This is a genomic window from Cellulosimicrobium sp. MI9406 (assembly GCF_040595865.1).
Lineage (GTDB): Bacteria > Actinomycetota > Actinomycetes > Actinomycetales > Cellulomonadaceae > Cellulosimicrobium > Cellulosimicrobium funkei.
Genome location: NZ_JALIZI010000001.1, coordinates 285,536 through 342,900 on the forward strand (window position 1 = coordinate 285,536; position 57,365 = coordinate 342,900).

50 protein-coding genes and 1 pseudogene (1 of these 51 cut by a window edge) are annotated in these 57,365 nt (G+C 76.2%); 19 read left to right on the top strand and 32 right to left on the bottom strand.

Annotated features, from left to right (window positions below):
* The first annotated feature begins 73 nt into the window (after window positions 1-73).
* Window positions 74-277, top strand: a complete 204-nt coding sequence (locus MT994_RS01220) for a cold-shock protein (protein WP_009861351.1) — start codon at window positions 74-76, stop codon at window positions 275-277.
* Window positions 278-385: 108 nt separating this feature from the next.
* Here MT994_RS01220 and MT994_RS01225 read toward each other — a convergent pair whose 3' ends face one another.
* Together MT994_RS01225 and MT994_RS01230 are read right to left on the bottom strand one after the other, a co-directional pair.
* The gene (locus MT994_RS01225; protein ID WP_354804751.1) at window positions 386-1,156 is read right to left on the bottom strand and encodes a hypothetical protein; all 771 of its coding nucleotides are present in this window, start codon (window positions 1,154-1,156) and stop codon (window positions 386-388) included.
* Between the two features lie 196 nt (window positions 1,157-1,352).
* A complete protein-coding gene (locus MT994_RS01230; protein ID WP_354804753.1) occupies window positions 1,353-5,186 on the bottom strand; it encodes a TM0106 family RecB-like putative nuclease in 3,834 nt (1,277 codons plus the stop codon).
* A 377-nt stretch (window positions 5,187-5,563) separates the two neighbouring features.
* Between MT994_RS01230 and MT994_RS01235 the strand changes: the two genes are divergently transcribed.
* On the top strand, window positions 5,564-6,586 hold the full coding sequence (locus MT994_RS01235; protein ID WP_354804754.1) for a hypothetical protein: 1,023 nt from the start codon (window positions 5,564-5,566) through the stop codon (window positions 6,584-6,586).
* Between the two features lie 82 nt (window positions 6,587-6,668).
* Window positions 6,669-6,881 (top strand): hypothetical protein, encoded by a 213-nt coding sequence (locus MT994_RS01240; protein WP_128082896.1) that lies wholly within the window; start codon window positions 6,669-6,671, stop codon window positions 6,879-6,881.
* 98 nt (window positions 6,882-6,979) lie between these two features.
* Here the strand turns inward: MT994_RS01240 and MT994_RS01245 are convergent, their stop codons facing one another.
* The 8 genes from MT994_RS01245 to MT994_RS01280 all read right to left on the bottom strand — a co-directional run bounded on the left by MT994_RS01245 (window position 6,980) and on the right by MT994_RS01280 (window position 15,403).
* Complete coding sequence (locus tag MT994_RS01245) at window positions 6,980-7,744, bottom strand: amino acid ABC transporter ATP-binding protein (protein WP_043656078.1); 765 nt, start codon at window positions 7,742-7,744, stop codon at window positions 6,980-6,982.
* Between the two features lie 74 nt (window positions 7,745-7,818).
* Window positions 7,819-8,826, bottom strand: coding sequence for an amino acid ABC transporter permease (locus MT994_RS01250; RefSeq protein WP_034655424.1), 1,008 nt, complete (start codon window positions 8,824-8,826; stop codon window positions 7,819-7,821).
* Window positions 8,827-8,970: 144 nt separating this feature from the next.
* The gene (locus MT994_RS01255) at window positions 8,971-9,921 is read right to left on the bottom strand and encodes an ABC transporter substrate-binding protein (protein WP_021483556.1); all 951 of its coding nucleotides are present in this window, start codon (window positions 9,919-9,921) and stop codon (window positions 8,971-8,973) included.
* A 245-nt stretch (window positions 9,922-10,166) separates the two neighbouring features.
* Entirely contained in the window at window positions 10,167-10,334 is a 168-nt protein-coding gene (locus MT994_RS01260; protein ID WP_081600093.1) for a methionine/alanine import family NSS transporter small subunit, read from the bottom strand.
* Window positions 10,331-11,977, bottom strand: a complete 1,647-nt coding sequence (locus tag MT994_RS01265; RefSeq protein ID WP_354804757.1) for a sodium-dependent transporter — start codon at window positions 11,975-11,977, stop codon at window positions 10,331-10,333. The genes MT994_RS01260 and MT994_RS01265 overlap by 4 nt, the downstream gene beginning before the upstream one ends.
* Window positions 11,978-12,105: 128 nt before the next feature.
* Window positions 12,106-13,398: an FAD-binding protein gene (locus MT994_RS01270; RefSeq protein WP_354804759.1), complete on the bottom strand. Its 1,293-nt coding sequence runs from the start codon at window positions 13,396-13,398 to the stop codon at window positions 12,106-12,108.
* 127 nt (window positions 13,399-13,525) lie between these two features.
* Window positions 13,526-14,677: a crosslink repair DNA glycosylase YcaQ family protein gene (locus MT994_RS01275; RefSeq protein ID WP_354804761.1), complete on the bottom strand. Its 1,152-nt coding sequence runs from the start codon at window positions 14,675-14,677 to the stop codon at window positions 13,526-13,528.
* A gap of 36 nt (window positions 14,678-14,713) precedes the next feature.
* Window positions 14,714-15,403, bottom strand: a complete 690-nt coding sequence (locus tag MT994_RS01280) for a DUF2993 domain-containing protein (protein WP_076404310.1) — start codon at window positions 15,401-15,403, stop codon at window positions 14,714-14,716.
* Window positions 15,404-15,520: 117 nt separating this feature from the next.
* On the opposite strand from MT994_RS01280, the gene MT994_RS01285 reads away from it, so the two are divergent.
* Window positions 15,521-16,306: an LLM class F420-dependent oxidoreductase gene (locus MT994_RS01285; RefSeq protein ID WP_061267908.1), complete on the top strand. Its 786-nt coding sequence runs from the start codon at window positions 15,521-15,523 to the stop codon at window positions 16,304-16,306.
* Window positions 16,307-16,405: 99 nt separating this feature from the next.
* On the opposite strand, the gene MT994_RS01290 is transcribed toward MT994_RS01285, so the two are convergent.
* From MT994_RS01290 to MT994_RS01300, 3 genes are all read right to left on the bottom strand, one after another.
* The gene (locus tag MT994_RS01290; protein ID WP_157446567.1) at window positions 16,406-16,546 is read right to left on the bottom strand and encodes a hypothetical protein; all 141 of its coding nucleotides are present in this window, start codon (window positions 16,544-16,546) and stop codon (window positions 16,406-16,408) included.
* Window positions 16,547-16,597: 51 nt separating this feature from the next.
* Window positions 16,598-17,371, bottom strand: coding sequence for a DUF1266 domain-containing protein (locus MT994_RS01295; RefSeq protein ID WP_354804763.1), 774 nt, complete (start codon window positions 17,369-17,371; stop codon window positions 16,598-16,600).
* 190 nt (window positions 17,372-17,561) lie between these two features.
* Entirely contained in the window at window positions 17,562-17,846 is a 285-nt protein-coding gene (locus MT994_RS01300; protein ID WP_354804764.1) for a hypothetical protein, read from the bottom strand.
* A gap of 98 nt (window positions 17,847-17,944) precedes the next feature.
* On the opposite strand from MT994_RS01300, the gene MT994_RS01305 reads away from it, so the two are divergent.
* The 3 genes from MT994_RS01305 to MT994_RS01315 all read left to right on the top strand — a co-directional run bounded on the left by MT994_RS01305 (window position 17,945) and on the right by MT994_RS01315 (window position 22,949).
* Window positions 17,945-20,488: a tetratricopeptide repeat protein gene (locus tag MT994_RS01305; protein ID WP_354804766.1), complete on the top strand. Its 2,544-nt coding sequence runs from the start codon at window positions 17,945-17,947 to the stop codon at window positions 20,486-20,488.
* 76 nt (window positions 20,489-20,564) lie between these two features.
* Window positions 20,565-22,010, top strand: coding sequence for a multidrug effflux MFS transporter (locus MT994_RS01310; RefSeq protein ID WP_354804768.1), 1,446 nt, complete (start codon window positions 20,565-20,567; stop codon window positions 22,008-22,010).
* 126 nt (window positions 22,011-22,136) lie between these two features.
* Window positions 22,137-22,949: a uracil-DNA glycosylase gene (locus tag MT994_RS01315; protein WP_354804770.1), complete on the top strand. Its 813-nt coding sequence runs from the start codon at window positions 22,137-22,139 to the stop codon at window positions 22,947-22,949.
* A 71-nt stretch (window positions 22,950-23,020) separates the two neighbouring features.
* On the opposite strand, the gene MT994_RS01320 is transcribed toward MT994_RS01315, so the two are convergent.
* Entirely contained in the window at window positions 23,021-23,185 is a 165-nt protein-coding gene (locus MT994_RS01320; RefSeq protein WP_157446563.1) for a hypothetical protein, read from the bottom strand.
* A gap of 308 nt (window positions 23,186-23,493) precedes the next feature.
* Window positions 23,494-23,922 carry a VOC family protein gene (locus tag MT994_RS01325; protein ID WP_194228992.1) on the bottom strand — a complete coding sequence of 143 codons (429 nt, stop codon included), beginning with the start codon at window positions 23,920-23,922 and terminating at the stop codon, window positions 23,494-23,496.
* Between the two features lie 83 nt (window positions 23,923-24,005).
* Between MT994_RS01325 and MT994_RS01330 the strand changes: the two genes are divergently transcribed.
* Window positions 24,006-24,734, top strand: coding sequence for a helix-turn-helix domain-containing protein (locus tag MT994_RS01330; RefSeq protein WP_354804771.1), 729 nt, complete (start codon window positions 24,006-24,008; stop codon window positions 24,732-24,734).
* Between the two features lie 18 nt (window positions 24,735-24,752).
* Here the strand turns inward: MT994_RS01330 and MT994_RS01335 are convergent, their stop codons facing one another.
* From MT994_RS01335 to MT994_RS01365, 7 genes are all read right to left on the bottom strand, one after another.
* A complete protein-coding gene (locus tag MT994_RS01335) occupies window positions 24,753-27,887 on the bottom strand; it encodes an AAA family ATPase (protein ID WP_354804772.1) in 3,135 nt (1,044 codons plus the stop codon).
* Entirely contained in the window at window positions 27,887-29,173 is a 1,287-nt protein-coding gene (locus MT994_RS01340; protein ID WP_354804774.1) for an exonuclease SbcCD subunit D, read from the bottom strand. Before MT994_RS01340 ends, MT994_RS01335 begins: the two co-directional genes overlap by 1 nt.
* A gap of 65 nt (window positions 29,174-29,238) precedes the next feature.
* Entirely contained in the window at window positions 29,239-29,613 is a 375-nt protein-coding gene (locus MT994_RS01345) for an STAS domain-containing protein (RefSeq protein ID WP_021483854.1), read from the bottom strand.
* Window positions 29,614-29,950: 337 nt separating this feature from the next.
* On the bottom strand, window positions 29,951-30,484 hold the full coding sequence (locus tag MT994_RS01350) for a YbaK/EbsC family protein (protein ID WP_137280931.1): 534 nt from the start codon (window positions 30,482-30,484) through the stop codon (window positions 29,951-29,953).
* 60 nt (window positions 30,485-30,544) lie between these two features.
* The gene (locus tag MT994_RS01355; protein WP_249355944.1) at window positions 30,545-31,078 is read right to left on the bottom strand and encodes a DUF2087 domain-containing protein; all 534 of its coding nucleotides are present in this window, start codon (window positions 31,076-31,078) and stop codon (window positions 30,545-30,547) included.
* 126 nt (window positions 31,079-31,204) lie between these two features.
* Window positions 31,205-32,944, bottom strand: a complete 1,740-nt coding sequence (locus MT994_RS01360) for an ATP-binding cassette domain-containing protein (protein WP_354804776.1) — start codon at window positions 32,942-32,944, stop codon at window positions 31,205-31,207.
* Window positions 32,945-33,165: 221 nt separating this feature from the next.
* Complete coding sequence (locus MT994_RS01365; protein ID WP_354804778.1) at window positions 33,166-35,223, bottom strand: D-alanyl-D-alanine carboxypeptidase family protein; 2,058 nt, start codon at window positions 35,221-35,223, stop codon at window positions 33,166-33,168.
* 197 nt (window positions 35,224-35,420) lie between these two features.
* On the opposite strand from MT994_RS01365, the gene MT994_RS01370 reads away from it, so the two are divergent.
* Window positions 35,421-35,939, top strand: a complete 519-nt coding sequence (locus MT994_RS01370; protein WP_354804779.1) for a hypothetical protein — start codon at window positions 35,421-35,423, stop codon at window positions 35,937-35,939.
* 175 nt (window positions 35,940-36,114) lie between these two features.
* Complete coding sequence (locus tag MT994_RS01375; protein ID WP_021482147.1) at window positions 36,115-36,687, top strand: hypothetical protein; 573 nt, start codon at window positions 36,115-36,117, stop codon at window positions 36,685-36,687.
* 240 nt (window positions 36,688-36,927) lie between these two features.
* On the opposite strand, the gene MT994_RS01380 is transcribed toward MT994_RS01375, so the two are convergent.
* Window positions 36,928-37,737: a tetratricopeptide repeat protein gene (locus MT994_RS01380; RefSeq protein WP_354804780.1), complete on the bottom strand. Its 810-nt coding sequence runs from the start codon at window positions 37,735-37,737 to the stop codon at window positions 36,928-36,930.
* Between the two features lie 198 nt (window positions 37,738-37,935).
* On the opposite strand from MT994_RS01380, the gene MT994_RS01385 reads away from it, so the two are divergent.
* Window positions 37,936-39,111 (top strand): GAF domain-containing sensor histidine kinase, encoded by a 1,176-nt coding sequence (locus MT994_RS01385; RefSeq protein ID WP_232322677.1) that lies wholly within the window; start codon window positions 37,936-37,938, stop codon window positions 39,109-39,111.
* A gap of 12 nt (window positions 39,112-39,123) precedes the next feature.
* On the opposite strand, the gene MT994_RS01390 is transcribed toward MT994_RS01385, so the two are convergent.
* The 3 genes from MT994_RS01390 to MT994_RS01400 all read right to left on the bottom strand — a co-directional run bounded on the left by MT994_RS01390 (window position 39,124) and on the right by MT994_RS01400 (window position 41,012).
* A complete protein-coding gene (locus MT994_RS01390; RefSeq protein ID WP_061267929.1) occupies window positions 39,124-39,636 on the bottom strand; it encodes a GNAT family N-acetyltransferase in 513 nt (170 codons plus the stop codon).
* Between the two features lie 28 nt (window positions 39,637-39,664).
* Complete coding sequence (locus tag MT994_RS01395; RefSeq protein ID WP_081599918.1) at window positions 39,665-40,138, bottom strand: pyridoxamine 5'-phosphate oxidase family protein; 474 nt, start codon at window positions 40,136-40,138, stop codon at window positions 39,665-39,667.
* Window positions 40,139-40,283: 145 nt separating this feature from the next.
* Window positions 40,284-41,012, bottom strand: a complete 729-nt coding sequence (locus tag MT994_RS01400) for a response regulator transcription factor (protein ID WP_081599919.1) — start codon at window positions 41,010-41,012, stop codon at window positions 40,284-40,286.
* Window positions 41,013-41,224: 212 nt separating this feature from the next.
* Here MT994_RS01400 and MT994_RS01405 point away from each other — a divergent pair, with 212 nt between their 5' ends.
* Window positions 41,225-42,124, top strand: a complete 900-nt coding sequence (locus tag MT994_RS01405) for a universal stress protein (RefSeq protein WP_354804782.1) — start codon at window positions 41,225-41,227, stop codon at window positions 42,122-42,124.
* Window positions 42,125-42,174: 50 nt separating this feature from the next.
* Window positions 42,175-43,194 (top strand): arginase family protein, encoded by a 1,020-nt coding sequence (locus MT994_RS01410; protein WP_354804783.1) that lies wholly within the window; start codon window positions 42,175-42,177, stop codon window positions 43,192-43,194.
* A gap of 117 nt (window positions 43,195-43,311) precedes the next feature.
* On the opposite strand, the gene hutI is transcribed toward MT994_RS01410, so the two are convergent.
* The 6 genes and pseudogenes from hutI to MT994_RS01440 all read right to left on the bottom strand — a co-directional run.
* Window positions 43,312-44,607: an imidazolonepropionase gene (hutI, locus tag MT994_RS01415; RefSeq protein WP_354804784.1), complete on the bottom strand. Its 1,296-nt coding sequence runs from the start codon at window positions 44,605-44,607 to the stop codon at window positions 43,312-43,314.
* Window positions 44,604-46,283: a urocanate hydratase gene (gene hutU / locus MT994_RS01420; RefSeq protein WP_354804785.1), complete on the bottom strand. Its 1,680-nt coding sequence runs from the start codon at window positions 46,281-46,283 to the stop codon at window positions 44,604-44,606. The genes hutI and hutU overlap by 4 nt, the downstream gene beginning before the upstream one ends.
* Before the next feature lie 33 nt (window positions 46,284-46,316).
* Window positions 46,317-47,930, bottom strand: coding sequence for a histidine ammonia-lyase (gene hutH / locus MT994_RS01425; protein WP_354804787.1), 1,614 nt, complete (start codon window positions 47,928-47,930; stop codon window positions 46,317-46,319).
* 365 nt (window positions 47,931-48,295) lie between these two features.
* Window positions 48,296-50,680, bottom strand: coding sequence for an excinuclease ABC subunit UvrA (locus tag MT994_RS01430; RefSeq protein WP_354804788.1), 2,385 nt, complete (start codon window positions 50,678-50,680; stop codon window positions 48,296-48,298).
* Window positions 50,681-50,917: 237 nt separating this feature from the next.
* Window positions 50,918-51,328 carry a VOC family protein gene (locus MT994_RS01435; protein WP_031316030.1) on the bottom strand — a complete coding sequence of 137 codons (411 nt, stop codon included), beginning with the start codon at window positions 51,326-51,328 and terminating at the stop codon, window positions 50,918-50,920.
* 238 nt (window positions 51,329-51,566) lie between these two features.
* Window positions 51,567-51,917 (bottom strand): annotated as a pseudogene (locus tag MT994_RS01440) (helix-turn-helix transcriptional regulator); the annotation flags it as partial.
* 34 nt (window positions 51,918-51,951) lie between these two features.
* On the opposite strand from MT994_RS01440, the gene MT994_RS01445 reads away from it, so the two are divergent.
* The 6 genes from MT994_RS01445 to MT994_RS01470 all read left to right on the top strand — a co-directional run.
* Complete coding sequence (locus MT994_RS01445; RefSeq protein ID WP_354804790.1) at window positions 51,952-52,752, top strand: IclR family transcriptional regulator; 801 nt, start codon at window positions 51,952-51,954, stop codon at window positions 52,750-52,752.
* A gap of 162 nt (window positions 52,753-52,914) precedes the next feature.
* Window positions 52,915-53,883: a metal ABC transporter substrate-binding protein gene (locus tag MT994_RS01450; protein ID WP_085387088.1), complete on the top strand. Its 969-nt coding sequence runs from the start codon at window positions 52,915-52,917 to the stop codon at window positions 53,881-53,883.
* Window positions 53,880-54,644, top strand: coding sequence for a metal ABC transporter ATP-binding protein (locus tag MT994_RS01455; RefSeq protein ID WP_043658776.1), 765 nt, complete (start codon window positions 53,880-53,882; stop codon window positions 54,642-54,644). Before MT994_RS01450 ends, MT994_RS01455 begins: the two co-directional genes overlap by 4 nt.
* Complete coding sequence (locus tag MT994_RS01460; protein ID WP_061267940.1) at window positions 54,641-55,513, top strand: metal ABC transporter permease; 873 nt, start codon at window positions 54,641-54,643, stop codon at window positions 55,511-55,513. Before MT994_RS01455 ends, MT994_RS01460 begins: the two co-directional genes overlap by 4 nt.
* A 134-nt stretch (window positions 55,514-55,647) precedes the next feature.
* Complete coding sequence (locus MT994_RS01465) at window positions 55,648-56,148, top strand: hypothetical protein (protein ID WP_043658772.1); 501 nt, start codon at window positions 55,648-55,650, stop codon at window positions 56,146-56,148.
* A 75-nt stretch (window positions 56,149-56,223) separates the two neighbouring features.
* Window positions 56,224-57,365, top strand: the 5' portion of a protein-coding gene (locus tag MT994_RS01470; RefSeq protein WP_354804792.1) for a phosphatase PAP2 family protein. The gene runs 517 nt beyond the window's last position; only the first 1,142 of its 1,659 coding nucleotides appear in the window; it begins with the start codon at window positions 56,224-56,226; its stop codon lies beyond the right edge, outside the window.

Genomic DNA, 57,365 nt, shown 5'->3' on the forward strand with positions numbered 1-57,365 from the left:
AGTTGACGACGAACACCGTGATGTACTCCCCTGCGCCCGCGGGGGGTGTTTCCACACTCTTGAAGGAGTAACAATGGCTACCGGAACCGTGAAGTGGTTCAACAGCGAGAAGGGCTACGGCTTCATCGCCCCCGAGGACGGCTCGGCCGACGTGTTCGCGCACTACTCCGCGATCCAGTCGCAGGGCTTCCGCACGCTGGAGGAGAACCAGCGCGTCGAGTTCGACGTGACGCAGGGCCCGAAGGGCCCGCAGGCGGAGAACATCCGCCCCGTCTGACCCGATCTCCTCGGTAGCGGCTCGCCGCACCGATCGATCGTTCCTCGAGTGCCCCCGACCGTCCGGTCGGGGGCACTCGTGCGTTCCGGGCAGCGAGGCGGGGCGGCCTCAGAACTCGCCGAAGCCGCCGAAGTCGTCGAAGCCTCCGCCGTCGAAACCTCCGCCGAAGCCGCCGTCGTCGAAGCCGCCGTCGGCACCGCCCGCGGGTTCCCCGCCCGACGCCTCGACGGCGCCGCCGTCAGCGCCGCCCTCGGCGGCACCCGGGTCCTCGCCGGCGCCCGGGTCCTCGGCGGCCGCGTCCTCGGCCACGGGCTGGCTCGGGTCGGCGAACGCGGGCCCGAACAGGGCGTTCGCGACGGCGGACCCGATGACGACGCCCGCGATCGTGCCCAGCAGGCTCGACCCGACCATCGCGCCGAACCCGGGGCCCGCCTGGCCCCGGCCCGCGAAGGTGCGCTCCAGCGTCCCGGGCTGCCGCATCTCGGCCCGCGTCGCCATGCGGGCGAGGTCCTGCGGGGTGTCCGACGTCGCCCGCTCGCCCGCCGGGACCTGCTCGCCGAGCTCGGCGAGCACCTGCCGACGCTGCTCCGGCGTGAGCCGCGCGAAGGCCTCGGCGTGCGCCTGCTCGACGGCGTCCGGCGGGGCGGTGCGCAGCAGGTAGCGGTAGCGGTCGATCGCCACCTGGTCCGGCGTGCGCTGCCCGGCCGCGGGCCGGGCGTCCTGCGGGGCGCTGCCGTACGCGGGCTGCTGGGCCGGGTACTGCGTCGGGTAGGGGTTCGCGGGCTGCGTCGGGGCCTGGGCGCCGTAGGGGCCCGAGTGCTGCGGCGCGCCGCCGTGGTCTCGCGGCTCGCGGCCGAGGAGCCGGTCCAGGAATCCCATGGGTCGTCCTCCGGGGGTGGGGGCGCCGAGCGGTGCGCTCGCGCCGGGGTCGTGGCCGGTACGGCTCACTCCCCGACCAACGACGCGCACCGGCCCGTGGTTCCGGCGGGTGCTTCCGGTATGGACGGTTCCGGCCGAAGGCTCCGGCTTCCGGTGTGGGCGGTTCCGGTGGCCCGTGGCCGGGCGCCGCCGCCCATCAGGACGTGAGGGCGAGGAACGCGCCGAGCTCCTCCAGACCGCGGGCCGAGCGGGGCAGCGTGTCGGTGAGCCCCGGCGAGCGCACGACGACCGCGCTCCACTGGGCGCGCGACACCGCGACGTTGAGGCGGTTCCGGGACAGCAGGAACCCGAGCCCGCGCGACGCCTCGTGCCCGGACGACGCCGCGAGCGTGAGGATGACGACCGGGGCCTCCTTGCCCTGGAACCGGTCGACCGTCCCGACCTCGACGTCCGGGTAGCCCGCGTCGCGCAGGGCGCCGCGCACCGCCCACACCTGCGCGTTGTACGGGGCGACGACGAGCACGTCGCCCTGCCCGAGCGGACGCTCGTGCGCGACGCCGTCGACCGTCGTCGTCCAGGACCGGCCGAGGACGTCCGCGACCTGGCGCACGACCTCGGCCGCCTCCTCCGTCGAGCGCACGGTGCTGCCCGCGTGCTCCACGAGCACCTGCCGCACGCCGGGCGCGACGCCGTCGAGGCGGCGGGCCGCGGCGAGCGGGTGCGCCCGCAGCCGGTCCTCGTAGGAGAGCGTCGAGACCGCCGCGGCGAGGTCCGGGTGCAGGCGCCACGTGGTGGCGAGGAAGTACCCGCGCTCGGGGGGCAGCACCCCGTGGCCGTCGGCGAGCCAGGCGAGCGCCGAGCGGTCGGCGGGCTCCGGGTGACGGCCCTGGCTGACCTGCGGGAGCTGCTGCGGGTCGCCGAGCAGGAGCAGGCGGCGGGCCGCCCGTGCGACCGCGACCGTGCTCGCGAGCGAGAACTGGCCCGCCTCGTCGACGACGAGCAGGTCGAGCGTGCCCGCGGGCAGCCGTTCGGCGGCGAAGTCCCACGCGGTGCCGCCGACGACGCGCGGCCCCGGCTCGGCCGCGAACGCGGCGAGGTGGGCGCCGTCGAGCTCGGCGTACACGGCGCGCGGCGACGGCCCGTCCGTCGCGAGCTTCTTCGCGACGAGCTCGCGCGGCACGCTCGCGCCGAGCACGACCGCGCGCAGCAGGTTCTCGACCACGGCGTGGGACTGCGCGACGACGCCGACACGCCACCCCTGCGCGACGAGCCGCGCCACGACCCGCGCGCCGACGTACGTCTTGCCCGTCCCGGGCGGGCCCTGCACCGCGAGGTACGAGTCGTCGAGCCGCTCGACGGCCGCCGTGACCGCGTCGACGACGTCGTCCGTGACGGGCGGCAGCGCGCCGCCCGTCACGCTGCCGACGCCGTCGGCTGCGGCGACTCCGCCCGGGGCGACGTCGGGCGCGGCCGGACCGGCGGGCACGAGGCGCGGCGGCCGGCGCAGCAGCAGGTCGGTCGCGGCGTCCCGCGGGAGCGAGCCCGTGGCTCGCCAGGCGGCGAGAGCGCGGCGTGCGGCCTCCTCGGTCGCGGCCTCGAGCGGCTTCGTGCCCGGCCCGGGCGACGGGGTGAGCGCGACCGGGGTCGCGTCGAACGGCTCCGCGCTCGTCGGGAGCTGCTCGCGCACCACCAGAACGTCGCGCTCGCCCGCCGGCGTCGCGCGGCGCCCGGCGTCGAGGATCACCCCGCCGGTGAGCCAGCCCCGCACGCCGTCGACGGCCGTCCGGGCGCACGGCGGCAGGGGCGGGTCGTAGAGCACGAACGGGGCGACGCCCACGCGCAGGTCGCTGCCCTCGGGCAGCCGTCCGACGAGCTCGAGGCGCCGGGACCACGTGCGCCGTCCCGGCTCGACCTCCCACCCCGAGACGACCTCGGCCTGCTCGACGAGGAACGCGTTCCGCCGCCCCAGCCACTCGTCCGGCGGGAGCGCGAGGCGGGAGTAGTGCTCGTGCCAGAACGGCTTGGCCTCGCGCCGGTGGTATCCGGCCGCCGCCCCGTACATCGCGAGCGCCTGCTCGTCCGCCGTGCGCCGCGCGCGGTCCTCGCCGACGGCCTGCCGGATCTCCTCCTCCAGCAGCACCGCGGACGACCGCTCGCGCTCCCCGGCCCCGGTCTCGGTCTCGGTCTCGGTCTCGGCGAGCGCACCGGTCGTGGCAGCCGCGGCGCTCGCGGCGCCCGGGCCCGCCGCCACGCCGGTCGTCGTGGCCGTGCCAGCAGTCGTGGCCGTGCCAGCCGTCGTGGCCGCGGCGTCGGCGTCGCGACCCGCGGTCCCGGCGACCGCCGCGGCCGCCTCGCGCAGCCACGCGGCGAGGCGCAGCGTCGACACGCAGTCGTACCGGTTGTAGTCCGCGATCCCCTGCAGGAGCTCGGCCGCCTCCTCGCTGCGGCCCGCGTCGCGCAGGGCGGTGTAGTCGGCGTACGCGACGACGGACGCGGCGCCCGTGGTCACGTCGCCGGTGCGCAGCTCGTCGCCCATGTAGAGCGGCTCGAGCTTCTTGATGGACCGCGAGCGGTCGGACACGTGCAGCGCCTGCCGCACGACGGCGTACAGGTCGACGAGGACGCCGTCGCGCAGGAGGTCGTCGACCTCCTCCTCGTAGACGCCGTGCCGCGCGGCGATCGCGAGCAGGTGCGCGCGCTCGTAGTCGGCGTAGTGGTAGACGTGCAGGCCGGGGTGGACGCGGCGGCGCGCGTTGACGTGGTCGACGAACGCGACGAGCGCGTCCCGCTCCGCCGCGAGGTCGTGCGCCCACAGGGCGTGGAACGGTGGCCGGCCCTCGGGCGTCGCCGGGCGCTCGACCCACCCGAACAGGTAGTCGATCCCCCAGCTCGTGCCGCCGGCGTCCGTCCACAGCGGATCGCCCTCGAAGTCGAAGAAGAGGTCGCCCGGGCTGGGCTCCGGCAGGGCGAGCACGGGCGCCGGGTCGTCGATGCGCCACGACAGCTCGTGCGGCCCGGACGCGTCGGCCCACACGACCGTGCCGTCGGACGGGCCGGTGCCGAGCTGGAGCGCGGCCTGGCGTCGCACGCGCGCGAAGGTCGACCGGCTCATCCCGGCCGGGACCGGCGTCTCGTCGGTCGCGGCGGCGAGCTCGTCGATCGTCCGGATCCCCGCCGCGTGCAGGGCCGCGCGCTGCGACTCGTACACGCCACCGACGAGGAGCACGTCCCGGCGCGCCTCCACCTGGGCGCGGCAGTCGGCGCAGCGCCCGCACGCGCGGACCGCCGGGTCGTCCCACGGGGCGCGGCCCTCGCGCGCGACGTGCTCGGCCGTCAGGCGCACGAGCCGCTCGCGCCGGTCCCGGTAGACGGGCAGCAGGTCGGCCAGGCGGTGCGACGTGCGCTCGCGCGTGCCGAGGACGAGCGAGACGTCCGGGTCCACGGGGACGCCCGCGGCGAGGAGCTGGTCGCCGTAGGCCGCGAGCTGGAGCAGGGCGGGGACCTTGGCGCGGCGCGCGAGCTTGGCGTCCACGACGGCGTAGCGCGCCGCGCCCGCGTCGTCCGTGCCGGTGCGCACGAGGAAGTCGGCCCGGCCGTGGAACGCGCCGTCGAAGAAGGCGGCCTGGTGCACGACGTCCGCCCCCGCCTCGACCGCGGCGAGCGTGCGCGCCTGTGCGGCGACGAGCTCGTCCCACGAGGTGCCGCGCGGCGGCTCGACGTGCACGACGCCGCGGCCGGTCGCCGGGTCGAACAGGCCGTGCTCGGCCTCGTAGCCCGCGAGCACCGCGCGCTCGTGCCGGGCGCCGAGCTCGGCCGTGCGGGCCAGCATCGCGTCCTCGCCCTCCTCGCGGCGGGGCGCCCGCCCGAGCTGCTCGTCGAGCCGGCACAGGAGCCGGTACTCGCAGTCCGCGGCGACGACGAGGTCGCTCGCCGACAGCACGAGCGCCTGCTCGCGGGGTGGCGCCGCGCCGGCACCGGCCCGGTCGGCCACGGTCGCGGCCCGCAGCACCGGCTCGTCGACGAGGAACACGCACACCTCCGGTTCGGGACGGCCGCCGACGGCCGTCGCCGCCGACCGTCCGTCGGTCTGCGTCCGTTCTACCAGCGGCCACCCACGCGTCGGCGCCACCCACCCGCACCGGCCCCTCCGCCCGCCGCGCCCACCGACCACCCGCTGAGCACCCAGGACCGCCCGCCGTCCTCCGCGTCCCCATCACGCATCCCCGGCCGACCCGTGCCCGGGATGAGGCGATTCGTGCCGACGGGCGGGGCTCCCCTACTGTTCCCGTCGGACGTCCCGCCCGGACGTCGTCGTCGGACGTCGCCGCGGCACGTCCACGCCGGACGGGAGCCCCGCGGCTCCCGGCGTCCCGCCCCCGCGCGGCGGGCGCCACCGAAGGAGGACCCATGGCCGTGCGCTTCGTACCGCCGCCGGGGTGGCCCGTGCCCGCGGGCTTCACCCCGACGACCGAGTGGCACCCGGACCCGTCCTGGCCGCCGCCCCCGCCCGGGTGGGTGTTCTGGGCCGACGACGCCGCCCCCGCGCCCGGGCCCGTGCCGCCCCCGGAGGCGCCCGTCCTGCACAGCACCGAGCCGCTGCCCGTCGGGTCCGGCGCGCCGACCCGCCGGTCGTTGCGCGCCCGCTCGTCGGGCGCGACCCCGGCGGTCGGCCCCGAGGCCGACGCGACGCGCGTCGCGGCCGCCGTCCCGGCCGCCCCTCCGGCCCGGGGCGCCGTGGAGGACCACCCCGTGGCGAGCTCGACGATGATCCTCCCCGCGCTCGGCGGGATGCTCGACGACCCGGCCGCGCGCCCGTCGCCCGTCCCCGTCCCCGCCGCCCGCCCGGCGACGCCCGTCCCCGCCGCCCGCCCGACGCCGTCCGCCACCCCGGGTGCAGCCCCGACGGTCCCGGCCCGGGCCGGGCGCTCCGGCGTCGTCCCGGTGGGGCCGCTCGCCCTGCCCGCGGCCGACGACGACGGCGACCACGCGCCGGAGCGGGGGCGGCGCTGGCTCGTCCCGACGGCGGTCGGCCTCGCGGGCGTCGCGGTCGGCCTGCTCGTGGGCATCGGCCTCACGCTCTCGGCGCAGGGCGAGGCGCAGCGCGAGCGGGCCGAGGCGCAGCGCGTGCAGAGCGAGGTCGCGGCGGAGCGCGAGCAGCTCGAGTCCGAGCGGGCCGACCTCGACGCCCAGCGTGCCGAGCTCGACGCCGCGACGGCCCGGCTCACCGAGCGCGAGGAGGCCGTCGCGCAGGCCGAGGAGGACGCGGCGAAGCGCTCGCAGGAGCTCGACGACCGCCAGAAGGAGCAGGACGACCGCGAGCAGAAGGAGCGTCCGGGGAACGGGCCGGGGAACGGCGGCGGCAACGGGAACGACGGCGGCGAGGGGGACGGCGGCGGGGGCGGCTGGGACTGGGGCGACTGGGGCTGGTGACCCGGCGGTCTCCACGAACGCCTCACGGACACGTCACCGCTTCCGGTCGCGGAACACACGTCCCTCACCGACAGTGGGAGGCGTGCTGACGCGATCTTCCTCTCCCACCCCCGACAGCGAGACCCCGATCTACGACGCCCTCGTGGTCGAGCACGAGAACATGCTGCCGCTCGTGCACCTCGGCCGGGCGCTCAGCGGGGAGATGGTCACGGTCGCCCGCCCCACGGGGCTCTCGCCCCGCCTCGCGCCCGCGCACGGGGCGCCCGCGCTCCCGCGCCGCCGCCGCGCCGGCTGAGCGCGAGACCGACCCACCTGCCCGCGGTCGACCCGTCGAGGGTCGGCCCGGGCGCCGGGCCGGTCTCGCGAGGCTCGCTCGCCGGTGCCGAACGCCGTCTACAGCACGTGGGCGAGGAACGACCGCGTGCGCTCGTGCTGCGGGTCCCCGAGCACCTGCTCCGGGCTGCCCTGCTCGACGATGACACCCTCGTCCATGAAGACCACGGTGTCGGCGACCTCGCGCGCGAACCCGATCTCGTGCGTCACGACCATCATCGTCATGCCGGACCGCGCGAGGTCGCGCATGACGGCCAGCACCTCGCCGACGAGCTCGGGGTCGAGTGCCGACGTCGGCTCGTCGAACAGCATGAGCTCGGGATCCATGGCGAGGGCCCGCGCGATGGCCACGCGCTGCTGCTGACCGCCGGAGAGCTGCGCCGGGTAGTGGTCGGCGCGGTCGGCGAGGCCCACGCGGTCCAGGAGCTCGGACGCGCGCGCCCGCGCCTGCGCCTTGCTCAGCCCGCGCACCTGGACGGGCGCCTCCGCGACGTTCTCGAGCGCCGTCATGTGCGGGAACAGGTTGAAGCGCTGGAACACCATGCCGATGCGCGAGCGCTGCCGCGCCACGACCTTGGGGTGCAGGCGGTGCAGGCGCGTGCGGCCGTCCTTGGTGACCTCGCGGTAGCCCATGAGCTCGCCGTCGACCCGGACGCGGCCGCCCGTGATCTCCTCGAGCTCGTTGACGCAGCGCAGCAGCGTCGACTTGCCCGAGCCCGAGGGCCCGAGCACGACGCACACCGAGCCGCGCGCGACCTCGAGGTCCACGCCCTTGAGCACGTGCAGGTCGCCGAACATCTTGTGCAGGCCCTCGACCTGCACCATCGGGGTGGCGTCGGTGGAGCGGCCCGCCTCCGGGGAGGTCCGGGGCGCCGCGGATGCCGTGTCGTGCGTCCCGCTCACGGGGTCACCTCCAGGAAGGGGTCGTCCTTCGTCGTGCCGGACGCGGCGATGAGGTCCTGCCGGTTCGGCTTGCGCCCGCGCCCGCCCGGGCCGCGCCCGCGGCGCCGCGTCGGCGTCTGCGTGCCGAACCCGCGGCCGTAGTACCGCTCCACGTAGTGCTGGCCGACCATGAGGACGCTCGTGATGAGCAGGTACCAGATGGCGGCGACCATGAGCAGCGGGATCGGCAGGAAGAGGCGGTTGCCGATCGCGTTCGTCGAGTACTGCAGGTCGAGCGTGAACGGCACCGCGAGGACGAGCGACGTCGTCTTGAGCATGGAGATCGTCTCGTTGCCCGTGGGCGGCACGATCACGCGCATGGCCTGGGGCAGCACGATGCGCGTGAGGATCTTGCCGTCCTTCATGCCGAGCGCCTTCGCGGCCTCGGTCTGGCCCGGGTCGACCGACCCGAGGCCCGCGCGCACGATCTCCGCGAGGTATGCCGCCTCGTTGAGCGAGAGCCCGATGAGCGCGCACACGAACGCGGTGAACAGGTCCGCCGTGCGGAACTCGAAGAACTCCGGCCCGAACGGGATGCCGAGGCTCAGGCGCGGGTAGAGCACCGAGATGAGGCCCCAGAACACGAGCTGCGTGTAGATCGGCGTGCCGCGGAAGAACCAGATGTAGCCCCAGCTCACCGACCGCATGACGGGGTTGTCCGAGCGCCGCATGATCGCGAGGAGCACGGCGAGGACGATCGCGATGAGCATCGAGCCGAACGTCAGCACGAGCGTCCAGCCCACGCCGCGCACGACCGTCACGTCGCGGAAGTACAGCCAGACGACGTCCCACCGGAACTTCTCGTTCGTCAGCAGCGCGTTGGCCGCCATCGCGGCGAGCACGAGCAGCAGGGCGGCGGAGATCCACCGCCCGGGCCGGGGGACGGGGACGGCGTGGATGCGGTCGGGGACCGGGTCGTCGGCCGGTCCGGCGGCGGCGCCGCGGGGGGAGCTACCGGTCGTCATGGTGCACCTCGGGGGGTCGGGGCTCGGGGGACGAGCCGGGCCACGCGGTCGTCGTCGTCCGCGCGGTCGTCCCGGCCGCCGGCCGCGGGCGCCGGGTGGGCGCCCGCGGGACGGCGGGACGGACGGGAGCTGGCGAGGGGGTCGTCAGCCGACGGACGGGTTGAGCTCGGCCGTCTCCAGGGCCGCGTCGCCGCTGCCCCAGGCCCCGAGGATCTCCTCGAGCTGGCCGCTGTCCATGAGCGACTGCAGGGCTGCCTGGATCGCGGCGGCGAGCTCCGTGTCGTCCTTCGCGACGACGACGCCCTGCGGCGCGCTGTCGAACACGTCGCCGAGCTGCTCGAGCTGGCCGCCCGTCTGCTCGACGGCGTAGCCGATCACCGGCGAGTCGGCGTAGAGGACCTGCGCCTTGCCGCCCGCGACGTTCGTCGTGGCGTCGGACTGCGAGTCGTACTGGAGGATGTCGATCTTCTCCTCGCCGGCGTCGGTGCACGCCTGGCTCTGCACGGCGATGTCCTCGTCCTGGACCGTGCCCGTCTGCACGGCGACGGTCACGCCGCACAGGCTCTCGGGGTCGATGTCGTCCGGGTTGCCCGACGCGACCGCGTACGCGGAGCCCGCGTTGAGGAAGGCGATCATGTTCGCCTCCTGCATGCGCTCCTCCGTGATGGTGAACGAGGAGATCCCGGCGTCGTACTTGGTGCCGAGCGCGGGGATGATCGCCGGGAAGTCGGCCGACTGGACCTCGACGTCGAGCCCGAGCGTCGCGCCGACGGCCTTGATGACGTCGATGTCGAACCCGATGGGCGTCTTGCCGTCCGCGTCGATGAACTCGGCGGGCGCGTACTCGGTGTTCGAGCCGACGACGAGCGTCCCCGCGGAGGCGACGTCCTCGGGCAGGAGCGCGGCGGCCGCGTCGTCGACCTCGACGGTCGACGGGTCGAACGACGGCGCCGCCGACGTCTCGTCACCGGAGCCCGACGTGCTGCCGTCCGTCCCGGTCTGGGACGCGTCGGTGCACGCGGCGAGCAGGAGGGTGCTCGTCGCGGCGAGCGCGACGAGACCGGTGAGGGGGAGCTTGCGCGGGGTCGTACGCATGGTGTCTCCGATCGGTGGGGGCCGGGCAGGGGCAGCGTAGACACCGATCGTCTCCGTCGTGTTACGTCAGCACCCGGCCCGTGAGGGCAGAGGAACGTACGGGGAACAGAGGACCCGGCGGTGCGCGGCACCTGCGCACGAGTGTGGGGCCGTTCGGCCCCGCTCACCAAACCGGCGGGGACATCGACGCCGAACCGTGACGAACCGCACCCGCCTGTGGCGCGCTCGGCGCGGGCCCGCGCGGGCTACGTGTCGCGTTCGACCGGCGCCTCGTCCTCGCGGTGGTCGTCCTCGTCCCCGGGCGGGTAGTCCGCCCGCTCGGGCTGGGCGCGCAGCCGCAGGATCGCGACGAGCAGCCCGCCCCACACGACGACGATCGCGAGCACGAGCAGGATCACGGCCGAGGTGGTCATCGGGTCTCCTCCCCGTCGGCACCGGTCGAGGCCGTCGCGCGGCCCGTCGTCCCGCGGCCCGACGGCGCCCGGCCCGGCCCTGCAGAGGCGTCACCCGGCGGGTACGGCGGCCAGGGGACGAAGTCGTCGGGGCTGCGGCGCCAGCGCATCGCCGTGAGCACGAGCGCGGCGAGCACCATGAACGCGATCGCGCCCCACCCGACGAGCGCGAGGTACCAGGCGGGGTACCCCTCGTAGCCGTCGACGACGAGCGTGACGATCCTGGACACGAGCATGTAGCCGAGCACGAGCGGGGCCAGCACGGCGACGAGCACCTGCCACCAGGGGCCGAGGCGGAACGTCGAGACGGCGTTGAGGTGGTAGCGCAGCTCCGGTCCGCGCCGCAGCACCCACAGCACGAGGACGGACATGAGCACGGCGGACCCCACGATGCCGATGTTGTTGGCCCACTGGTCGGCGGTGTCGAGGGCGACGAGGCCGGTGGTGGTGGAGAAGAGCAGGACGGAGATGACCGCGCTCACCACGCCGAGGCGCACGGACGCCTGTCGCGGGGTCCAGCCGAACTTCTCCTGGAACCCCGCGGACACGACCTGGAGGATGGACAGCAGCGACGTGAACCCCGCCATGGCGAGGGACCCGAAGAACAGCGCACCGAAGATCGGGCCGCCCGGCATCTGCGACACGATCGCGGGGAACGTGACGAACGAGAGGATGGGCCCGCTGATGCCCTCGAGCTCCCCCACGCCGACCCCCTGCTCGTGCGCGAGGAAGCCGAGCGTCGCAAAGACGCCGATGCCGGCGAGGATCTCGAACGAGGAGTTGGAGAACGCGACGACGAGCCCCGGCGTCGTGAGGTTGGACCGGCGTCGGCGGTAGGACGCGTACGTGACCATGATCCCGAACGCGATCGACAGCGAGAAGAAGATCTGGCTGTAGGCGGCGATCCACACGTTGGCGTCGCCGAGCGCCGACCAGTCCGGGGTGAACAGCGCGTTCAGCCCGTCCGCCGCGCCCTCGAGGAACAGCGAGCGCACCACGAGCACCGCGAACGCCACGACGAGCAGCGGCAGGAAGACCGTGTTCGCGCGCTGCACGCCCTTCGCCACGCCGAGCGCGAGGACGACGATCGTCACGACCCAGACCGCGACCAGCGGCACGAGCACCGCCGGCACGAACTCGAGGCTGACGCCCGGGTCGGCGAGCCGGAGGTAGTCGCCCGTGAAGAACGCGGCCGGGTCGTCGCCCCAGCGCAGGTCGAACGAGAAGACGAAGAAGCTCACGGCCCACGCGATGACCGCGGTGTAGTAGAGCGCGATGACGAAGCAGATCATCACCTGGAACCAGCCCAGACCCTCGAGCCACCGCGCGATCCGCCGGAACGCCGTCGGGGCCGAGCCGCGGAAGCGGTGCCCGATCGCGTAGTCGAGGAACAGGATGGGGATGCCCGCGGTGAGCAGGGCGACGAGGTACGGCACGAGGAACGCCCCGCCCCCGTTCTCGTACGCCACGCCGGGGAACCGCCAGATGTTCCCCAGCCCGACCGCCGAGCCGATGGCCGCGATGATGAAGCCGACCTGCCCGGTCCACTCCTCGCGCGGCTGCTGGGTCGCGGGGTCGCCGCCGGCCGTGTCGGTCGCTGCCACAGTTCTCCTCGGTACCTCTGTCGTGCCGTGCCCGCGCGGGCGCCGCGCGGGTCGGCGCGGCGGCGAGCCTCTCGGTGCTCGGACGACCGTAACGACCAGTCGGGCACCGTGCGAGCCGACGGCGGTGCTCAGCCCGCGAGCAGACGCTCGACGTACCCGCCGAGGAAGCGGCTCTGCGGGTCGTAGCGCTGCGCGAGCGCGCCGAAGTCGTCGACGCGCGGGTAGAGCGCCGCGACGGTGCCCGGGTCGTGGACGAGCGCGTGCGAGAGCTTGCCCCAGTGCGGGCGCGCGCCCAGCGGGAGCAGCGCGGCCTCGACGTCGGGCAGGACGCGCGCGACGTCGTCGGGCAGGGGCTTCCACGTGAGGTGCACGCCGACGGTCGGGCCGTCGAACGGGCTGAGCCACAGCGGCTCGGGGTCGGGCGCGACGGTGCGGATCTCCCCCACCTGGAGCAGCGGGGTGACGCGCGGGCCGAGGTCGCGCATCGCGGCGAACGCCTCCTGGGCCCGGGCGCGCGGCACGAGGTACTCCGACTGCAGCTCGGCGCCGTTGCTCGGCGTGAAGTCGAGCCGGAAGTGCGGCAGCCGCTCGTTCCACGGGCCGGGCGCGCCGAGCTGGGGCGTGCAGTGCACGGGGTCGATGCCGGGCAGGGGGTGCAGCATCGTCGTGGCGGGCGCCGCACCGAAGAGGTCCGCCCGCGCCACGCCGGGCTCCCCCGGCGCGAGGCGGGACTTGCGCCAGACCTGCTGCACGCCGTCGGGCCCCCAGTCCGTGAAGAGGCTCACCGAGTACGCCGACGCGGTGATCTCGTCGTAGTGCGCCGTCACCGCGTCCCACGGCAGCCCGACGTGCACGTCCTGGCGCACGTCGAACGTCGGGACCGTCTCCAGCTCGACGCGCGTCACGACGCCCAGCGCCCCGAGCGCCACGACCGCGCCGGGGAGGTCCGCGTCGCCGCGCCGCAGCGTCCGGCGCTCGCCGTCGCCGGTGACGAGCTCCATCCCGACGACGGCGCTCGCCAGCGAGCCCACCACGTCGCCCGAGCCGTGGGTCGCCGTCGCGACCGACCCCGCGACCGAGATGTGCGGGAGCGACGCGAGGTTCGCGAGCGCCCGGCCCGCCGCCTGGACGTGCCGCGTCACGTCGCCGTACCGCAGGCCTGCCGCGACCGACACCACGCCCGAGGCCGGGTCGACCTCGACGGGGGCGCGGCCGTCGTCGTACCGGTCGAGGACGACGTGCGTGCCCGTCGTGTCCGCGACGTCCCCGAACGAGTGCCGCGACCCCAGGGCCTTGAGGCGCGCCGACCGCCGCACGACGTCGGCGAGCTCCTCCGGGTTCGCGGGGTGTGCGACCCCGGAGGACCCGTAGGTGAGGTTCCCGGCCCAGTTAGCGAGACGCGGAGCGTCGACGTTCGTCACGCCCTCCACCCTGCCACTCCCCCCTCCCAGACCACCCATCCCGCGCCCCCGGTCTCACCACCCCGAGCACGGGGTCGGCGACCGTCTCGGGGCCGATCCGGTCGCGGATCCCGTGCTCGGCGGCTCGTCACGCGAGGAGCGTGCCCCAGTGGGTGCGGACCGCGTCCACCTGGGCGGCGAACGCCTCCTCCTCCGCGAGCGACGGCGCGCGGCGCCACTGCGGCTCGACGACGACGTCGCGCGTCCCGACGACCCAGCGCCACCGCCCGACGACGACGCCGTCGACCGCGACGGCATGGATGAAGGACCCGAGCCGGTCGCCGAGGTCGACGCCGTCGGCCACGACGACCCTGCGCGACTCGCCGAAGGACTGGAAGAGCTCGTCGTAGCTCTGCAGCAGGTCGACGACCGGCCGGGCGGGGTCGCCGTCGGGCGCGAGCGCACCGACGAACGGAGCGGGGTCGAGTACCCGGTCGCCGGGGTCCGCGAGCCGCCAGAGCGTCAGCCCGTCGAGCGCACCCGCCCCGGGCACGGCCACGACCTCGTCGTCGAGCAGGTCGAGCGCGCGCCGCACGTCGGTGAGCGTGAAGCCCGACCACTGCGCGACGTCCTTGACCGTCGCGTACGCGCGGCTCGCGAGGTAGCGGCGCAGGAGCTCGACGAGAGCGGCGTCCCGGTCGAACCGCTCGCCGAGCGGCCCGTAGCCGGGCGGGACGCGGTCGTCGAACGCGGCGTACGTCTGCTGCTTGCCGTCGAGCGGCCCGCTGACCAGCAGCCGGTCGAGCTCGGCGCGCATGAGCACGTAGCCGAGCGCGATGCCCTCGAGCGGGCGGCCGTGCGCGGCGAGCAGCCCCGCGAGCTCGCGGCGCGTGCGGGGCCGCTCCTGCACGGCCGCGACGACGAGGTCGGTCTCCGGCCCGTGCCCGGCGGTCCCCACCTGCCGGTACAGCGTCCCGTTGGCCTGGTGGACGCGGGGCGCGCTGAGCTCGAGGAGCCAGCGCGCGTCGTCGGGCCGGACGAGGTGCCACGTGGGCCGCAGCACGTGCGTGCGCAGCACCTCGCCGCGGTCGCACGCGGCGACCGCGCCCGCCGCGCCCGGCCGCGCGTCGGGCCGCAGCCGCCGTGTGAGGCCCCACAGGGCGGGGTGGAACTCCTGCCCCTGCACCGCCACGAGGTGCCCGACGGCGGTCGGCACGTCAGACAGGTCGGGCGAGCGGAGCCGCTGCGCGGCGAGGCGCGCCGCGAGGACGCGGCGCCCGTCGACCGCCCCGGTGCTCACGACCCCGCCCCGGTCACGACGGCCACGCCGCCCGGGTCACGAGGCCACCAGGTCCGCGGCGACGACGTCGGTCCCCGTCACCGCGACGCGCACCCCGCCCTCGACGGCGGACACGGAGTCGAGCGCGACGCCGTCGGGCAGGTCGAGCGGGACGCGCAGGTCGGACAGCGCGCCCGAGAGCCCGGACGGCAGGTCGTCGACAGAGACCGTGCCGAGGCCGGTGCGGACGGCGACGACGTCGACGGCGAGCTCGGCCGGTCCGGACACGCGCGGCGTCACGTCGACGGTGATCGTGGTGCCCAGCAGCTCGAAGCCCAGGGACAGCACGCCGCCGGTCGCGGTGACGTCGACGTCGAGCCCGCTCTGCTCGGCGACGACCTGCTGCAGCGACTCCGCCGCGATGACGCCCGACGCCGTGCCGGACGCGATCCGGTACGGCTCCGACGTGCTCACGCCGTCGGCCTCGACCTGGAGGTCGGAGATCGCGTAGCCGCCGAACGACGCGGAGTCCGCGGAGCCCGTGACGTGCGTCAGCGAGCCGCGCACGAGCTGCGTGAGGAACGGGAAGCCGGTGATGTCGATCTGGGCGCCGGACACGTCGTCGGCCTGCTGCTCGAACGCCGTGACCGCGCCGCGCTCGGTGGCGCGCACCGCCACCCGGTCGGCCACGACGGCGACCGCCACGAGCACCACGAGCGTCACGAGCAGGCCCACCAGTCGCTTCATGCGCCCACCCTAGGTCCGCCGACCACGACCTTGCCGTCGTTCTGACGCTCGTGGCGCCGACGAGGTCGTGCTCGACGCGGGGTGTCGTCGTTCTCGGCCCGGACGTAGATTCCGAGCATGACCTCTCCTCGGCACCCCTTCCGCATCGGCGTCCAGCTCCAGCCGCAGCACGCCGACTACGCCCAGATCCGCGACGCCGTGCTGCGCGCGGAGGACCTGGGCGTCGACGTCATCTTCAACTGGGACCACTTCTTCCCGCTCACGGGCGACCCCGACGGCAAGCACTTCGAGTGCTGGACCATGCTCGGGGCGTGGGCCGAGCAGACCGAGCGCGTCCAGATCGGCGCACTCGTCACGTGCAACAGCTACCGCAACCCGGACCTCCTCGCCGACATGGCGCGGACGGTCGACCACATCAGCGGCGGTCGTCTGATCCTCGGGATCGGGGCGGGCTGGTTCGAGAAGGACTACGACCGGTTCGGGTACGAGTTCGGCACCGCGGGCGGCCGCATCGCCGACCTCGCCGCGGCGCTCCCGCGCATCAAGGCCCGCTGGGCGGCGTCGAACCCGACGCCGACGCGCGACATCCCGGTGCTCGTCGGCGGAGGTGGGGAGCGCAAGACGCTGCGCGTCGTCGCGGAGCACGCGGACGTCTGGCACTCGTTCGGCGACGCGGAGACGCTCGCGCGCAAGAGCGCGATCCTCGACGAGCACGGCGCGGCCGTGGGCCGCGACACCGCCGCGCTCGTCGAGCGCTCGGTCGCCGTGTCCCGGCCGCCGGCGGAGTCCGCGGACGCGCTCGTCGCCGCGGGCGCGACCCTGTTCACCGTCGGCACGAGCGGGCCCGACTACGACCTGTCCCTCGTGCGCGAGTGGGTCACCTGGCGCGACGCCCAGGGCTGACCGCGGCGCTGCCGGCGCCGCCCACGGTGCCGAGCACGAGGTTGCTGTCGCTCTGAGGCCCAGGACGACAGCAACCCCGTGCTCGGCGGGACGGTCTGGTCAGAACAGCGCCCGCGCCAGGTTCGACAGGGCCGCGTGGACCTCCGAGCGCAGGCCGTCGTCGGCCGCGACCACCGCCACGCCGACACCGACCACGACGAGCAGGAGCCCTGCGCGCCACCACCACGCCGATCGGTGCACCGTCCGCCCTCCCGTCCTGTCGCTCTCGTCCCGTCGCTCTCGTCCCCGCCGTCAGTACGACAGTGTGCGCCAGGGCGACGACTCGGTGTCGAGCAGCCGCCGGACCGCGCGCTTGAAGTCGGGCAGGTCCTGGTCGACCGGGGTGCGGTTGCCCGCGGACCAGAACGCCCGCCCCGCGAGGAACCCGTCGCCGAACTGCTCCCACGACGCGTAGGCGGGGCGCGACATCGCGACGGCCTCCTCGATCGCGGCCCACGCCCGCTCCGGGGTGACGAACCCGGCGTCGACCGCGAGCCGGCTCACGTGCACGACCCGCGCGGCGTCCCACGCCGCGATCGACGGCGGCAGCGGGTCGGCCAGCTCGCCGTGCCCGCCCATCTGGGCCGACGCGCTCCACCCCTGGTAGAACGCGACGGCGCGCTCGGGGTCGAGGCCCCGCGCCGTCGCCTCCTGCCTCGCCTGGGCGACGTGCTGGTCCGCCGCGCCCTTCGCGTCGCGACGGCTCAGGCGGCCCGAGTAGAGCTCCTCGACCTTCGGCATCGCGATCGCGTAGTAGCCCCGGTGACCCTGGGTGAGCAGGAACTCATAGGTGCGCTCGACGTCGTCGGCGCCCCGCACCTCCCAGCCCGCCGCGAGCGGCTTCGCGGCCGTGCGCGCGTCGGCCTCCACGGTGAGCGCATTGATCGGCAGCACGCCCTCGACGGCGTAGACCGCACCGAGCGCGAGCCCGCGCTGCTGCGCCGGCGTGAGCGCGGGGGCGTCCTCCTTCGCGTAGAGGTCCGCCGTCGTCGAGAACATCTCCTTGAGCTTGTCGAACAGCCCCACCGGTCGCTCCTTCGTCCCGCCGCGCCCCGCGCGGACCCTCGCGCCGCGGTCGTCGCGGCCTGCGGAGAGCCTGACGACGTCGCACGCCCGCGGCACGCATCCCGAACGATCCCGAACGACGGGACCCGGGCCGGCACCAGGGCGTCCGGCCGCACACCGGCCGGGAACGATCGCGCCCGTCCAGGACCGTTCACCCCGTCCGGCTCCGCGCGTACTCGACGACGGTCGTCCCGATGTTCCACTCGTCACCGTTCTCGGCCTGCTCGACGGTCCGCCAGACGACGACGTCGGGATGCGCGACCGCCAGGTCGAAGGGCGGCATGCGTTCGGGTCGGCCCCGCAGGCCGACGGCCAGGAGCAGGCGCCGGGCGTCGGCGGCCGAGGCCGTGAACACGACAGCGGCCAGGGGCGTGAGCTCGACCCGGTGCAGGGCGTCCCGGACGAGCGACGGGGTGCAGGCGTACGTGTGACGCATCTCGACCTCGCACGCTCCTCTCGACGGGGCGACGAGTATGGCACCCCGGGATCCGGGCACGCCGCGCAGCGGTGGACGGCCGTCGCTAGCCTGGCGCCGTGCCCCCCGACCCGCCGCCGTCCCCCGTGGGCGCAGGTTCGGTGGACGAGCTCGCCGCCCGGCTGCGCGCGCTGCGGGCGTGGGCAAGAGACCCCTCGTACACCGAGATCGCGCGGCGCGTCGGCGCGCTCCGCACGGCCCGGGGCGTCCCCACCGCGGAGGCGCGCCCCGGCCGCGTCACCGTCTACGACGTCTTCCGGGCGGGCCGCTCGCGGCTCGACGTCGACCTGCTCGCGGACGTCGCGCACGTCCTCGGCGACCGGCAGCCTGCGGCGTGGCGCGCCGCGTACCGGACGGCGACCGTCCCCGCGGCCGTTCCGGAGCTCGCTCTCCCGCCGACCGTCCGGCTCGGACCGTTCGCGCCCGACGGGCCGCTCGTCGGTCGGGCCGACGACGTCGCGCGGCTCGCGGCGGCGCTCACCGGCCCGCCTCCTGCACCCTCGCAGGAACAGCCGCGCGTCGTGACGGTCACGGGCCTCCCCGGGTCGGGAACGACGAGCGTCGCGCTCGCCGCGGCCCGCGAGGTCCCGGCGGACGTCGTCGCGCTCGTCGACCTGCACGGGGAGGCGGACGGCCCGCGCCCGGCCGCCGTCGTGCTCGACGCGCTGCTCCAGGCGCTCGGCGCACCCCCGCCCGACGCGCAGGCGCGCGACCTCCCCGCCCTCGCCGCCGCGCTCGCGACCGCGCTCGACGGGCTGCGCGCGACGATCGTCCTCGACGACGTGACCGACGGCGCCCAGGCCGCCGACGTCGTTGCGCACCTGCCCGGCACCGCGCGCGTGGTCGTCGCGGCGCACCAGGTCGTCGGGCTCCCCGGCGAGACCGCCACGACCCTCGCACCGCTCGGCGAGGACGACGCCCGTGCGCTGCTCGCGGCACGCGTCGGCCAGGACCGCACCGCCGCGGAGCCGGAGGCCGCCGCGCGGCTGGTGCGCGCGTCCGGAGGCCTCCCCGCGGCGCTGGCGCAGATCGCCGACGACGTCCGCGCGCGGCCCGGCTGGTCGCTCGCCGACCACGTCCGCCGGGTCGAGGACCTCCCCGGACCGGCCCTCCACCCCGCGCTCGCCGGCGTGCACCGCCGTCTGCCCGCCGACCACGCCCGCGCCCTGCGCCTGCTCGCCCTCGTCCCGGTGCCGCTCGACGCCACCGAGGTCCCCGTGCTCCTCGGCGTCTCGACGAGCGAGAGCCGCGACGCGCTCGCCGCCCTGAGCCGCGCGCACCTCGTCGCGGCCGGGCCGCGCGGGGAGGTCGTCGTGCCCGACGCCGTGCGCGCCCTCGCCGCCGACCTCGCCCGCACGGACGACCCGTTCTCGGCGCGGGCCGCCGCCGTCGGGCGGCTCGCCGCGCGCCTGCTCGACGACGCCCGGCCCGCCGTGCGCGCGACGTCGCCCCACCACGACGCGGCCGCGCCGGGCGTCGGAGCGCGTGGCGCAGCGGGCGAGGCGCCTCCCGGTCGTACGGCCGACGCCGCGGTCGCGTGGCTCGACGCGCACCGCGCCCTGCTCGTCGCGACGTCGGCGCTCGCCGCGGAGCACGAGCTGGCCGACGCCGTGACCGAGCTCTCCGCGCTCCTCGCCCCGTACCTGGACTCGGCGGGGCACGGGGACGACGCGGTCGCGGTGCACACGGCCGCCGTCGAGCACGGGCGGCCGTCGGGCCGGTCCCAGGCGGGGCGCGACCTCGGCCGGGCGCTCGAACGGCTCGGCCGGTACGACGAGGCGCTCGCGCAGCTCGTCCGCTCGCTCGAGCGCGGCGACGACCCCCGGCCCGGCCAGACGCTCAACCGCGTCGGCAACGTGTACAAGCGCCTCGGGCGGTTCGACGAGGCCGAGGCCGCGTACCGCGACGCCGCCGCCGGGGCGCGGACCGCGGGCGACCCGGTGAGCGAGGGCCGCGCCGTCGGGAACCTGGCGGACGTGCACCGCATCCTCGGCCGGCACGACGACGCGCGCGCCGGCTACGACCGCGCGCTGGCGCTGTCGCGGCGGGTCGGCGACGCCCTCAACGTCGCCATCGTGTCGAGCAACGCCGCGATCCTCTCGGAGGCGGAGGGCGGGCTCGATCGCGCGCTCGCGCTACACCGGGACGCGCTCGCGAGCGCGACCTCGCTCCGGGACGCCGGCCTCGCGACGCGCAGCCGGGTGCACGTGGGGCGGCTCCTCGCCCGCACGGGCGAGGCCGCCGCGGGCGTCGCGGGGCTGCGGGCCGCCGTCGCGGCGGCCGTCGACCTCGGCGACCCCGACGCCGAGGCCGAGGCCCGCAGCGCGCTCGGCACCGCGCTGCTCGCCGCGGGCGAGGTCACGGCCGCGGTCGCCGCGGGCGAGGAGGCGCTCGCGCTGGCCCGCCGGGTCCGGGCCCGGCTCGTCGAGGCCGAGGCGCTCAACGCGCTCGGGGAGGCGGTCCGCGCGGCCGGCGACGCCGAGCGCGCCGCACACCTGCACGACGCCGCGCTCACCCTCGCGGGCGACCTCGACGACCGGCTGGAGCACGCGCGGGCCCTGCGCGGGCTGGCCGCCGCCCGGGCCGACGTCGGCCGCGCCTGACCCGCCGCACGTCTCAGCATCCGATCACGTACGCCGTGCGGGAACACGCGGCGCACCACCGGTGGTTGCCGCTGTCATGGCCTCCACCCCACCCGCGACCCCGGCGCCGACCGCGCCCGTCGCCGCCCGCCCGGGCACCGCACCCTCCCCGAGCCCCGCGGCCCGCACCGGGCGCATCAGCGCCGGTCTCGTCCTGCTGCTCTCCGCGCTCACCGCCGTCGGACCGCTGACGATCGACCTCTACCTCTCCGCGTTCCCGCGCATCGTGGACGAGCTCGGTACGACCGAGTCCCGCGTCCAGCTCACCCTCACCGCGACCCTCGCGGGCCTCGCCCTCGGCCAGCTCCTCATCGGGTCGGTCTCGGACGCGGTCGGCCGCCGCGCTCCCCTGCTGGTGTCCCTCGCGGTGTACGTGGCGGCGTCCGTCGGGATCGTCTTCGCCGGCTCGGTCGCCGCGCTCACGGGCCTGCGGTTCGTCCAGGGCCTCTCCGCGGCCGCCGGGATGGTGCTGTCCATGGCGATCGTGCGCGACTCGTTCGAGGGCTACCAGATCGGCAAGGTCATCGCGCGGCTCATGCTCGTCGTGGGCGTCGCGCCCATCCTCGCGCCGACCATCGGCGCGCAGTTCCTGCGCCTCGGGTCGTGGCGCGGCATGTTCGTCGCGCTCGCCGTCGTGGGGGCCGTGCTCTTCGTGCTCGTGCTCCTGCGGCTGCGCGAGACGCTGCCCGTCGAACGCCGCCGCAGCGGCGGGACGGTCGCGGCCCTGCGCTCGTACGGCTCGCTCCTCGGGGACTGGTCGTTCATCGGCCTCGCGCTCATCGCCGGCTTCTACATGGCCGCGATGTTCACCTACATCTCCGCGTCGACGTTCGTGTTCCAGGACTTCTACGGGATGTCTGCCCAGCAGTACGCGATCGTCTTCGGCGTGGGCGCGGTATCCGTGACGGCGGGCAGCCAGATCAACGGCGCGCTCGTCGGGCGCGTCACGCCCGAGCGCATCCTCCAGGCCGCGGTCGCGGCCGGGTTCGTCCTCTCGGGCGGGCTCCTCGTCGCAGCGCTCGCCGGTGGCGGGCTCGCGTGGCTCGTCCCGCTCATCGTGCTCACGCTCGGCACCGCAGGCTTCGTCATGCCGTCCGTCCCGGCCATCGCGCTCGAGCGCAACGCGCACCGCGCCGGCAGCGCCGCGGCCCTCATCGGCGCGTTCCAGTTCGGCGTCGGGGCGGTCGTCGCGCCGGTGACCGGCCTGCTCGGCGGGTCACCGCCGGTGACCATGGCCGCGGTGATGTTCGGCGTCGTCGTGGTCGCGGGCGCCGTGCTGCTCGGCCTACGGCACACGTTCGGCGCACCGCTCCCGGCCGACGCCGCGGGCTCTCTCGGCGCTCCCGACCCCGCCGTCGGCGTCCCCGCCCCGGCCACGGACCTCCCGGACGCTCCCGTCGGAGCTACCCTCCCGTCCGCCGACGCTCCCCACGACACCGCGGCGCTCGCCGGCGCGACGGCGCCGACGAACCGGCAGGCCTGACGGCCGACCACGGCCCTGCCGCCCGCTGAACACGGGATCGGCGACCGGATCTCGCCGATTGTGGTCGCCGACCCCGTGCTCGGCGGACGGGGCGCGGGCGGGTGGGGGTCCGGGCAGGATGGGCGGGTGACGCCCGACGACCCCGACTACCCGCTCGCGGCCCGGACGGCGCCGACGCTCGCGGCGCTGGACGCCCACCTCGTCGAGTGCCGGGCGTGCCCGCGACTCGTGGCCTGGCGCGAGCACGTCGCCGACGTCAAGCGGGCGTCGTTCCGCGACGACGACTACTGGGCCCGCCCCGTCCCCGGGTTCGGTGACGAGCGGGCGGGGATCGTCGTCGTCGGGCTCGCGCCCGCCGCGCACGGGGCCAACCGCACGGGCCGCATGTTCACGGGCGACCGCAGCGGCGACTTCCTCTTCGCCGCCATGCACCGCACGGGCCTGGCCAACCAGGCGACGTCGGTCTCCGCCGACGACGGCCTCCGCCTCACCGGGATCCGCGTCACAGCACCGGTGCGGTGCGCACCCCCGGACAACAAGCCGACGCCGGAGGAACGACGCCGCTGCGGCCCGTACCTCGCGCGCGAGGTCGAGCTGCTGGGCGCGACGGTGCGCGTCGCCGTCGTCCTCGGCGGCTTCGGGTGGCAGGCGCTGCTCTCGACGCTCGCCGAGCAGGGCTGGGCCGTGCCGCGTCCGCGGCCCCGGTTCGCGCACGGTGCGGAGGTGACGCTGCGCCGGGCCACCCCTCGCCCCGGCCCGGGGTCGCCCCCCGGCGTCGTGCCCGACGGCGGCCCCCCGCCCCCTGAGCAGACCCTCACCCTGCTGGGGTGCTTCCACGTGAGCCAGCAGAACACGTTCACCGGCCGGCTCACCCCGCAGATGCTCGACGACGTGCTGCTGCGGGCCCGTGAGCTCGCGGGCCTCGGCGCACCGGCCTGACGTGCGCGCGCTCGCGACCGCGCACGGTGGCGCGCCGCCGGACCGTACCGGGGCGCGAGTCCCGACCGACGCTAGCGGGCGGCGGTGGCCGGGGACTGGCGGCGCGGTGCGTCGGCCCAGCGACGGCGCTCCGCCACGCGCGGGGCGACGCGGCCGACGAGACGGAGCTGCTCCCGGCGCGCGATGACCTCCATGCGCCGCAGCTCGCGCTCGAGCGGGGACGATGCTGCTGACATTGCTGCTCTCCTTCGACGGCTCCCGGACGACGCCGCCGGTCGCGGCCGTTCCCGGGAGGGGACGCGACGACAGCCGGCCGTCGCTCTGCTCCTCGAGGAGGGACGGACACGGGGCCGGTTCGTGACATCCGGCGTCGTCCGGCCGAGCCGTGAGCGGCAGCCCTGCGCCCGGCGCCGGGGGTCCTGCGCCCCAGCCCCGAACCGTGAGCCCGAACCGTGAGCCCGAGCCCTGAGCCCCGAGCCCCGAGCCCCGAGCCCTGAGCCCTGAGCCCTGAGCCCTGAGCGAGGCTCGGGGACGCGCGCGCCGACTATGCCGTGGGACGGGCGGACTCCTCGTACTGCTCGACGAACTCCCCCGTCGGCGGGACGGGCGTGATGACGTCCAGGAGCACCCCGTTCGGGTCGGCCGTGATGAAGTGCCGCTGCCCGAACGCCTCGTCGCGCAACGAGCGCAGGATCGGCAGTCCCGCGGCGACGAGGCGTGCGTGCACGGCATCGACGTCCTCGACCTCGAGGTTGAGCAGGAGCCCGCCCGCGCGACCCCGGCCGCTCTCCGGGATCGTCTCGTGGTCGCCGTCGAGCACGGCGAGGTTCACCGACGCGTCGTGCGCGGACTGGAGGTGGACGTACCAGTCGCTCGTGAAGAGCGGCCGGAAGTCCAGGTGGTCGCGGTAGAACGCGACGGTCCCTGCGACGTCGCCGGTCATGAGCACCGGGTACCAGCTCGTGATGCGCACGGTCTTCTCCTCGTCGTCGGCGACCGGGCGGTCGCAGAAACAAACAGTCTGTATGTATCGAGGATGGCCTACAGTCTGCCGGTATGCAAGAGCGCCGCCGGACCAACGCCGAACGCACCCACGCGACCCGCGCTGCCCTGGTCGCGGCCGCGCGCGACCTCTTCGTCCGCGCGGGGTACGCCGCGACGTCGACGCCCCAGATCGCCGCCGCCGCGCACGTCACGCGCGGCGCGCTGTACCACCACTACGCCGACAAGCAGGACCTCTTCCGCGCCGTCGCCGAGGCCGAGGCGGAGGCGGTCGCCCGGGAGATCGAGGAGCGCACCGCCGCGGATCCTGGCACGGCAACCCTGGAACGACCCGCCGCCCCCGACGCCCCCGACGCCCCCGACGCCCCCGACGCCCGCGCGATGCTCGTGGAGGGTGCGCGCGCCTACCTCGACGCGATGGGTGAACCCGGCCGCACGCGGCTGCTCCTCGTCGATGCACCCGCCGTGCTCGGCCCCGCAGAGGCCGACGCGCTCGACGCCCGCCACGCGCGCCGCACCCTGCGGGAAGGGCTCGGCGCGGCGCTCGGCGCCTGGCCCGGCGGGGGCAGCGCGAGCCATGGCTCCGGCGCGGGCGACGACGTCGCACGAGACCTCGCGGACGAGGAACGTCTCGACGCGCTGACGCTCCTGCTGTCCGCGGCGTTCGACCGCGCCGCCCTCGCGCTCGACGCGGGCGCGCCGCCGGGACCGGTGCGGGCTGCCGTGACCGAGCTCGTCGACCGCGTGTGCGCGCCGACGCCAGCGCCGCGCCCTCGGTCCTGACGGACGGCGCAGCCCCGGTCAGGCCCGCACGCTGAGCGTGCTGCCGCCGCCGGGGAGGCGGCGGACCTCGACGCGCTCCGCGACGGCCTGCTTGAGCGCCTCGACGTGGGAGACGACGCCCACGACGCGCCCGCCCGCGCGGAGCCGGCCGAGCGCCGCGAGGACGGCCTCCAGCGTCTCGGGGTCGAGGCTGCCGAAGCCCTCGTCGACGAACAGCGTCCCGAGCTCGATGCCGCCCGCCTCGGCCGTGACGACGTCCGCGAGCCCGAGGGCGAGGCACAGCGACACGTAGAACGTCTCCCCGCCGGACAGCGTGCGCGGGTCGCGCTCGCGCTCGGTCACGTGGTCGAGCACCTTCATCGCGAGGCCGCGCTTGTGCGCCCGCACGTCCTCGCGCGTCGCGCTGCGCACGAGCTCGTACCGCCCCGACGACATCTCGGCGAGGCGCTCGTTCGCCGCCGCGACCACGTCCTCGAACCGCTGCACGAGCACGAACGTCGCGAGCGAGAGCGCGTGCGCGTTGTCGCCCGTGCCCGACGCGAGCGCCGCCATGCGCACGACCGGTCCGGCCGCGTCCCGCGCCGCGGTCCAGCCGTCGACCGCCGCCCCGACGCCCTCGGCCGCCGTCCGGGCCTCCTCGGCCCGCCGCGCGACGAGCTCGTGCTGCCGCGCCGCGGCTCCGGCCACGGCCTCTGCCTCGGCGACGGCGGCGCGCGCGGCCGGGACGTCGGCCCGCGCGTCCTCGGGCAGGTCGGCGAGCGCCGGCTCCGCGAGACCGGTCGCCGTCGCGGTCCGCGCGGCGTCGTGCTCCGCGACGCGCTGAGAGAGCGCGTGCCGCTCGGCGTCGTCGAGCACCGCGGCGAGCGCCTCGGCCGCGTCCGCGAACCCGGACCGTGCGACGAGCGCGGCGACGTCGGCCGCACGCTCCTCGCACGCCCGCTGCGCCGCGGCGACGGCGCTGCCCGCGTCCGCGAGCGCGTCGATCGTGCGCACCCGGCCCTCCAGCGCGGCCGCGAGGACGGCGACGGGGTTGCGCGCGCCGCCCTCGTCGGCGAGCGGGTCGGGCAGGTCCACGAGCTCCACGAGCGGGCCCGCCGCGTCGAGCTCGGCGCGGATCTCGGCGCGGTCGCGCGCGAGGGCCGCCTCGGTCTCCTCGAGCCGCGCGGTCGTGCCCGCGACCGCTTCGGCGAGCCCGGCCGCCCGGGTCTCCAGCGCACGCGTCTCCGCGTCCAGCTCCTCGAGCTCGCGCTCGGCCTCGGCGCGCTCGCGCTCCGCGGCGCGCGCGGCGGCCACCAGCTCCTCCACGTCCGCGACCCGCTGTCCGGCCTCCTGCGGGGTCAGCCCGCCGGCGTCCCGACGACGGGCCTCGCACCGCTCGGCGAGCACCTGCGCCCGGGCCGAGACGTCGTGCAGCAGGCGCTCGGCGTCCGCGCGCTGCCGCTCGGCGCGCTCGACGTCCTCGACCGTCGGGTGGTCCTCGGCGAGCGGCGCCGGGTGCGGGTGCTCGGCCCCGCCGCACACCGGGCACGGCTCGCCGACGGCGAGGCCCGCGGCCAGCTCCCCGGCCAGACCCGCGATGCGTGCGGCCCGCAGCCGGGCCTCGTGCTCCACCGCCTCGTGCGCCCGGGCCGCGGCCCGTGCCCGCTCGGCGTGCGCCTCGGCCGCCTCGGTCGCGAGCGCCGCCGTCTGGCGCGCCGCCTCCTCGACCGCCCGGGCGCGATCCGCGCGCTCGCGGAGCACCCCGAGCGTGCCCGCGGTCTCCGCGAGGGACGCGACCCGCGTGCGCAGGGCGTCGCGGCGCGCCGGGCGTGCGTCGAGCTCGGCCAGCACGCGACCGCGCTCCTCCGCCGCCTGCGCGACCTCCTTGCGCCCGTCGGCGAGCTCGCGGTCGCGCCCGGGCAGCGACGCCCCCACCGGGACGAGCCGCGCCACGCGGACGGCCGCCGTCGCGACGTCGGCGCGCAGGGCCTCGAGCGTCGTCGGGTCGGCGTCGGTGAGGGCGACGGGCGCCCCGGTGCGCGCGAGCGCGAGCCGGTCGAGCGCGGCGCGCAGGGTCTGCTCGGCGCGCGCGAGGCCCTGGGCGGCCGGGGCGACGACCGCGGCACGTGCCGCCGCGTCCGCCCGACGGCGGCACTCGGCCACCGCCGCCTCCTCCTCGTCGAGGCGTGCCGCGTCGGCCCGCAGCCGGCCTCGCCGCTCCAGCGCGTCGTGCCGAGCGCGCTCGTGCTCGAACCGCTCACGTGCGGCGGCGAGCGTCGCGTCGGCCCCCGCCGCGCGCTCGGCCAGCGCCGTGGCCTCAGTGTGGAGGCGCGCGACGTGCGCGACGGCGAGCGCGTGCACGCCCGGCGCCGCCTCCGCAGCGGCCGGGGCCACCGGCTCGTCGTCCGCCCGCCGCAGCCGGTCGTCGTCGTCCGCCGCCTCGCGCAGCCGCCGCGCGTCGTCGGGCCCGAGCCCGGCAGCCCCCGCGAACCGCTCCGCCGCGCCCACGACGCCCTGCCGCGCGGCATCCGTGCGCGAGCGCGCCGCGCGCGCGAGCTCCGCCAGGCGCGCGGCGGCGCGGTGGTAGAGCTCCGTGCCGAAGACCTTCTGGAGCAGCACGGCCCGGTCCTCGGGCTTCGCGCGCAGGAACGTCGCGAACTCGCCCTGCGGCAGCACGACCGTCTGCACGAGCTGGCGCCGGTCGAGGCCCACGAGCCGGCGGATCTCGTCGCCCGCCTCGTCGAGCCGTGCGGACAGCAGCTCGCCCGCGGCGTCCTCGACCGCGTCCGGCGCGTCGGTGGGCGGCACCTCGGCGAGCCGCCAGAGCCGCACCGAGGCCTGCTGCGTCGTGGTGCCGGTGCCGCGCTTCTTGGGGCGGCGGTACTCGGGCGTGCGTCGGACGCGGAAGACACCCGCCGGGACCTCCAGCACGAGGTCGACGTACGACTCGACGTCCGGTCCCGCGAACGCCGAACGGAGACGGTCGTCGCTCGCGGCGTCGGAGGCGACCTTGCCGTAGAGCGCGAACACGATCGCGTCGATGATCGTGGACTTGCCGGCGCCCGTCGGCCCCTCGAGGAGGTAGATCCCGGACGCGCCGAGCGCCGCGAGGTCGATGTGGTGACGGCCCGCGAACGGCCCGATCGCCTGGAAGGTGAGGGAGTGCAGGTGCATCAGGCGCTGCGCTCCTCGGCGAGCGCGAGCTCGAACGCCTCGCGCAGCACGACGACCTCGGCCTCGCTGGGGGCGTGGCCGGAGACGTGCTCGACGAAGTCGCGCGCGACGTCCAGCGGGTCGCGCCCCGGCCCGACGGCGGTCACGACCTCCCGCTCGGCGACGCGCGGCGGGCGGTGCGTCACCTGGAGCGCGTGCGGGAACCGGGACCGGACGCGGGCGTACAGCTCGGCGGGCCGGACCGGGTCCGTCACGACGACGCGCAGCCAGTCGTCGACGTGCGGCTCGCCCGTCTCGCCGAGCAGCTCGTCGAGCGAGCCGGTCACCTCCGCGAGGCGGCGCGGCACGGGAGCGGCGACGAGCTCGACCGCCGCGTCGGCGTCCGTGCGGAGCCGGTCGACGTCGACGAGCGCGGTGGACTTGCGCTGGTGCAGCTCCGAGAAGGAGAACGCGAGGGGCGAGCCCGAGTAGCGTGCGACGGTCGCCACACCGCCCCCGACCTCTCCGCCGCCGACCTCCGGGACGGTGACGCGCTGCGGCCCGTGCAGGTGGCCGAGCGCCACGTAGTCCACCCCGCGGCCCGCGAACGCGGCGGCCGGGACAGCGTCGACGCCGCCGACGCGGATGTCGCGCTCGGAGTCCGACGCGAGACCACCCACGACGAACGCGTGCCCGACGACGACCGCCCGCACCCCCGGGTCCGCGGCGCGGCGCCGCGCGAGGTCGGCGCCCACCCGGCGCAGGGCCGCCCCCATGACGGCCTCGTGGGACCGCGCGAGCGGCCGCGGCCTCACCGGGTTGCCGCCCACGCCTTCGGCGCCCGGAGCGCCGGCGTCCGGCGCGTCCGCGAGGACGTGCCGGGCCGTGTCCGGGTCGAGGTACGGGAGCGCGTAGACGAGCAGCGGGGAGCCGTCGCCGCTCGCCGCACCGGGACGCGGGCCCAGGACAACGGGTGCACCGACGTCGGCCAGGCGCGCCCGCACGTGGACGCCCGGGCGCAGGAGGCGGTCGCCGAACCCGAGCCGGACGGCGGAGTCGTGGTTGCCCGGCGTGACGACGACGTGCGCGTGCTCGGCGAGCCGCGTCACCGCGTCCGAGAGGAGGGAGACGGCGTCGACCGGCGGGATCGCGCGGTCGTAGACGTCGCCCGCGACGACGACCGCGTTGACCGCCTCGGAGCGGGTCAGCTCGACGAGGTGGTCGAGGTGCGCGGCCTGGTGCTCCAGCAGGTCGACCCCGTGCAAGGTGCGCCCGAGGTGCCAGTCGGAGGTGTGCAGGATGCGCATGCCCGCACCGTACCGGCCGGTTCCCACAGCCCCGGGGACCCGGGGCGGCGGCGGGCGCCCGGGTGTCAGACGGCGCCGACGACCTCGATCGGGCCGGTCGAGGCACCGCTGCGCTCGACGGGGATGCGCCCGCCCATGCCGATCATGTCGAGCAGCTCGACGATGCTCGGCGACGGGTCCCGGAGCACGACCTCGCGGCCGTCCTCCTCGCCGAGCATGTAGAGCTGGATGATGAACGCGATGCCCGAGGAGTCGATGAAGGTGACGTCGGCGACGTCCACCACGACGCGCCCGCGGGTGTCGAGCACGTAGGACATCGCCTCGCTCGCGCGGTCGCGCAGCGCCGCGTCGACCTCGCCCCACATCGTCACGACCACGCCGCCGTCCGCCGGGGCGTAGACGATCCCGCTCGTCCGGTCGATCGCGCTGCCTGTGTCCACGGTTCCCGCTTCTCTCGAGTCGTCCTGCTGCTGTCGGCCGCCCCTCCGGACAACGTCCGGCGGTGGTGGCCTGTTCCCTGCGCCTGCCTCACGGCTCCGTCCGGTTGCCGGCCGTGACCGTCGGGCGGCGGGTCGGACCAGGCGACCGTGACCGGAGCACCCCAGAGTCTGCACCCGGCGCGGGGCGCACACCAGCCCGCGCGACGGTCGACCGCGACCTTCCTCCGAACCCTCACAACCCGGACCGCGCCGGTGCCTGCGCGCGCCTCCCGGAGCCCCGGGAGCGCCACGCTGAGGTGCAGCCCGGGCGGCGTCGCAGGGCTCGCTCCCGGACCCGCTACAGGGGCTCGGTGACGTCGGCGACCTGGGCCCCGAGGGCCGCCACGAGGGCCTGCCCGTCGACCGTCGCGGCCACGCCGTGCTCGCCCGCGCCGATCGAGACGAGGTGGTCGCCGTCACCCGGGGTCTCCGGGGTGGCCACCTCGCCCGCGACGTCCACCTCGTCCTCGCCGCGCACGGCGACCACGCGCACGTCCGCCACGACGGGCCACGCGTGCGTGGCGCCGAACGGCGTGATCGTGCCGCGCTCGTACCCCGTGACGTCGCGCGCGACCTCCTTGTCCGGCATGGACAGGCGCGACACCCCGAGCAGCGCGCGCAGCTTGGGCCACGAGATCTGCCGGTCGCCCGGGACGAGCACGAACAGGTAGTCGTCCTCCGCACGCCGCACGACGATCGTCTTGAGGACGCGCGCCGGGTGCACGCCGCGCGCGGCGGCGGCCTCCTCGAGCGACCCCACCCGGCCGTGCCGGGTGAGGGTGAAGTCGATGCCCGACGCCTCCAGCGCCGCCACGGCGCGCTCGCTGCTCATGAGAACCGACCCTAGCCCTCGCCCCCGACGCACGGGCTGCCGTAGCGGGGCCGCCGCCCGTCAGACGTCGTCGAACTCCGTCACGACGGTGCGCCAGTACTCGGCGCCGTCGCGCGTGCGGTGCACGAGGCCCGCGTCGACCATCGCGCGCCGCAACGACACCGGGTCCGCGGCGCGCGCCGCGAGCCGCTTGGTCAGCGTGAGCTCGGTGACGGGCTCCTCCAGCGGGAGCACCTGCGCCGCGAGGTACCGCACGACGAGCTCGCGGTCGCGCCACCGCTTCGGCATGCGCAGCAGGCGTCCGTCCGTGAGGAAGCGGTCGGGGCCCGTGGGGCGCGGCGTGGGGGCGGTCACGAGCAGGGCCGCGAACCGCTCGGGCGCCGCCCGCAGGAAGCCCGTCTCCTCGCGCACCACGACGCCCGCGGCGAGGAGCGGCGCGAGCCGACGGCGCTCGTCGGCCGACAGCACCGCCTCCGCGGGCCCCTCGGTCACGACGCGCGCGAGCACCTCGAGCCGTCCCGCGTCGGCGAGCGACGCGACCACCTGCTTCCACGCGTTGTCGGGCACCGGGGCGCCCGTCCGGTCGTCGTCCACCGCCCGACCCTACGCACGCCGCGCCGCGCACGGCCACCGCGTTCCCGGACCCCGCACCCCGTGCTCCACCTCCCGGGCCCGCCCGCGCCCCACCCCGCGGCCGGACCGACGAGCGCGGCGGGGACGTCAGGCGAGGTGCACGGCGTCGCCCTGCCAGCGGCGCCGCAGCCACCGGTCGTGCGACGCCACGACCACGGCGCCCGGCCACTCCTCCACGGCCTCCATGAGCTCGCCCGCGAGCGTGAGCGACACGTGGTTCGTCGGCTCGTCGAGGAGCAGCACGTCGGGCGCCTGCGTGACGAGCATCGCGAGCACCACGCGCCGGCGCTGCCCCACGGAGAGCTCCGCGAGCCGTCGCCCCAGGTCGCGCGGCGCGAGGAGGCCGTGCGCGTCCACGGCCGCGTCGCGCGCGTCCGCCGGGTCCACGCCCTGCGCGAGGGCGAGCAGCTCGCGCGGGGTGCGGTCGTCGTCGTGCAGGTGCACGTCCTGCTCGAGCAGCCCCACCCGGACCCCGCGCGCCCGGCCCACGGTGCCGGCGTCGGGCACGAGGTCGCCCGCGAGCACGTGCAGCAGCGTGGACTTCCCGGCGCCGTTGGCCCCGGTGACGAGCAGCCGGCTCCCCCGGGCGACCTCGATCGACGGGACGCCCGACGCCGCCATGTCGAGCCGGTCCGGCCGCTCGCCCGGGGCCGCCCCGGGCCCTCCGCGCCCGGGCCGGTGCACGACGACGCCCCGCGCCCACGCGACCACGTCGCCACCGCCCGGGGCGAGACGGGTCCCCCCGCTCGGCGTTGCGAAGCGCAGGGGCGGGGGCGGCTTGCGGACCTGGTCGCGCTCGAGCGCGTCGAGCCGCTGCTGCGCGTTGCGCACGCGCCGCGCGACCTGGCCCTGCACGCGCTCGCCCTTGAAGTCGTAGAGGATCTTCGCCTGATTGCCCCGCTCACGGTTCTTCGCGACGTCCCGGGCCGTCACCGCGACGCCGCGCCGCAGCTCCGCGAGCTCGGCCTGCTCCGCCTCGAAGCGCTGCTCCCAGCGCTCGCGCTCGACGCGCTTGGCCTCGAGGTAGTCGCCGTACGTGCCGCCGTAGAGGGTCCCCGCTCCCCCGCCGCGTGCCGCGTCCCTGCCGCCCGCGCCGCGGAGCGGCTCCGCGACCGGGTCGAGGTCGAGGATCTCGGTGCACACCTCGTCGAGGAACATGCGGTCGTGGCTCGCGAGCACCACGGCGCCCGGGAGCGCGCGCAGCGCCGCGGCGAGGAACTCCGCCGCGGCGTCGTCGAGGTGGTTCGTCGGCTCGTCGAGCAGCATCGCGCCCGGCTGGCGCACGAGCAGCGCGGCGAGGCCGAGCCGCGTGCGCTGGCCACCGGACAGCGACCCGACCTCGCGGCCGGCGACCCCGTCGACGTCGAGCCCGAGACCCGCGAGCGTGCGTGCGGCCCGCGCGTCGGCGTCCCAGACGTCGGCGAGCTCGGCGCGCGCGAGGGCGCGCGCGTACGCCTCCTCGGCACCGGGGACGGGTTCGCCGCCCGGGTCGCCGGCGAGGGCGAGCGCCGCCTCCTCGAGCTCGCGCTCGATCCCGCGGACGCGCACGAGCGCGTCGTCGACGACCGCGCGGACCGTCGTCGTCGGCGGGTACGGGAACTCCTGGTGCAGGAACCCGAGGTCCGCGGGCCGGCTCACCGTGCCGTCGTCGGGCGCGAGCGTGCCCGCGAGCACCCGCAGGAGCGTGGACTTGCCGACGCCGTTCTCGCCGACGAGGCCCGTGCGGTGGCCGGGGTCGACGGCGAGGTCGACGCCGCGCAGGACCGTGCGGCCCGCGAAGGACACGCGGACGTCGGACGCGCGCAGGACAGGGGTGGGACGTGCCATGGGTGATCACCTACCAGGTGCCCGGGTGGCGCGCGCTCGCCGCGGAGGGGCGGCGGGGGCCACGGCGACGGGCTCGACGGGACGGAGCGGCCGGGGCGGGTGAGGATCACATCGCGCCCGACGCTACGCCGTCGGCACGGGAGGCGCACGGCATTTTCCCGGCGGCGCCCTCGCGCCGGGCGCGGCCACGGTTCCGCCCGGGCCCGACGACGCCCCTCGGCTCAGGGGGTGGTCGGCTCCGTCCCGGGGGCCGTCGGGGCCTGGGTCGGCGCGACCGTGGGCTCGGGTGCCGGGTCCGTCGGCTCGGGTGACGGCTCGGGCTCGGGCTCGGGCTCGGGCGGCGGCCCGGACGAGACGACGATCGCGACCGTGCTTCCCGGCGCGACCTGGGTGCCGGAGCCCGGCGCGACGGACAGCACGGTCCCCGGCGCGGCAGGGTCGGCCTTCGTCGTGACGCTGACCTTCAGCCCGGCGCCCTGGAGCGCTGCCTCCACGGCGGCCTGCTGCTTGCCGACGAGGTTCGCCGGGACGGCGACGGTCGTGGGCGGCGGCGGGTCCGTGGGCTTCGTCGGCGGGGGTTCCGTCGGCGTGGGCGTGGGCGTCGGTGCCGGTGCCGAGGGCTGCGGCGCGGGCGGGGTCGTCGGCTTCGGCGCGGGGGCGCTCGGCGTCGCCGGCTTCTGCGGCGTGGACGGCGCGCTGCTCTCGGCAGGCGTGTACCGCGTCGGCATCTTGCCCGCCGCGAAGAACTCGAAGTGCCACGGCTCCGGCTTGGACCCGTTGGGCCGCGCCCACGCGGGGTTGTCCCAGCCGTAGTCCGGGCCGTGCGTGCGGAGCCAGACGTACTCGAGCGACGTCCCCGACGGCACGTTCCCGCCGACGTCGATCGCGAGCCCCCACCCGTGCTGCGACGTGCCGGGCACGGCCGCGAGGTAGGGCTTGACCGCCTTGAGGCGCACCTGCTCGTCGTACGGGCGGTACGCGTCGGTGATCTTCAGCGCGTACCCAAACTCCTTCTCGAACTCGGCGGCGAGGGCCTCGAGCTGCTCCGCGGCGTCGCAGCGCAGGCTCTTGCCCGGCGCGAAGTCGAGCGCGCACAGCGCCTCCGGCGGGATGCGGCCGTTCTGGTACTGCGCCGTCGAGCCCGCGTACCGCTCGACGACCTCGGCGAGCCGCTCCGCGAGGGTCGTGCCCGCGAGCGCCGTCGCCCCGGCGGCCGGGACGACCCCGACCGGCACGAGGTCGGTGCCGAGCAGCTCGGCGAGCGTCGTCGCGGAGGCGAGGACGTCCTCCAGCGTCACGTCGCCGTGCGCGTGGTCGTCGCCCTCGGCGTGGTCGCCGTCACCGCTGTCAGCCGAGCCGTCGGCCGGGTCCTGGGAACCGTCGAGCTCACCGGGGGCCACCCCGTCGGGCGCGGGCACCTCGTCCTCGGGCAGCGTCCGGTCGGCCGGGGACCCCGCGCCTCCCGGAGATCCCGTGCCGCCGGGGGCGGTCGGGTCCAGGGGTGTGCTCGTTCCGGGCGCCGGGCTCGGCGTGCCGCCGGGGCTCGGGGAGTCGCTCGGCGAGGGGTCGGTGGACGCGCCGGGGGACGGGCTGCTCGTCGGGCTCGGCGAGGGCGCGGTGGGCGTCGCCGCGGTGCGGACCGCGTCCGCCGCCGCGTCCCCGGCAGCGTCGACCGTCGCGGGCTGCTGCGCCGGGTCGGTCGCGGGGTCCTCGGCCTCGCCGTCCGTGCCCGTCGTGGTGTCGTCGGTGCCCGCGCCTGCGCCCGTGCCCGGGCCGAGCGGCTCCGGCAGCTCGGGGACCTGCGCGCCGTCGAGCGACTCGTCCAGGTCGAGGTCGCCGTCGGGCACGAGGGGCGCGGGGACGCGGCGGGCCGCGTCCTGCTGCGCGAGGTAGGTGGCCAGGAGCATGCCGAGCTCGGCGCGGGCCTGCTCGACGGGCGGGGAGACGTGGCCGTCGTCGAGCGCGTTGGCCGTCGCGAGGACCTCGATGGCGCCGTCGAGCTGCTGGCCCTCGTCGAGGCCGGCCCCGAGGGTGCTCGAGAGCGCCGCGACCTGGGTCGCCGTGGCCGTCTCCTGCGCGAAGAACGACGCGCCCGGGCGGGGCTGGGCGCTGCCGGCGAGTGCCGCGGCGAGCGTGATGGCGAGCGCCGAGGAGATGAGGACGTGCGACACGGCCCGCGCGCGTCGTCCGAACGACTCCGGGCCCACCGCGGCGGCGGGCGCGGGCTCGGGCGTCACGGGCGCGTCGTCCGCGCCCTCGTGCTCCGCCGTGGTGCTCACCGCTCACTCCCGTGCTTCGTGCCCTGCCACGGACCTGCGGTCCCGCACGCCGGATGTGCGCGTCGTCGCGCCCGACGTCACGGCTGCGCGCGCACACGATCGGTGTGCTGCACGCCACAGTGCCCTCGTCCGCCTACCGTACACCGCCTCCACGAGGCTCTCACCCCCGTCTCATGTTCGCGGTGGACAATCGCTCCATGAGTTCACCGACACGTCACCGCAGGTCAACGTCCCGCGCGCTCGGGCTCGGGGCAGCCGTCGCCGCGACCGTCGCGCTGGGCGGGTGCGCCGAGGACGGCTCGGTGAGCGTGCCGGAATTCACCCTGACGGGCGACGGGGTCCAGCAGTTCCTCGACGACGCGCGCTCCCAGGTCGAGACGATCGGCGAGGACGTCCGGTCGCTCACCGACGACCTGGGCACCCTCCCGGACGACACGCGCACCCGCGCCGAGGAGGCCGTCGCGTCCGCGCAGGAGGCCGCCGACGAGGCCCGCGCCGCGGCGGACGAGGCGGCGTCCGCCACGGACGAGACGCGCGCCCAGGCCGAGCAGCGCCTGGCCGACGCCGAGGCCGCGCTCGAGGACGCGTCCACCGAGCTGGGCGACGTCGCGGGCTCGCTCTCCGGTGCCGACGCCGCGGTGCGCGACGCGATCGAGAGCCTGCGCACCCGGGTCGACGAGCTCCGCGCGGACCTCGAGGACGCGTCGGGCTCCTGACCGCGCGGGCCGCGGGCGAGCGGCCCGCGCCCGGTATCGCCGGACCCTCGTCCGCACCGGGGACCTAGGTCCCCGGGCCCGGCGACTTTTGCCTGACGTCCACCCTTCCTTCACAGGGGTTTGCTTGGTCTCAGGAGCCCGACCGCACCGGACGGGTCGATGAGAGGGGACAGTGATGAAGGGGACGATCGAGCGGAACGCCAACGCGCCGCTCCCCACGGTCGAAGGCACCGAGCCGGAGACCCTCAGCCTCGCGGAGCGCGCCACGCGACCCACCCAGGTGGTGCTCGGCGTCCTGCGGATCACGATCGGGTTCTACTTCCTCTGGGCCTTCCTCGACAAGACGTTCGGGCTCGGGTTCGCCACCCCCGCCGAGCGGTCGTGGATCAACGGGAACAGCCCGACCACCGGCTTCCTGTCGAACCTCGAGGGCACGTTCTCGGGCTTCTTCAGCGGCCTCGCGGGGAACGCGTTCATCGACGTGCTCTTCATGGTCGGCCTGCTCGGCATCGGGCTCGCCCTGATCCTGGGCATCGGGATGCGGATCGCCGCGGTGAGCGGCACGCTCCTGCTCCTGCTCATGTACCTGGCCGAGCTCCCGCTCGTGACCAACCCGATCATCGACGACCACATCACGATGTCGCTCACGATCATCGCTCTCACGCTCCTCGGGGCGGGCAGCGTGCTCGGGCTCGGCAAGACGTGGAAGAGGATCCCGTTCGTCCAGCGCAACGCCTGGCTGGTCTGACGGTTCGACCGCCCGCCGTGTGCGGCGGGCCACGGGGCGACCGATACCGCGCGACGATCTGAGGCCGTCGCTGCAGGGAGTCGCTCCCGGGGGAAGAGGGGCGTGCGGGCGGTGGGGAGACCACCCGCACGTCCCGCCCTCCGCGCCCGGCAGGGCGACCGACAGCTCGACGGAGCCGGTCGCCCGCCGGGCGCCTTTCTGCGTGCCCGGCCCGCGGCCCGGTCCGGTGCGGCCCCGGCGTCAGCCGAAGCGGGCCAGCAGCTCCGCCGCCTGGGGATCGCCCTGGGCGGCCGCCTCGTGCCACAGGGCCATCGCCTCGGCGACGCGGCCCGCCCGGAGGCGGAGCACCCCGAGGCTCGTGCGCGCCGTCGGCTCGCCGGCGAGCGCCGCCTGCTCGAGCAGGTCCTCGGCGTCCGGCCCGCGACCCGCGCGCACGTAGAGGTCCGCGAGGGCCGCCGCGACGCGCGCCTCACCCGCCCCGGCCCACCCCTCGAGCAGCGCGACGGCGGCGTCCGGGGCGAGCGCGCCGCTGCGCACGAGCTCGACCGCCGCCTCCCAGCTCTCGCCCGACGTCGCCGCGAGGACGTCGTCGGCCGCGTCGCGCTCCCCCAGCTCGGCGAGCACCTGCGCGAGCCGCACGGCCGCGCCCTCGACACGCTGCGCGAGCTCGTACCAGCGGCGGGCCGCGTGCAGGTCGCCGCGCTCCGCCGCGACCTGCGCGGCCATGAACGCCCCCAGCGCGTCGCCCGCCAGACCGGCGAGCTCGAAGCAGCGGAACGCCTCCGCGGCGTCGCCCGCCTCGTGGTGCGCGACGCCCAGCCGGTACACGGCCCCGGGCACGCCCTGCTCGACGGCCGCCTCGTAGAACGGGACCGCGGCGGCCGGGCTGCCGAGCGCGCGCAGGTCGTCGGCGATCGCGACGAGCTCGGCCGGGTCGTCGGGGTGCAGGTGCCCGACGGCGGACCGCAGGTCCGCGAGGGCGCTCGCCGCGGCCTCGGCGGGCGCCCCGGAGTGCGGGGCGACGTCCGCGCCCTGGTCGGTGGTCGGCATGCGGCACCGCGTCCCTTCGGCCCCCTGCGTCGACGGCCCGGTGGTCCGGGACCTGCGCGACGGCGACGTGCGGCCGGCGGCAGGACGGCGTCGGACGTCCCGAGATGTGGACGCACGATAGCGCGGCGGTGTCGCCCACGTCACACCCCGGGCGAGACGGGTGCCGCCCGACCGCCGGGGTCTGGGAGACTGCATCGGGTGAGCGGAACGACCGACCTGCCGGCCAGCGCCGGGCAACGCGTGCTGGACGCCGTCGTGGCGGTGACGAGCGACCTCGACCTGCCGCAGGTGCTGCGGCGCATCGTCGACGCGGCGATGGAGCTCACGGGCGCCCGGTACGGCGCGCTCGGGGTGCTCGACGCCTCGGGGCGCGAGCGCCTCGCGCAGTTCATCCCCCTGGGCCTCTCGGACGACGAGGTCGCCGAGATCGACCACTGGCCGCACGGCGAGGGTCTGCTGGGCGAGCTCATCGACCACCCGGCGCCCATCCGCGTCCCGGAGATCGCCGACGACGTGCGCTCGGCCGGCTTCCCCGAGGGTCACCCGCCCATGCACACGTTCCTCGGCGTGCCGGTGCGGGTGCGCGACACGGTGTTCGGCAACCTCTACCTCACCGACAAGCAGGTCCCCGGGGGCGGGTGCGAGGAGTTCACCGCGGAGGACGAGGCGGCCGTGGTCGCGCTCGCCGCCGCCGCGGGCGTCGCCATCGAGAACGCGCGGCTCTACGGCCGGGCGAAGCAGGTCGGCGTCCTGGAGGACCGCGACCGGATCGCGCGCGACCTGCACGACGTCGTCATCCAGCGCCTCTTCGCGTCGGCCATGACGCTCATGAGCGTGCAGCCGCTCGTCAGCGACCCGAACGCGCGCACGCGCATCGAGGAGACCGTCTCCGACCTCGACGAGACGATCCGGCAGATCCGGTCCACGATCTTCGCGCTGCACACGGCCACGGACCCGGACGCGCCCTCGATCGAGGACCGGTTCCGCGCGCAGGCCGAGGCCGCGACGACCGTGCTCGGGTTCGCGCCCGAGGTCGACGTCGAGGTCGCGGCCGAGGGGTCCGGCGCGGGCGTGACCGACGGCGGCCCGAGCCTGCCGGCCGAGGTCGCGGACCAGCTCGTCGTCGTGCTAGGCGAGGCCCTGACCAACGTCGCCCGGCACGCGCAGGCGAGCCGCGTCGTCGTGCACCTGGCCGTCACGGCGCACGAGGCGCGCCTCACCGTCACCGACGACGGCGTGGGCATCCAGCCCGGCGGCCGGCGCTCCGGCCTGCGGAACATGCAGGCGCGCGCCGCCGCGCTCGGCGGGTCGAGCACCGCGACCGCCCGGCCCGACGGCGGCACCCGCCTCGAGTGGTGGGTGCCGCTCGGCTGACGCGCCGGGCGCTCAGAGCGTCCGGTGCATGACGTGCAGGCCGACGAGCCCGTGCACCGGGTGGTCGAACGCCTCGGGGACGGTCGCGAGGATCGTGAACCCCAGCGACTCCCAGAGCCGGACCGCGCGCTCGTTCGTCTCCACGACCGCGTTGAACTGCATCGCCCGGTAGCCGTCGGCGCGCGCACCGTCGAGCACGGCGCGCGCGAGCGCCCGGCCGACGCCACGCCCGGCTCCGTCGGGCCCGACGACGAAGCTCGCGTTCGCGACGTGCGCCCCGGCACCGGGGTGGTTGGGCAGGTACTTCGCCGTGCCGAGCACGGTGCCGCGGGCACCGTCCTCCGCCGGGACCGCGACGAGGACGCGCGCGCCCGGGGCGTCGAGCCACGCGGCCCGGGCGTCGGCCTCGGTGATGTCACGCGGGTACGTGTACGTCTCGCCCGCGCGGAAGACCGGCTCGAGCGCCCGCCAGATGCCGGGCCAGTCCGCGGGCGTCCCGGCACGCACCTCGATCGTCGCAGTCACCGGTCGAGCGTAGTGCGCGGGCCGCGGGTCAGCGCAGGATCCTCCGGCCGGTCACGATGCGCGGCACGACCTTGATGACGCGGTCGCGCACGCCGGGCACGAACGTCACGAGCGGGAGCGCGAGCAGCCGCGCGCGCTCCACCGGCTCGGTGACCTCGAACGTGCGGCCGACGAGCACGACGGACCACCCGGAGCGGGCGTCGGCGTCGAACGAGTCGACCTCGAACGCCACGACGGCGCGGCTGGCGGCCACCGCGAGCTTCGAGCCCTCCGCGGTCCGGAACACGACGTCCGGGCCGTCGAGCACGAAGTTCACCGGCTGGATCGCCGGCAGCGCGTGGTCGGTGTAGACGATCCTGCCCACGGGGACGGTCGCGAGGAGCGCGTAGCTCTCCTCCGGCGTGAGCTCCGCGAGCCCTGCCGAGGCGCGCGGGCGCTCGGCCGTCGCGAGCCCCCCGCTCCCCACCGGTGCCCCTGTCCCGGTCCGCTCGACTGTGTCCATCTCCACATCGTCGCGCCGCGGTGTCAGATCCGGGAGTGCCGAAGGTCCCGACGCCGCGCGGTCGCCCGGTCCGTGGGCGTCGGTCCCCGGACCGTGCGCGGGCGAGCCCTCGGGCCCCGTCCCGCCCTGCGGGTCGGTCCCGCCGTCAGGGACGCTGCGCCGGGCCACCGTGCTGCCGGTCCCCGGTGGGACCGCCCGCGCCCGGGGCGCCCTGGCGGGACGCCTCCTCCTGGCGCATCTCGGTCGCGAGGACCGCGACCTGGGTGCGGCGCTGCAGGCCGAGCGTCGCGAGGACGTGGGAGACGTAGTTCTTGACCGTCTTCTCCGCGAGGTAGAGGCGCTTGCCGATCTCGCGGTTCGTCAGGCCCTCGCCGATGAGCGCGACGATCTGGCGCTCCTGCTGGGACAGGCCCTCGAGGCGGTCCGGCGTCTCGTCCGCGGCGTGGCGCAGGCGCTCCAGCACGCGCGCGGTGCTCGCCGGGTCGAGCAGCGACCCGCCCGCCGCGACCGTGCGGACCGCGCCGACGAGGTCGGACCCGTGGATCTGCTTGAGCACGTACCCCGACGCCCCGGCGAGGACGGCCTGGAACAGCGCCTCGTCGTCGGCGAAGGACGTGAGCATGAGGCAGCCGACCTCGGGCAGCTCGGAGCGCACCTCGCGGCACACCTCGACGCCCGAGCCGTCGGGCAGGCGCACGTCGAGGATCGCGACGTCGGGGCGCGTCGCCTTGATGCGGGCGAGCGCGGAGGCGGCGGTGCCGGCCTCGCCGACGACGGTGATGTCACCGGCGGCCTCGAGCAGTGCGGCGACGCCGCGGCGGACCACCTCGTGGTCGTCGAGCAGGAACACGCGGATCGGGTGGGGAGAGCCCATGCCCTCAACGTAGCCGGTCGGAGGGGGATTCTCGCGCGCGCCCGCCCGTGGCGCCGCGGGTGCGGGACCTTCGTCCCGGTGGGTCGTGCCGAGCGTCCCGCGCGTCGGGGGCGGTCGCCGGGTGCGGCGGACCGCCCGCGCGCGGTATCCAGGAGGTGTGGCAGGTGGCGGGACGACCGCCACGAAGGGGACGACGGACCGAGGTGGTCATGGTGAGCGGATCGACGCAGCAGGTCGTGCTTGTCGGTGTGGACGGCAGCACGACGAGCGGCAAGGCCCTGGACTGGGCGGTGCACGAGGCGGCACGTCGGGGCGCGGAGCTGCGCGTGCTGCACGTCGCGTACGTGCCCGTCGTCGCGACGCCGTTCGTCGGCGGTGCGTACTACCCGAGCGTCGAGGAGCTCGGCGAGATCGCCGGCCCCATCCTCTCGGCCGCCGCCGAGCGCGCCGCGCGCGTGGACGCGTCGGTGCCCGTGCGGACGCTGCTGCGCTCCGGCCCGCCCTCGGAGGCGCTGCTCGACGAGGCCAAGGACGCGGACCTCGTCGTCGTGGGGTCGCGCGGGCTCGGGTCCGTCGGGTCGATGTTCTTCGGGTCCGTGGGGACCCGGCTGGCCGCCCGCGCGCCGGTGCCGGTCGTCGTGGTGCCGCCGTCCGTGGACCACGTGGAGCGCACGACCGACGTCGTGGTCGGCGTCGACGGGTCCGTGCACGGCGACGCCGCGCTCCGGTTCGCGCTCGACGAGGCCGCGCGCACGCGCTCCCGCGTCGTCGCGGTGTGCGCCTGGCGCCTGCCCGCCGGGCCGCTGTGGGAGGAGAACCCCGCGTTCTACACCGCCGCCGAGCGGGACGCGCGCGCCGAGGCGTCGCGCACCGTGGAGGCCGCGCTCGGGCGCGTGCGCACCGCGGAGCACGACGACGTCCTCGTCGAGACGTTCGTCGTCGACCGCGAGCCGTCCGTCGCCCTCCGGGAGGCCGCGGCGGGGGCCGCGCTGACCGTCGTCGGGTCGCGCGGCCGCGGCGACCTGCGCGGCATGCTCCTCGGCTCCGTGAGCCAGGAGGTGCTGCACCACGCGACGCACCCCGTCGCCGTCGTGCACGCGGCGCGCGACTAGGTGCTGCCCGCGTGGGGCGGGGCCGCCGTCGGGCCGCTAGCGTCGAGACCGTGAGCGACGACGCGCAGGCCCTCCCGCACGACCCCTCGTGGCCCCGGGCGGGCGACTGGCCCGGGCCGACGGGCGACGCCGTCGACGTCGCGCTGCTCGGCGTCCCGGCCTGGCGCACGTCGCTCTCGCCGACCGGCGCCCACGCGACACCCGCCGCGGTGCGCGCCGCGCTGCGCCGGTACAGCCCCGCGCTCGTCCCCGACCGCCCGCTGCCCGACGGCGGCCCCTCCGCCCGTGTGCGACCCGTCGCCGGCGTCGGTGCCCGAGGCCTCGGAGAGCGGGCCGATCCCGTCGACCTCGCCGAGCTCACGTTCGCCGACCTCGGCGACGTCGACGAGCCCGACGGCGCGGAGGGCGAGGCCCGGACGCGCGCGGCGGTCCGGACCGCGCTGGAGCGCGCACGGCTGCTCGTCGCGCTGGGCGGCGACAACTCCGTGACCGTCGCGACCGCGCTCGGCGCGTGGGGCGACGATCTCGCCACCGCGGGCCTCGTCACGCTCGACGCCCACCACGACCTGCGCGACGGCGTGTCCAACGGGTCACCGGTGCGGCGTCTGGTCGAGGCGGGGCTGGACCCGCGGCGGGTCGTGCAGATCGGCATCGCGGACTTCGCGAACTCCGCCGAGTACGCGCGCCGCGCCGTCGAGCTGGGGATCACCGTCGTGCACGTCGAGGAGCTGCGCCGGCGGGGGCCCGAGGAGGTGATGCGGGCGGCCATGGAGGTCGCGGGCGCCGCGGGCGGGCCGGTGCACCTCGACGTGGACGTCGACGTGTGCGACCGCTCCGTCGCCCCGGGCTGCCCCGCGAGCGTCCCGGGCGGGATCGCGGCGTGGGAGCTGCGCGCCCTCGTCCGGGCCGCGGCGCGCGACGACCGGCTCCGCTCCGCCGACGTCGTCGAGGTCGACGCGACGGCCGACGCCCCCGACGGCCGCACGGTCCGCCTCGCCGCCCTCTGCGTCCTGGAGCTCGCGGCAGGCCTCACCCTCCACCCGCCGACCCCGGAGCCGCTGCGGACGTAGGCGCCTCCGCCGAACAGGCGGTTCCGGCGGGTCCACCAGGTGGTCCTGGCACGACACGCGCCTTGGACGCACCAGGACCACCTGTTCGACGCCGGGTGGGTCAGGGGTGGGGGTGGGTCAGGGGTGGGGGTGGCCGGACCGCCACGTCTTCGCGATCAGGGGGACGCCCGGGCGGTAGGCGAGGTGGGTGCGGCTCGGGGCGTCGAGCAGCACGACGTCGGCCCGGGCGCCGGGGGCGAGGTGGCCGACGTCGTCCCGCCGCAGCGCGAGCGCGCCGCCCGCGGTCGCGGACCACACGGCCTCGGCGACGGTCATCCGCATCTCGCGGACCGCGAGCGCCACGCACAGCGGCATCGACGACGTGTAGCTCGACCCGGGGTTGCAGTCGCTCGCGAGCGCGACGACGGCCCCCGCGTCGAGGAGGCGTCGCGCGTCGGGGTAGGGCTGGCGCGTGGAGAACTCGACGCCCGGGAGCAGGGTCGCGACGGTCCCGGCGACCGCTCCCGACGTCCCGTCCGGCCGCGTCCCGCCGTCGGTCCACGAGCCGGCGAGCGCCGCGACATCGTCGTCGGTGAGGTACGTGCAGTGGTCCACCGCGGCGGCGCCCAGCCCGACGGCGAGGCGCACCCCCTCCCCCGGGGCGAGCTGGTTCGCGTGCACGCGCACGCCGAGCCCGGCGGCGGCCCCGGCCTCGAGCACGCGGCGCGACTGCTCGGGCGTGAACGCGCCGGTCTCGCAGAACACGTCGACCCACCGGGCGTGCGGCGCGCACATGGCGAGCATCTCCCCGCACACGAGGTCGACGTACGCGTCGGTCCGGCCGGCGAACTCCACCGGCACGACGTGCGCCCCGAGGAACGTCACCTCGGGCGTCACCTCGCGCGCGAGCCGCACGGACCGCTCCTCGTCCGCGACGGTGAGGCCGTAGCCGCTCTTCACCTCGACCGTGGTCGTGCCCTGGCGGGCCGCCTCGTCGAGGTGCCGGGCCAGCCCGGCGCGGAGCACGTCGTCGGACGCGGCGCGCGTCGCGGCCACGGTCGACCGGATGCCGCCCGCCTCGTACGGGCGCCCGGCCATGCGCGCCTCGAACTCGGCTGCGCGGTCGCCCGCGAACACGAGGTGGGTGTGCGAGTCGACGAACCCCGGGAGCACCGCGCGCCCGCCCGCGTCGACGGTCACGTCCGGCTCCCGTCCGTCCAGCGCCTGCCCGACGGCGTCCCGCGCCTCCCGGGCCGGGCCCGCCCAGGCGACCCGGCCGCCGTCGAGCAGCACGACGGCGTCCGTCACGAGGCCGGTCGGGTCGCCGTCGCGCGTGCCGGGGCCGCCCGGGGCGTTGGTCGTCAGCTCGCCGATGCCGGTGACGAGCGTCGACCCGGGCACCGAGGACGTGCCCGCCGCGCGTCGTCCCGTCACGGCGTCTCCCGCGCGGGGACGCGGAGCCCGCCGCGCTCGGCGGCGGCGACCGCGTCGTCGTACCCGGCGTCGACGTGGCGCAGCACCCCGAGGCCCGGGTCGTTCGACAGCACGCGCGCGAGCTTGGCCGCGGCGAGCGGCGTGCCGTCGGCGACGGACACCTGGCCCGCGTGGATCGAGCGGCCCATGCCGACGCCGCCGCCCTGGTGGATCGAGACCCACGTCGCGCCCGACGACGTGGCCGTGAGCGCGTTGAGCAGCGGCCAGTCGGCGATCGCGTCGGAGCCGTCGGCCATGGCCTCCGTCTCGCGGTACGGGGACGCGACCGACCCGGCGTCGAGGTGGTCGCGGCCGATGACGACCGGAGCGCGCACCACGCCCGAGGCGACGAGGTCGTTGAACGCGAGGCCCGCGCGGTCGCGCTCGCCGTGCCCGAGCCAGCAGATGCGCGCGGGCAGGCCCTGGAACGCGACGCGCTCCTGGGCGGCGCGGATCCAGCGGTGGAGGTGGTCGTCGTCGAACAGGTCGAGCACGGCGGCGTCGGTCGCGGCGATGTCGCGCGGGTCGCCCGAGAGCGCGGCCCACCGGAACGGGCCCTTGCCCTGCGCGAACAGCGGCCGGATGTACGCGGGCACGAACCCCGGGAAGTCGAACGCCCGGTCGTACCCGCCGCGGCGCGCCTCGTCGCGGATCGAGTTGCCGTAGTCGAACACCTCGGCGCCCGCGTCGAGGAACCCGACCATCCCTTCCACGTGCCGGGCCATGGACTCGCGCGCGCGGTCGGTGAGCTCGTCGGGCTTCGCGGCGGCGTAGTCCGCCCAGTCCGCGAGGTCCACCCCGACCGGCAGGTAGGACAACGGGTCGTGCGCCGACGTCTGGTCCGTGACGACGTCGACCTCGACCCCGCGTCGCAGCAGCTCCGGCACGACCGTCGCGCTGTTCCCCTCGACCCCCACCGACAGCGCCCGGCGCTCGCGCCGCGCGTCCTCCACGAGCCGGACCGCGGCGTCGAGGTCGTCGGCGACGACGTCGAGGTACCGCTCGCGCACGCGCCGGTCGAGGCGCGACCGGTCGACGTCGACCACGAGGCACGCGCCGCCGTTGAGCGTCACCGCGAGCGGCTGCGCGCCGCCCATGCCGCCGCACCCGCCGGTGAGCGTGAGCGTCCCGGCGAGCGAGCCCCCGAACCGCTTCGCGGCGACCGCGGCGAGCGTCTCGTACGTGCCCTGGAGGATGCCCTGCGCGCCGATGTAGATCCACGACCCCGCGGTCATCTGCCCGTACATCGTCAGGCCCATCGCCTCGAGCCGGCGGAACTCGGGCCACGTCGCCCAGTCCCCCACGAGGTTGCTGTTCGCGAGCAGCACGCGCGGCGCCCACTCGTGCGTCCGCAGCACCCCGACCGGCTTGCCCGACTGCACGAGGAGCGTCTCGTCGTCCGCGAGCGTCGTGAGCGTGCGGACGATCGCGTGGAAGCTCGGCCAGTCGCGTGCCGCCCGGCCGGTGCCGCCGTAGACGACGAGGTCGTCGGGCCGCTCCGCGACCTCCGGGTCGAGGTTGTTCATGAGCATCCGCAGCGGCGCCTCCGTCTGCCAGGAGCGCGCGGTGAGGGTCGTGCCGCGCGGGGCGCGGACGGGGACGGGCGTGCCGAGACGGTGGGTCGGCTCGTGGGTCATGGTCGTCTCGCTCCTTCGGGGTCGGGCGGGAGGTCAGGCCAGGTGCCCGACGGCGGCGCTCGCCGCCGCGGTCACGGCGCCCGTCGCGACGAGGTGGGTCACGGCCTCGATCTCGGGCGCGAGGTAGCGGTCCGGTCCGGGGCCCGCGGCGGCCGTGCGCACGAGGTCGCGCACGGCGCCGGTCCCCCGCGCGGGGTGCAGGGACCCGGCGTCGCAGCGGAGGTCGAGGGCGCGCGTCGCGGTGAGCAGCTCGATCGCGAGGACGCGGCCCAGCCCGTCGACGGCGCGGCGGAGCTTGCGCGCCCCGGCCCAGCCCATGGACACGTGGTCCTCCTGCATGGCCGAGGACGGGATCGAGTCGACGCTCGACGGCACCGCGAGCCGCTTGAGCTCCGAGACGATCCCCGCCGCCGTGTACTGCGCGATCATCAGCCCGGAGCCGACGCCGGGGTCGTCGGCGAGGAACGGCGGCAGGCCCTCGTTGCGGGCCTTGTCGAGGAACCGGTCCGTGCGGCGCTCGCTCATGCTCGCGACGTCGGCCGCGGCGATCGCGAGGAAGTCGAGCACGTACGCGACCGGGGCCCCGTGGAAGTTGCCGTTCGACTCGACGCGCCCGTCCACGGTGACGACCGGGTTGTCGATCGCCGCCGCGAGCTCCCGGCGCGCGACGGCGGTCGCGTGGTCGAGCGTGTCGCGCGCGGCGCCGTGCACCTGGGGCGCGCACCGCAGCGAGTACGCGTCCTGCACCCGCGTGCACTCGGGCCGGCCGTCGGCGTCGAGCGTGCGGTGGCTCGCCACGACGGGCGAGCCGTCGAGCAGCGCGCGCAGGTTCGCGGCCGACGCCGCCTGGCCGGGATGCGGCCGCATCGCCACGAGGTCGGCCGCGAACGGCGCGTCCGAGCCGAGCAGCGCCTCGACGCTCGCCGCGGCCGCGACGTCGGCCGTCGTGAGCAGGGACCGCAGGTCGTGCAGCGCGAGCGCGAGCATGCCGAGCATGCCGTCCGTGCCGTTGATGAGCGCGAGGCCCTCCTTCTCCCGCAGCGCGAGCGGCGCGATCCCGGCCGCGGCGAGCGCGTCGGCAGCGGGCACGACGGCTCCCGTCGCGTCCCGGACCTCGCCCTCGCCGAGCGCCGCGAGCGCCACGTGGGCCAGCGGCGCGAGGTCGCCCGAACAGCCGAGCGAGCCGAACTCCCGCACCACCGGGGTGATCCCGGCGTCGAGCATCGCGGCGTACGTCTGCGCGACGACGGGGCGCGCCCCGGTCCGCCCGGTCGCCAGGGTCGCGAGCCGCAGGAGCTGGAGCGCCCGCACGACCTCGCGCTCGACCTCCGGCCCCGACCCCGCCGCGTGCGACCGCACGAGGCTCAGCTGGAGCTGCGCGCGCCGCTCGACCGGGATGTGCCGCCGTGCGAGCGCCCCGAACCCGGTCGAGACGCCGTAGTGCGGGCGGTCGTCGTCCGCGAGCCCCTCGACGACGGCGCGGCTCCCCGCCATCGCCTCGACCGCCGCGTCGGCGAGCCGGACGCGCGCGCCGTGCCGCGCGACGTCGACCACGTCGTCGATCGTCAGCGGACCGTCGCCCACGACGACGACGCGCGCGGCGCGGGCCGGGTCGGAGACGGCCGGGGAGTGCGTCGTCGCTGTCATGCCCCCAGAACACACCGCGCCCCGACGCGCCGGGAGCCCGAGGCGATCGGTTCCGTCTGGGATTTCAGACTGCGGTGAGCGCGGGAGCCCATCGAGAGGACTGCGGGCCACCGGAGCACGCCTTCCCGCGTCAGGCACCGCTCAGCCCGGTCGCGCACGCCAGTCGTCCGGTAGCTGGAGGGGGGCACCACGCGCCCCCTGCTGCCAAAGAGAACCAGCCCGTGACCGACGAGGTCGGGCAGAGGGGCTGGCCGTGTTGATGACAACCTACGGCAACGGGCCGCCATACTCGACGGGCCGCTCGTCGAGCACGGGGTTGCTGTCGTGATGGGCGCGTTCACGACAGCAACCTCGTGCTCGGCGGGTCAGGCGTTCACGTAGGTCGCTAGGTGCTCGGCCGTGAGGGTGGACCTCGCCGCCACGAGGTCGGCCGGGGTGCCCTCGAAGACGACGCGACCGCCGTCGTGCCCGGCGCCGGGGCCGAGGTCGATGATCCAGTCCGCGTGCGCCATGACCGCCTGGTGGTGCTCGATGACGATGACGGACTTGCCCGCGTCGACGATCCGGTCGAGGAGCCCGAGGAGGTTCTGCACGTCGGCGAGGTGGAGGCCGGTCGTCGGCTCGTCGAGCACGATCACGCCGCCCTTGTCGCCGAGGTGGGTCGCGAGCTTGAGGCGCTGGCGCTCGCCGCCGGACAGCGTCGTGAGGGGCTGGCCGAGGCTCACGTACCCGAGGCCGACGTCGTCGAGGCGCTCGAGGATCGCCGCGGCGGCCGGCACCTTGCCCTCGCCGGACGAGAAGAACGCGCGCGCCTTCGCGACCGGGAGGTCGAGCACGTCGGCGATGTTCAGCCCGCCGAGCGTGTAGTCGAGCACCGCGGCCTGGAACCGGCGTCCGCCGCAGTCCTCGCACGGGGTCGAGACGGTCTCCATGAAGCCGAGCTCGGTGTAGATGACGCCCGCGCCCTTGCACTCGGGGCACGCACCCTCGGAGTTCGCGCTGAACAGGGCGGGCTTGACGCCGTTCGCCTTGGCGAAGGCCTTGCGGATCGGCTCCAGCAGACCCGTGTAGGTGGCGGGGTTGCTGCGGCGCGACCCCCGCACCGCGCTCTGGTCGATCGTCACGACGCCCTCGCGCCGCGACACCGACCCCTCGACGAGCGAGCTCTTGCCCGACCCGGCCACCCCGGTCAGCACGACGAGCACCCCGAGCGGGATGTCGACGTCCACGCCCTGCAGGTTGTGCGCGTCCGCGCCGCGGATCTCCAGCGCGCCCGACGGCGAGCGCACCTCCTCCTTGAGCGTCGCGCGGTCGTCGAGGTGGCGCCCGGTGACGGTGTCGCTCGCGCGCAGCCCCTCGACCGTGCCCTCGAACGTCACCCGGCCGCCGGCCGTGCCCGCACCCGGGCCGAGGTCGACGACGTGGTCCGCGATCACGATCGTCTCCGGCTTGTGCTCGACGACGAGGACCGTGTTGCCCTTGTCGCGCAGCTGGAGCAGGAGGCCGTTCATGCGGTCGATGTCGTGCGGGTGCAGGCCGATGGTCGGCTCGTCGAAGACGTAGGTGACGTCGGTGAGCGACGACCCGAGGTGGCGCAGCATCTTGATGCGCTGCGACTCACCGCCCGAGAGCGTGCCCGACGGCCGGTCGAGGCTGAGGTAGCCCAGCCCGAGCTCGACGAACGACGCGAGGTTCTCACCGAGGGCGTTGACGACGGGCGCCATGTGCGGGTCGTCCAGGTCGCGGATCCACGCGGCGAGGTCGGTGATCTGCATCGCGCACAGGTCCGCGATGTTGACCCCGCGGATCTTCGACGAGCGCGCCGACTCGGACAAGCGCGTGCCACCGCAGTCGGGGCACGGCGCGAACGTCGCCGCGCGCTCGACGAACGCGCGGACGTGCGGCTGGAGCGAGTCGACGTCCTTGGAGAACATCGACTTCTGGATCTTGGGGATCAGGCCCTCGTAGGTGACGTTGATCCCCATCGCCTTGATCTTGGTGGGCTCCTTGTAGAGGAAGTCCTGCATCTGCTGGTCGGTGAACTCGCGGATGGGCCGGTCGCCCGGGAAGAACCCCGACTCGGCGAACCCGCGCACCATCCACCCGTCGGCGGTGTACCCCGGGACCTTGATCGCGCCGTCGCGCAGCGACTTGGAGTCGTCGAAGATCTCCGTGAGGTCGAGGTCCGAGACCGCGCCGCGCCCCTCGCACCGCGGGCACATGCCGCCGTGGTAGATCGCGTTGCGGACGATCGTCTTCTCGCCGGTGGCCGACGTCATGATGCCGCTCGCCTTGCGCGCGGGGATGTTGAAGGAGAACGCCGTGGGCGGGCCGACCTGCGGCTCGCCGAACCGGCTGAACAGCACCCGCAGGATCGCGTTCGCGTCGGTCACCGTGCCGACCGTGGAGCGCGGGTTGGCGCCCAGGCGCTCCTGGTCCACGACGATCGCCGTCGTGAGCCCTTCGAGGACGTCGACGTCGGGGCGGTCCAGCGTGGGCATGAAGCCCTGGAGGAACGCCGGGTAGGTCTCGTTGATGAGGCGCTGCGACTCGGCCGCGACGGTGTCGAACACGAGCGAGCTCTTGCCCGACCCGGAGACGCCCGTGAACACCGTGAGGCGCCGCTTGGGGATCTCGACGCTCACGTCCTGCAGGTTGTTCGCCCGCGCCCCCTGGACCCGGATGACGTCGTGCGCGTCGGGGTCCTGGCGCTCCGAGGTCGGGGTTCCGGTCGTCGTGGCCGTGCTCATGCGTGTCTCCTCGTCGTCGAGCCTCGTCGCGCGGTCGGAGGACCGGTCGACGGCGCCGACCGCCCGCTCCCGGCAGCCCGGGAAGAGTCTGCCGGAGAGCCGGACGGTCGGCGCGTGGATGGGTGCGGTGCGTGGACGTCCCGGGGTGAGGACCGGCCGGGCGGTCGGGACTCATCGCGCCGTGCACGACGGCGGCGCGGGACCGGGCGGTCAGGCGGGACCGCGGCGGTGCGGAGGTCAGGAGCGCTGCTGGATGCGGATCTCGTTGCCCGCCGGGTCGCGGAAGGCGCAGTCGCGCACGCCGTAGGGCTGGTCGATCGGCTCCTGCACGACCTCCGCCCCCGCGGCCTCGATCCGGGCGAACGTCTCGTCGACGTCGGGCGTCGCGAGGTTGACGCCGAAGTACGCGCCCTTGGCCACGATCTCCAGGAGGGCGCGCTTGTCGTCGTCGTTGAGGCCCGGGGTCGCGGCCGGCGGGTGCAGCACGATCGCGGTGTCCGGCTGGTCGGCGGGGCCCACGGTGATCCACCGCATCCCCTCGTAGCCGACGTCGTTGCGGACCTCGAAGCCGAGCACGTCGCGGTAGAACGCGAGCGACGCGTCGGGGTCGGTCTGGGGCAGGAAGCTGGAGTTGATGGTGAGGTTCATGAGAACGACGCTAGGACCGCCGTCCGGCCTGCGCTTCTCGATTCCTGACCGGTCGCGTGACGCGCCGCGCGACGCACGCCGGCAGCCCGTCCAGCCGCTCCGCGCCGGGGACGGCGCCCGCCTCGGCGGCGGACGCGGCGCCCGACGCGGTGCCCGGTGCAGCACCGTGCGCGGTGCCCGGTGCCGCCGCCGCGGCCGTTCGCGACTCCGCGGGAGCTGGAGACCCGGCGTCGGACTCGGCCGCGCGCCGTCGGTACACGCTCGGCGGCACGCCGACGAGCTCGGTGAAGCGCGTGCTGAACGTCCCCAGGGACGAGCACCCCACCGCGAAGCACACGTCCGTGACGCTCAGGTCGCCGCGACGCAGCAGCGCCTTCGCGCGCTCGATCCGCCGCGTCATGAGATACGCGTACACCGACTCCCCGTACGCCGCCTTGAACTCGCGGCTGAGGTGCCCGGCCGACACGTGGACGCCGGCCGCGAGCGCCGTGACGTCGAGCGGCTGCGCGTACTCGCGGTCGATCCGGTCGCGCACGCGTCGCAGGCGCGCGAGGTCGCGCAGGCGCTGGTCGTCGGGCGTCGTCGTCACGCCTCGATCGTGCCACGGGCCTACCGTGGCCTCCATGCCGAGCGACGTCCCCGCCGCGCGCCAGGCCGTGCGCGTGCTCACGTTCCTCGCCGCGCAGGCGGGCCCGTCGCCCGCGGCCGCCGTCGCGCAGGGCCTCGGGCTGCCCCGCTCGACCGTCTACCACCTGCTGTCCGTCCTCGTCGACGAGGGGTTCGTGACCCACCTCCCCGAGGAGCACCGCTACGGGCTCGGGACGGCGTCGCTCGCGCTCGGGTCGGCGTACGCGCGGCAGGCGCCCCTCGCGCGGCTCGCGCGGCCCGTCGTCGCGCGCCTCGTCGAGTCGACCGGCGAGAGCGCGCACCTCGCCGTCCTCAACGGGCGCGAGGTCCTCTACCTCGTCGAGCAGCGCGCGCCGCGCCGCCCCACGCTCGTGACCGACGTCGACGTGCGCCTCCCCGCGCACCTCACCGCGAGCGGGCGCGCCGTCCTCGCCGGCCTCCCCGCGGCCCAGGTCCGCGCCCTCTTCCCCGGCGCCGCGGCGTTCGCCGACCGCACCGGCGTCGGGCCGCAGACCCTCGGCGCCCTGCGCGAGGTGCTGCGCGGCGTCCGACGGCGCGGCTGGGCCGAGGAGGACGGCGAGGTCACCCCGGGCCTCGCGTCCGTCGCGCACGCGGCCGTCGACCACACCGCGCTCCCCGTCGCCGGCATCGCCCTCACCTTCTGGGCCGACGACGCCCCGCCCGTCCGCCGCGCGGAGCTCGCCGCCGCCGTCGGGCGCGCCGCGGCCGAGGTGAGCCGCCGCCTGGGCGCCCGCACCCCTCCGACCCGCCCGGCGGGCCCGACCGCCCCGAGGTAGAGCTCTGGTCTGCCGAGGTAGAGCCCTGGTCTCTTCCCTCGCTGAACCAGGGCTCTACCTCGCGGGACCTGGGCTCTACCTCGCGGGACCTGGGCTCTGCCTCGGCGGACCGAAGTGGAAGCGGCGTTGCGTGCGGCCGACGTGCCGACTAGATTTTTCGGTATGCCGAACTTTTCGACGCGGAAGTCCGCATCCCGCGCTGCCGCAGCCGTCGCGGTTCTCGCCGCAGCGACGCTGAGCGGCTGCTCGAGCGCCACGGACGCGGGGGCGACCCCGCCCGACGACGGCCGGCCCGTCGTGCTCACGACGTTCACCGTGCTCGCCGACATGGCGGAGAACGTGGCGGGCGACCACCTGCGCGTCGAGTCGATCACGAAGGTCGGGGCGGAGATCCACGGCTACGAGCCGACGCCCGGCGACGTCCGCAGGGCGGCGGACGCCGACCTCATCCTCGACAACGGCATGGGGCTCGAGGCGTGGTTCGGGCGGTTCGTCGACGGGCTCGACGTGCCGCACGTCGTCGTGAGCGAGGGCGTCGAACCCATCGCGCTGGGCGACGACACCGCCGAGGAGTACCAGGGCAAGGAGAACCCGCACGCCTGGATGTCGCCGGTGAACGCGCAGGTCTACGTGCAGAACATGGCCGACGCGTTCGCGGAGCTCGACCCGGCGCACGCCGACGACTACGCGGCGAACGCCGCGGCCTACTCCGCCGAGCTCGCCGCCGTGCACGACGAGCTCACGACGGCGCTCGACGCGCTGCCCGAGGGCCACCGCGCGCTGGTCACGTGCGAGGGCGCGTTCCCGTACCTCGCGCGCGACGCCGGGCTCGCGGAGAAGTACCTGTGGGCGGTCAACGCCGAGCAGCAGGCGACGCCGCAGTCGGTCGTCGGCGCCATCGAGTTCGTCGAGCAGCACGACGTCCCGGCCGTGTTCTGCGAGTCCACCGTCTCCGACGACGCGATGCAGCAGGTCGCGCGCGAGTCCGGCGCGGCCTTCGGCGGGACGCTCTACGTCGACTCCCTGTCGGCGCCCGACGGCCCCGTGCCGACCTACCTCGACCTCCTGCGCCACGACACCGAGACCATCGTCGCGGGCCTCACAGGCACCACCGCGGGCGGTGACGCGTGAGCGCGGGCGGGCGGGCGCCGTCGGGCACGCCCGCGATCGACGTGCGCGACCTCACCGTCCACTACGGCGACGTCCTCGCGCTCGACGGCGCGACGCTCGCCCTGGGGTCCTCGCACGGGCCGGGGACGGTGTGCGGGCTCGTGGGCATGAACGGCTCGGGCAAGTCGACGCTGTTCAAGGCGGTCATGGGCATGGTCCGGCCGGACCGCGGCACCGTCCTGGTCGACGGCGCACCCCCCGCGCGCGCCCGGCGCGCCCAGGCGGTGGGGTACGTGCCGCAGAGCGAGGACGTCGACTGGGCGTTCCCGCTGAGCGTGCGCGACGTCGTCATGACGGGCCGCTACGGCTACCAGGGCTTCACGCGGCGCAGGCGGCCCGCGGACCGGGAGGCGGTCGAGCACGCGCTCGCGCGCGTCGAGCTCACCGACCTCGCCGACCGGCAGATCGGCGCGCTCTCGGGCGGGCAGCGCAAGCGCGCGTTCGTCGCCCGGGGGCTCGCGCAGGGCGCGACCATCCTCCTGCTCGACGAGCCGTTCGCCGGCGTGGACAAGCGCACGGAGGCGACGATCACCACGCTGCTGCGCGAGCTCGCGGCCGGCGGGGCGACCGTCCTCGTCTCGACCCACGACCTGCACGCGCTGCCCGAGCTCGCCGACGAGGCGGTGCTCCTCCACCGCCGCGTGCTGCTGCACTCGACGCCAGCGGAGGTCCTGCGGCCTGAGAACCTCGCGCTCGCGTTCGGCGTGGAGGTCGCCCCGTGACCGACCTCCTCGCCACGCTCCTGGAACCCCTGTCGTTCGAGTTCCTGCGCACCGCGCTCGCCGTCACCGTGACCGCCGGGATCGTGTGCGGCGTCCTGTCGTGCTGGCTCGTGCTCGTGGGCTGGTCCCTCATGGGCGACGCCGTCTCGCACGCCGTGCTGCCCGGCGTCGTGCTCGCGTACGTGGTGGGGGCGCCGTTCGCGCTCGGCGCGCTCGTCTTCGGGCTGCTCGCGGTGCTGCTCATCGGCGCGGTGCGCGACACGTCGCGCGTCAAGGAGGACGCCGCGATCGGGGTCGTGTTCACGACGCTCTTCGCGCTCGGGCTCGTCCTCATCTCCGTGACGCCGAGCCAGACGGACCTCAACCACATCCTGTTCGGCAACCTGCTCGGGGTGTCGCGCGCGGACCTGCTCCAGGTGCTGGCGCTCGGCGCGGTGACGCTCGCGGTCGTCGTGCTCAAGCGCCGCGACCTCACGCTCTACGCGTTCGACCCGACGCACGCGCACGCGATCGGGCTCTCGCCCCGGCGGCTCGGCGCGCTGCTGCTCGGCCTGCTCGCGCTGACGGTCGTCGTCGCGCTCCAGGCCGTCGGCGTGGTCCTCGTGGTCGCGCTGCTCATCACGCCCGGCGCGACGGCGTACCTCCTCACCGACCGCTTCTCGCGGATGCTGTGGATCTCGCCGCTCGTCGCGGCGGTGTGCGGGGTCGTGGGCATCTACGTCAGCTACTACCTCGACACGGCGTCGGGCGGGACGGTCGTCGTCGCGCTGGGCGTGGCGTTCGCGCTCGCGTACCTGTTCAGCCCGCGGCACGGGCTCGTCGGGACGCGGGTCGCGGCCGCCCGACGCCGTCGGCTCGCGCGCGTCTGACCGTCCGCTCCGGCGGCCCGGAACCCGGTCCGGGCCGCCGGACCACGCCTCCTGCGTGCGCTGTGTGCGAAATCTCCATGAATTCGCCCTCGATTCCCTGGTGCTTCTCAGGTTCGCCCGGGAGACTTGTCGCCATGTCAGCGAGGACGAGCGAGCCCACGACGCCGCAGCGCACGCGCACGTCTGCCCGGTTCGCCGCGGCGAGCCTGCTCGCGCTGTCCATGATGCTGCCGATGTGCTCGACGGCGAGCGCCGCCGAGGTCCAGCAGCTCATCGCCGACGCGCAGGTCCAGACGGAGACCATCGGGAACGACCTCGACCGCGTGCACGCCCAGCTCCCCGCCCTGCACCCCGTGCTCCGCAACGACGTGCTCGACGCCGTCGAGTCGGTCGAGGCGGCGACGGACGAGGCCCGCTCCGCGCTCGAGCGCGCGACCGACGACGACGAGGCGGCCGACGGTCGCGCCGCCGTCGCGCTCGCCGACGCGCAGGTCGCGCTCGACGCGGCGTCCGCCCAGCTCCGCTATGTGACGGACCTCGCGCACGACGCGGGCGAGGGCGTGGCCGTCGCGCTGGAGCGCCTGCAGGCGCACATCGACACGCTCCGCGGCGAGACGAGCCGCGCGGGGGCCTGAGCCGACCACCTGGCTCACGCGGGCCCGGAGCGCCGTCGCCGCGCGGTCCTCGACCGCCCTTCCTACGATGGCGAGATGCCTCGTGTCACCGGGATCGTCAAGCCGCACGAGGCGCTCCCCGGCGTCGCCCGCCTCGACCGCGCGGTGAACCGCTGGACGAACCGCCGCGCGCTGGGGGCCGCGGCCGACACCGCGCTCTCCCGGCTCTCGACGTGGGCCGACCACAGCGTGCTGTGGGCCGGGGCCGCCGTCGGGATCGCCGCCACCGGGCGGCGCGGGCGCGACGCCGCCCTGCGCGGCTACGGCTCGCTGCTCGTGTCGAGCGTCCTCGCGAACGTCGTCGGCAAGACCGTGTTCGGGGGCGTGCGCCCGTCGCTCGACGGCCTCCCGCTGTGGCGGCGCGTGGCGGACCCCCCGACGTCGCCCTCGTTCCCGTCGGGCCACTCGGCGTCGGCCGCCGCGTTCGTCACGGGCGTCGCGATCGAGTGGCCGACGGTCGGGCTGGCGCTCACGCCGCTCGCCGGGGCCGTCCTGTACTCGCGTCTGCACACGGGCTCGCACTGGTTCTCGGACGTCGCCGCGGGGGCGGCGCTGGGCGTCGGGGTCGCGCTCGCGAGTCGGGTGCTCGTCCCCGGCCGGGCCGAGCAGCGCCCCGACGTCCCGGCGGGGCCGCCCGCGGACGTCCCCGCGCTCGACGACGGCGCGGGCCTCTTCGTCGTCGTCAACCCGGCGGCGGGCTCGGGCCGGCTGCTCAAGGAGGACCCGCTCGCGGCGGTCCGCGACGGGCTCCCCCGCGCCGACGTCCACGTGCTCGCCGAGGGCGACGACCTGCGCCGTCTGTACGACGACGCCGTCGCGCGGGGCGCCCGCGCGCTCGGCATCAGCGGTGGCGACGGCACGGTGTCGACCGCGGCCGCGGCGGCGCGCGCGCACGACCTCCCGCTCGCCGTGCTCCCCGGCGGCACCCTCAACCACTTCGCGCGCGCGGCCGACCTCACGTCGATGCGCGCGACGATCGAGGCGGTGCGGACGGGCTCGGGCGTGACGATCGACGTCGCGGACCTCGAGGTCGACGGGGTCGACGGACCGCCCCGCACCGTGCTCAACACCTTCTCGGCCGGCGTCTACCCGGAGCTCGTCACCGAGCGCGAGAAGCACGAGCACCGGCTCGGCAAGTGGCCGGCGGCCGTCCTCGCGGCGGCGCGGGTGCTGCGGCG

Coding starts and splice junctions, on each gene's coding strand:
- MT994_RS01220 (WP_009861351.1), top strand. CDS start 74: ATGGCTACCGGAACCGTGAAGTGGTTCAACAGCGAGAAGGGCTACGGC.
- MT994_RS01225 (WP_354804751.1), bottom strand. CDS start 1,156: ATGGGATTCCTGGACCGGCTCCTCGGCCGCGAGCCGCGAGACCACGGC.
- MT994_RS01235 (WP_354804754.1), top strand. CDS start 5,564: ATGGCCGTGCGCTTCGTACCGCCGCCGGGGTGGCCCGTGCCCGCGGGC.
- MT994_RS01245 (WP_043656078.1), bottom strand. CDS start 7,744: ATGGTGCAGGTCGAGGGCCTGCACAAGATGTTCGGCGACCTGCACGTG.
- MT994_RS01250 (WP_034655424.1), bottom strand. CDS start 8,826: ATGACGACCGGTAGCTCCCCCCGCGGCGCCGCCGCCGGACCGGCCGAC.
- MT994_RS01255 (WP_021483556.1), bottom strand. CDS start 9,921: ATGCGTACGACCCCGCGCAAGCTCCCCCTCACCGGTCTCGTCGCGCTC.
- MT994_RS01260 (WP_081600093.1), bottom strand. CDS start 10,334: ATGACCACCTCGGCCGTGATCCTGCTCGTGCTCGCGATCGTCGTCGTG.
- MT994_RS01280 (WP_076404310.1), bottom strand. CDS start 15,403: ATGAAGCGACTGGTGGGCCTGCTCGTGACGCTCGTGGTGCTCGTGGCG.
- MT994_RS01285 (WP_061267908.1), top strand. CDS start 15,521: ATGACCTCTCCTCGGCACCCCTTCCGCATCGGCGTCCAGCTCCAGCCG.
- MT994_RS01300 (WP_354804764.1), bottom strand. CDS start 17,846: ATGCGTCACACGTACGCCTGCACCCCGTCGCTCGTCCGGGACGCCCTG.
- MT994_RS01310 (WP_354804768.1), top strand. CDS start 20,565: ATGGCCTCCACCCCACCCGCGACCCCGGCGCCGACCGCGCCCGTCGCC.
- MT994_RS01320 (WP_157446563.1), bottom strand. CDS start 23,185: ATGTCAGCAGCATCGTCCCCGCTCGAGCGCGAGCTGCGGCGCATGGAG.
- MT994_RS01330 (WP_354804771.1), top strand. CDS start 24,006: ATGCAAGAGCGCCGCCGGACCAACGCCGAACGCACCCACGCGACCCGC.
- MT994_RS01335 (WP_354804772.1), bottom strand. CDS start 27,887: ATGCACCTGCACTCCCTCACCTTCCAGGCGATCGGGCCGTTCGCGGGC.
- MT994_RS01340 (WP_354804774.1), bottom strand. CDS start 29,173: ATGCGCATCCTGCACACCTCCGACTGGCACCTCGGGCGCACCTTGCAC.
- MT994_RS01350 (WP_137280931.1), bottom strand. CDS start 30,484: ATGAGCAGCGAGCGCGCCGTGGCGGCGCTGGAGGCGTCGGGCATCGAC.
- MT994_RS01360 (WP_354804776.1), bottom strand. CDS start 32,944: ATGGCACGTCCCACCCCTGTCCTGCGCGCGTCCGACGTCCGCGTGTCC.
- MT994_RS01370 (WP_354804779.1), top strand. CDS start 35,421: ATGAGTTCACCGACACGTCACCGCAGGTCAACGTCCCGCGCGCTCGGG.
- MT994_RS01375 (WP_021482147.1), top strand. CDS start 36,115: ATGAAGGGGACGATCGAGCGGAACGCCAACGCGCCGCTCCCCACGGTC.
- MT994_RS01380 (WP_354804780.1), bottom strand. CDS start 37,737: ATGCCGACCACCGACCAGGGCGCGGACGTCGCCCCGCACTCCGGGGCG.
- MT994_RS01395 (WP_081599918.1), bottom strand. CDS start 40,138: ATGGACACAGTCGAGCGGACCGGGACAGGGGCACCGGTGGGGAGCGGG.
- MT994_RS01400 (WP_081599919.1), bottom strand. CDS start 41,012: ATGGGCTCTCCCCACCCGATCCGCGTGTTCCTGCTCGACGACCACGAG.
- hutU (WP_354804785.1), bottom strand. CDS start 46,283: ATGACCCACGAGCCGACCCACCGTCTCGGCACGCCCGTCCCCGTCCGC.
- hutH (WP_354804787.1), bottom strand. CDS start 47,930: ATGACAGCGACGACGCACTCCCCGGCCGTCTCCGACCCGGCCCGCGCC.
- MT994_RS01430 (WP_354804788.1), bottom strand. CDS start 50,680: ATGAGCACGGCCACGACGACCGGAACCCCGACCTCGGAGCGCCAGGAC.
- MT994_RS01435 (WP_031316030.1), bottom strand. CDS start 51,328: ATGAACCTCACCATCAACTCCAGCTTCCTGCCCCAGACCGACCCCGAC.
- MT994_RS01445 (WP_354804790.1), top strand. CDS start 51,952: ATGCCGAGCGACGTCCCCGCCGCGCGCCAGGCCGTGCGCGTGCTCACG.
- MT994_RS01450 (WP_085387088.1), top strand. CDS start 52,915: ATGCCGAACTTTTCGACGCGGAAGTCCGCATCCCGCGCTGCCGCAGCC.
- MT994_RS01465 (WP_043658772.1), top strand. CDS start 55,648: ATGTCAGCGAGGACGAGCGAGCCCACGACGCCGCAGCGCACGCGCACG.